The 53616-nt window shown below is 66.2% G+C and carries 56 protein-coding genes (2 of these 56 running past the window's edge); 33 read left to right on the top strand and 23 right to left on the bottom strand.

Annotated features, from left to right (window positions below; translation table 11 throughout):
• A protein-coding gene (gene ddpX, locus ACH2CY_RS12900; RefSeq protein WP_395019606.1) for a D-alanyl-D-alanine dipeptidase crosses the window boundary here: on the top strand, positions 1-449 show its 3' portion. The gene continues 103 nt to the left of window position 1, outside the view; only the last 449 of its 552 coding nucleotides appear in the window; the start codon falls outside the window, past its left edge; its stop codon occupies positions 447-449.
• A gap of 3 nt (positions 450-452) precedes the next feature.
• On the opposite strand, the gene ACH2CY_RS12895 is transcribed toward ddpX, so the two are convergent.
• Entirely contained in the window at positions 453-1082 is a 630-nt protein-coding gene (locus tag ACH2CY_RS12895; RefSeq protein WP_395019605.1) for a malonic semialdehyde reductase, read from the bottom strand.
• Between the two features lie 12 nt (positions 1083-1094).
• Entirely contained in the window at positions 1095-1643 is a 549-nt protein-coding gene (locus ACH2CY_RS12890; RefSeq protein ID WP_395019603.1) for a NifU family protein, read from the bottom strand.
• A gap of 89 nt (positions 1644-1732) precedes the next feature.
• Here ACH2CY_RS12890 and ACH2CY_RS12885 point away from each other — a divergent pair, with 89 nt between their 5' ends.
• Together ACH2CY_RS12885 and ACH2CY_RS12880 are read left to right on the top strand one after the other, a co-directional pair.
• Positions 1733-3097 carry an adenylate/guanylate cyclase domain-containing protein gene (locus tag ACH2CY_RS12885; RefSeq protein ID WP_395019601.1) on the top strand — a complete coding sequence of 455 codons (1365 nt, stop codon included), beginning with the start codon at positions 1733-1735 and terminating at the stop codon, positions 3095-3097.
• Positions 3098-3106: 9 nt separating this feature from the next.
• The gene (locus tag ACH2CY_RS12880) at positions 3107-3397 is read left to right on the top strand and encodes a DUF1330 domain-containing protein (RefSeq protein WP_395019599.1); all 291 of its coding nucleotides are present in this window, start codon (positions 3107-3109) and stop codon (positions 3395-3397) included.
• 130 nt (positions 3398-3527) lie between these two features.
• On the opposite strand, the gene ACH2CY_RS12875 is transcribed toward ACH2CY_RS12880, so the two are convergent.
• From ACH2CY_RS12875 to ACH2CY_RS12860, 4 genes are all read right to left on the bottom strand, one after another.
• Entirely contained in the window at positions 3528-4037 is a 510-nt protein-coding gene (locus ACH2CY_RS12875; RefSeq protein WP_395019597.1) for a universal stress protein, read from the bottom strand.
• 6 nt (positions 4038-4043) lie between these two features.
• Positions 4044-4802 carry a TIGR02186 family protein gene (locus tag ACH2CY_RS12870; RefSeq protein WP_395019596.1) on the bottom strand — a complete coding sequence of 253 codons (759 nt, stop codon included), beginning with the start codon at positions 4800-4802 and terminating at the stop codon, positions 4044-4046.
• Complete coding sequence (locus tag ACH2CY_RS12865; protein ID WP_395019636.1) at positions 4799-5722, bottom strand: sulfite exporter TauE/SafE family protein; 924 nt, start codon at positions 5720-5722, stop codon at positions 4799-4801. The genes ACH2CY_RS12870 and ACH2CY_RS12865 overlap by 4 nt, the downstream gene beginning before the upstream one ends.
• 384 nt (positions 5723-6106) lie before the next feature.
• Complete coding sequence (locus tag ACH2CY_RS12860) at positions 6107-7132, bottom strand: DUF2333 family protein (RefSeq protein WP_395019594.1); 1026 nt, start codon at positions 7130-7132, stop codon at positions 6107-6109.
• A gap of 176 nt (positions 7133-7308) precedes the next feature.
• Here ACH2CY_RS12860 and ACH2CY_RS12855 point away from each other — a divergent pair, with 176 nt between their 5' ends.
• Together ACH2CY_RS12855 and ACH2CY_RS12850 are read left to right on the top strand one after the other, a co-directional pair.
• On the top strand, positions 7309-8094 hold the full coding sequence (locus ACH2CY_RS12855) for an SDR family NAD(P)-dependent oxidoreductase (RefSeq protein WP_395019593.1): 786 nt from the start codon (positions 7309-7311) through the stop codon (positions 8092-8094).
• A gap of 126 nt (positions 8095-8220) precedes the next feature.
• Positions 8221-8586 carry a hypothetical protein gene (locus ACH2CY_RS12850; RefSeq protein WP_395019591.1) on the top strand — a complete coding sequence of 122 codons (366 nt, stop codon included), beginning with the start codon at positions 8221-8223 and terminating at the stop codon, positions 8584-8586.
• Between the two features lie 88 nt (positions 8587-8674).
• Here ACH2CY_RS12850 and trpS read toward each other — a convergent pair whose 3' ends face one another.
• The gene (gene trpS, locus ACH2CY_RS12845; protein WP_395019590.1) at positions 8675-9709 is read right to left on the bottom strand and encodes a tryptophan--tRNA ligase; all 1035 of its coding nucleotides are present in this window, start codon (positions 9707-9709) and stop codon (positions 8675-8677) included.
• 224 nt (positions 9710-9933) lie between these two features.
• On the opposite strand from trpS, the gene ACH2CY_RS12840 reads away from it, so the two are divergent.
• From ACH2CY_RS12840 to ACH2CY_RS12820, 5 genes are all read left to right on the top strand, one after another.
• The gene (locus ACH2CY_RS12840; protein WP_395019588.1) at positions 9934-10662 is read left to right on the top strand and encodes a Bax inhibitor-1/YccA family protein; all 729 of its coding nucleotides are present in this window, start codon (positions 9934-9936) and stop codon (positions 10660-10662) included.
• A 537-nt stretch (positions 10663-11199) separates the two neighbouring features.
• Positions 11200-12312 carry an ABC transporter ATP-binding protein gene (locus ACH2CY_RS12835; RefSeq protein ID WP_395019586.1) on the top strand — a complete coding sequence of 371 codons (1113 nt, stop codon included), beginning with the start codon at positions 11200-11202 and terminating at the stop codon, positions 12310-12312.
• A 77-nt stretch (positions 12313-12389) separates the two neighbouring features.
• A complete protein-coding gene (locus ACH2CY_RS12830; RefSeq protein ID WP_395019584.1) occupies positions 12390-13532 on the top strand; it encodes a PotD/PotF family extracellular solute-binding protein in 1143 nt (380 codons plus the stop codon).
• Between the two features lie 115 nt (positions 13533-13647).
• Positions 13648-14526 (top strand): ABC transporter permease, encoded by an 879-nt coding sequence (locus tag ACH2CY_RS12825; RefSeq protein WP_395019583.1) that lies wholly within the window; start codon positions 13648-13650, stop codon positions 14524-14526.
• Positions 14527-14533: 7 nt separating this feature from the next.
• Positions 14534-15361: an ABC transporter permease gene (locus tag ACH2CY_RS12820; protein ID WP_395019582.1), complete on the top strand. Its 828-nt coding sequence runs from the start codon at positions 14534-14536 to the stop codon at positions 15359-15361.
• A gap of 134 nt (positions 15362-15495) precedes the next feature.
• On the opposite strand, the gene ACH2CY_RS12815 is transcribed toward ACH2CY_RS12820, so the two are convergent.
• Complete coding sequence (locus ACH2CY_RS12815; RefSeq protein ID WP_395019581.1) at positions 15496-16863, bottom strand: OFA family MFS transporter; 1368 nt, start codon at positions 16861-16863, stop codon at positions 15496-15498.
• 338 nt (positions 16864-17201) lie between these two features.
• On the opposite strand from ACH2CY_RS12815, the gene ACH2CY_RS12810 reads away from it, so the two are divergent.
• The 3 genes from ACH2CY_RS12810 to ACH2CY_RS12800 all read left to right on the top strand — a co-directional run bounded on the left by ACH2CY_RS12810 (position 17202) and on the right by ACH2CY_RS12800 (position 20228).
• A complete protein-coding gene (locus ACH2CY_RS12810; RefSeq protein ID WP_395019578.1) occupies positions 17202-17840 on the top strand; it encodes a glutathione S-transferase family protein in 639 nt (212 codons plus the stop codon).
• Entirely contained in the window at positions 17840-18424 is a 585-nt protein-coding gene (locus ACH2CY_RS12805; RefSeq protein WP_395019577.1) for a DUF924 family protein, read from the top strand. Before ACH2CY_RS12810 ends, ACH2CY_RS12805 begins: the two co-directional genes overlap by 1 nt.
• A gap of 88 nt (positions 18425-18512) precedes the next feature.
• Positions 18513-20228: a tetratricopeptide repeat protein gene (locus ACH2CY_RS12800; RefSeq protein WP_395019576.1), complete on the top strand. Its 1716-nt coding sequence runs from the start codon at positions 18513-18515 to the stop codon at positions 20226-20228.
• Positions 20229-20316: 88 nt separating this feature from the next.
• Here the strand turns inward: ACH2CY_RS12800 and ACH2CY_RS12795 are convergent, their stop codons facing one another.
• Positions 20317-21306, bottom strand: coding sequence for a transcriptional regulator GcvA (locus ACH2CY_RS12795; RefSeq protein ID WP_395019574.1), 990 nt, complete (start codon positions 21304-21306; stop codon positions 20317-20319).
• Between the two features lie 151 nt (positions 21307-21457).
• Between ACH2CY_RS12795 and ACH2CY_RS12790 the strand changes: the two genes are divergently transcribed.
• Positions 21458-21670, top strand: a complete 213-nt coding sequence (locus ACH2CY_RS12790; protein ID WP_395019573.1) for a DUF1127 domain-containing protein — start codon at positions 21458-21460, stop codon at positions 21668-21670.
• A gap of 185 nt (positions 21671-21855) precedes the next feature.
• Positions 21856-22356: a DinB family protein gene (locus ACH2CY_RS12785; RefSeq protein WP_395019571.1), complete on the top strand. Its 501-nt coding sequence runs from the start codon at positions 21856-21858 to the stop codon at positions 22354-22356.
• Between the two features lie 3 nt (positions 22357-22359).
• On the opposite strand, the gene ACH2CY_RS12780 is transcribed toward ACH2CY_RS12785, so the two are convergent.
• From ACH2CY_RS12780 to ACH2CY_RS12755, 6 genes are all read right to left on the bottom strand, one after another.
• Positions 22360-22947 (bottom strand): class I SAM-dependent methyltransferase, encoded by a 588-nt coding sequence (locus tag ACH2CY_RS12780; RefSeq protein WP_395019570.1) that lies wholly within the window; start codon positions 22945-22947, stop codon positions 22360-22362.
• Positions 22948-23037: 90 nt separating this feature from the next.
• Entirely contained in the window at positions 23038-24024 is a 987-nt protein-coding gene (locus tag ACH2CY_RS12775) for an NADPH:quinone oxidoreductase family protein (protein WP_395019569.1), read from the bottom strand.
• Complete coding sequence (locus ACH2CY_RS12770) at positions 24025-25119, bottom strand: asparaginase (RefSeq protein ID WP_395019567.1); 1095 nt, start codon at positions 25117-25119, stop codon at positions 24025-24027.
• 59 nt (positions 25120-25178) lie between these two features.
• On the bottom strand, positions 25179-26411 hold the full coding sequence (locus tag ACH2CY_RS12765; RefSeq protein ID WP_395019566.1) for an MFS transporter: 1233 nt from the start codon (positions 26409-26411) through the stop codon (positions 25179-25181).
• A 109-nt stretch (positions 26412-26520) separates the two neighbouring features.
• On the bottom strand, positions 26521-27483 hold the full coding sequence (locus ACH2CY_RS12760) for a pyridoxamine 5'-phosphate oxidase family protein (protein ID WP_395019564.1): 963 nt from the start codon (positions 27481-27483) through the stop codon (positions 26521-26523).
• Positions 27480-28091 carry a glutathione S-transferase family protein gene (locus tag ACH2CY_RS12755; RefSeq protein ID WP_395019562.1) on the bottom strand — a complete coding sequence of 204 codons (612 nt, stop codon included), beginning with the start codon at positions 28089-28091 and terminating at the stop codon, positions 27480-27482. The genes ACH2CY_RS12760 and ACH2CY_RS12755 overlap by 4 nt, the downstream gene beginning before the upstream one ends.
• Before the next feature lie 98 nt (positions 28092-28189).
• Here ACH2CY_RS12755 and ACH2CY_RS12750 point away from each other — a divergent pair, with 98 nt between their 5' ends.
• From ACH2CY_RS12750 to ACH2CY_RS12710, 9 genes are all read left to right on the top strand, one after another.
• Positions 28190-29089, top strand: coding sequence for a LysR family transcriptional regulator (locus ACH2CY_RS12750; RefSeq protein WP_395019559.1), 900 nt, complete (start codon positions 28190-28192; stop codon positions 29087-29089).
• 79 nt (positions 29090-29168) lie between these two features.
• Positions 29169-30170: an aldo/keto reductase gene (locus tag ACH2CY_RS12745; RefSeq protein WP_395019558.1), complete on the top strand. Its 1002-nt coding sequence runs from the start codon at positions 29169-29171 to the stop codon at positions 30168-30170.
• Positions 30171-30180: 10 nt separating this feature from the next.
• Positions 30181-30831, top strand: coding sequence for a TetR family transcriptional regulator (locus ACH2CY_RS12740; protein WP_395019556.1), 651 nt, complete (start codon positions 30181-30183; stop codon positions 30829-30831).
• Positions 30832-30980: 149 nt separating this feature from the next.
• Entirely contained in the window at positions 30981-31907 is a 927-nt protein-coding gene (locus ACH2CY_RS12735) for a DMT family transporter (protein ID WP_395019555.1), read from the top strand.
• 80 nt (positions 31908-31987) lie between these two features.
• The gene (locus ACH2CY_RS12730) at positions 31988-32560 is read left to right on the top strand and encodes an RNA methyltransferase (RefSeq protein ID WP_395019635.1); all 573 of its coding nucleotides are present in this window, start codon (positions 31988-31990) and stop codon (positions 32558-32560) included.
• A gap of 64 nt (positions 32561-32624) precedes the next feature.
• The gene (locus tag ACH2CY_RS12725) at positions 32625-33194 is read left to right on the top strand and encodes an invasion associated locus B family protein (RefSeq protein WP_395019554.1); all 570 of its coding nucleotides are present in this window, start codon (positions 32625-32627) and stop codon (positions 33192-33194) included.
• Positions 33191-34330 carry a 23S rRNA (adenine(2503)-C(2))-methyltransferase RlmN gene (gene rlmN / locus ACH2CY_RS12720; protein ID WP_395019553.1) on the top strand — a complete coding sequence of 380 codons (1140 nt, stop codon included), beginning with the start codon at positions 33191-33193 and terminating at the stop codon, positions 34328-34330. The genes ACH2CY_RS12725 and rlmN overlap by 4 nt, the downstream gene beginning before the upstream one ends.
• Positions 34327-34725 carry a GFA family protein gene (locus ACH2CY_RS12715; RefSeq protein WP_395019552.1) on the top strand — a complete coding sequence of 133 codons (399 nt, stop codon included), beginning with the start codon at positions 34327-34329 and terminating at the stop codon, positions 34723-34725. Before rlmN ends, ACH2CY_RS12715 begins: the two co-directional genes overlap by 4 nt.
• A gap of 314 nt (positions 34726-35039) precedes the next feature.
• A complete protein-coding gene (locus tag ACH2CY_RS12710; protein ID WP_395019551.1) occupies positions 35040-35411 on the top strand; it encodes a hypothetical protein in 372 nt (123 codons plus the stop codon).
• A 108-nt stretch (positions 35412-35519) separates the two neighbouring features.
• Here the strand turns inward: ACH2CY_RS12710 and ACH2CY_RS12705 are convergent, their stop codons facing one another.
• The gene (locus tag ACH2CY_RS12705) at positions 35520-36485 is read right to left on the bottom strand and encodes a homocysteine S-methyltransferase family protein (RefSeq protein WP_395019548.1); all 966 of its coding nucleotides are present in this window, start codon (positions 36483-36485) and stop codon (positions 35520-35522) included.
• Positions 36486-36744: 259 nt separating this feature from the next.
• Here ACH2CY_RS12705 and ACH2CY_RS12700 point away from each other — a divergent pair, with 259 nt between their 5' ends.
• Positions 36745-37377, top strand: coding sequence for a TetR/AcrR family transcriptional regulator (locus ACH2CY_RS12700; protein WP_395019546.1), 633 nt, complete (start codon positions 36745-36747; stop codon positions 37375-37377).
• A gap of 169 nt (positions 37378-37546) precedes the next feature.
• Positions 37547-38617 carry an aldo/keto reductase gene (locus tag ACH2CY_RS12695; protein ID WP_395019544.1) on the top strand — a complete coding sequence of 357 codons (1071 nt, stop codon included), beginning with the start codon at positions 37547-37549 and terminating at the stop codon, positions 38615-38617.
• Here ACH2CY_RS12695 and ACH2CY_RS12690 read toward each other — a convergent pair.
• Entirely contained in the window at positions 38614-40218 is a 1605-nt protein-coding gene (locus ACH2CY_RS12690; RefSeq protein ID WP_395019542.1) for a peptidoglycan-binding protein, read from the bottom strand. The two genes, ACH2CY_RS12695 and ACH2CY_RS12690, sit on opposite strands and share 4 nt — an antisense overlap.
• 145 nt (positions 40219-40363) lie before the next feature.
• Between ACH2CY_RS12690 and ACH2CY_RS12685 the strand changes: the two genes are divergently transcribed.
• Positions 40364-41677, top strand: coding sequence for an NAD(P)/FAD-dependent oxidoreductase (locus tag ACH2CY_RS12685; protein WP_395019540.1), 1314 nt, complete (start codon positions 40364-40366; stop codon positions 41675-41677).
• Here the strand turns inward: ACH2CY_RS12685 and ACH2CY_RS12680 are convergent.
• On the bottom strand, positions 41674-43356 hold the full coding sequence (locus ACH2CY_RS12680) for a methyl-accepting chemotaxis protein (RefSeq protein WP_395019538.1): 1683 nt from the start codon (positions 43354-43356) through the stop codon (positions 41674-41676). The two genes, ACH2CY_RS12685 and ACH2CY_RS12680, sit on opposite strands and share 4 nt — an antisense overlap.
• 416 nt (positions 43357-43772) lie before the next feature.
• Here ACH2CY_RS12680 and ACH2CY_RS12675 point away from each other — a divergent pair, with 416 nt between their 5' ends.
• On the top strand, positions 43773-44831 hold the full coding sequence (locus ACH2CY_RS12675; protein ID WP_395019536.1) for a tetratricopeptide repeat protein: 1059 nt from the start codon (positions 43773-43775) through the stop codon (positions 44829-44831).
• On the opposite strand, the gene ACH2CY_RS12670 is transcribed toward ACH2CY_RS12675, so the two are convergent.
• Positions 44828-45733, bottom strand: a complete 906-nt coding sequence (locus ACH2CY_RS12670) for an ArsR/SmtB family transcription factor (protein ID WP_395019534.1) — start codon at positions 45731-45733, stop codon at positions 44828-44830. The genes ACH2CY_RS12675 and ACH2CY_RS12670 overlap by 4 nt on opposite strands.
• A gap of 169 nt (positions 45734-45902) precedes the next feature.
• Between ACH2CY_RS12670 and ACH2CY_RS12665 the strand changes: the two genes are divergently transcribed.
• Entirely contained in the window at positions 45903-47126 is a 1224-nt protein-coding gene (locus ACH2CY_RS12665; RefSeq protein WP_395019532.1) for an argininosuccinate synthase, read from the top strand.
• Here ACH2CY_RS12665 and ACH2CY_RS12660 read toward each other — a convergent pair.
• Positions 47123-47878 carry a hypothetical protein gene (locus tag ACH2CY_RS12660; RefSeq protein WP_395019531.1) on the bottom strand — a complete coding sequence of 252 codons (756 nt, stop codon included), beginning with the start codon at positions 47876-47878 and terminating at the stop codon, positions 47123-47125. The two genes, ACH2CY_RS12665 and ACH2CY_RS12660, sit on opposite strands and share 4 nt — an antisense overlap.
• A gap of 180 nt (positions 47879-48058) precedes the next feature.
• On the opposite strand from ACH2CY_RS12660, the gene ACH2CY_RS12655 reads away from it, so the two are divergent.
• Both ACH2CY_RS12655 and ACH2CY_RS12650 read left to right on the top strand, forming a co-directional pair.
• Positions 48059-49894, top strand: a complete 1836-nt coding sequence (locus tag ACH2CY_RS12655) for a cation:proton antiporter (protein WP_395019528.1) — start codon at positions 48059-48061, stop codon at positions 49892-49894.
• On the top strand, positions 49891-50211 hold the full coding sequence (locus tag ACH2CY_RS12650) for a heavy metal-binding domain-containing protein (RefSeq protein WP_395019526.1): 321 nt from the start codon (positions 49891-49893) through the stop codon (positions 50209-50211). The genes ACH2CY_RS12655 and ACH2CY_RS12650 overlap by 4 nt, the downstream gene beginning before the upstream one ends.
• Here ACH2CY_RS12650 and ACH2CY_RS12645 read toward each other — a convergent pair whose 3' ends face one another.
• The gene (locus ACH2CY_RS12645; protein ID WP_395019524.1) at positions 50212-50892 is read right to left on the bottom strand and encodes an NnrU family protein; all 681 of its coding nucleotides are present in this window, start codon (positions 50890-50892) and stop codon (positions 50212-50214) included. It abuts the gene before it with no gap.
• A 269-nt stretch (positions 50893-51161) separates the two neighbouring features.
• On the opposite strand from ACH2CY_RS12645, the gene ACH2CY_RS12640 reads away from it, so the two are divergent.
• Positions 51162-51683: a hypothetical protein gene (locus ACH2CY_RS12640; protein ID WP_395019522.1), complete on the top strand. Its 522-nt coding sequence runs from the start codon at positions 51162-51164 to the stop codon at positions 51681-51683.
• A 5-nt stretch (positions 51684-51688) separates the two neighbouring features.
• Positions 51689-52090 carry a response regulator gene (locus ACH2CY_RS12635; protein ID WP_395019521.1) on the top strand — a complete coding sequence of 134 codons (402 nt, stop codon included), beginning with the start codon at positions 51689-51691 and terminating at the stop codon, positions 52088-52090.
• A gap of 4 nt (positions 52091-52094) precedes the next feature.
• Here ACH2CY_RS12635 and ACH2CY_RS12630 read toward each other — a convergent pair whose 3' ends face one another.
• Complete coding sequence (locus ACH2CY_RS12630; protein ID WP_395019519.1) at positions 52095-52622, bottom strand: hypothetical protein; 528 nt, start codon at positions 52620-52622, stop codon at positions 52095-52097.
• 112 nt (positions 52623-52734) lie between these two features.
• Positions 52735-53616, bottom strand: partial view of a bifunctional methylenetetrahydrofolate dehydrogenase/methenyltetrahydrofolate cyclohydrolase FolD gene (gene folD, locus ACH2CY_RS12625; protein ID WP_395019517.1) — the 3' portion only. It continues 27 nt past the right edge of the window; only the last 882 of its 909 coding nucleotides appear in the window; its start codon lies beyond the right edge, outside the window; its stop codon occupies positions 52735-52737.

The following is a 53616-nucleotide window of genomic DNA, read 5'->3' as shown; positions in this document are numbered from 1 at the left end:
GCTGCTATCTCCACGCCCATGCCGCGGAGAAGATGCGGGCCGCGGTCGCCCTGGCGGCGCCGCTCGGCCTGCGGTTCAAGATCTTCGATGCCTACCGCCCGTCGGAAGCGCAATGGAAGCTCTGGGAAGCCTTCCCCAGCGAGGAATTCGTCGCCAACCCGCGCAAGGGCTCGCCGCACAGCCGCGGCGTCGCCGTCGATCTCACCCTGATCGACAAGTCGGGGAAGGAACTCGACATGGGGACCGGCTTCGACGAGATGCGGCCGATCTCGCACCATGCGCGGACCGACGTCTCGGTTGCGGCCCAGCAGAACCGCTTCACGCTGATGGGGATCATGTCGGCGGCCGGCTGGGACTTCTACAAGAACGAGTGGTGGCATTATCAGCTGTTCCAGGCGCGCGACTATCCGCTGGTCGACCAGGCGACCCTGCCCCAGCCGTTGATGTAGACCTCAGAGGATCCGGCAGGCTTCGTCGAAGCTGAAGCGCGGGTCGCGCGGGCGGGTGCCGCCTTCGCCGGGATAGCCGAGATTGCAGAGGAAACGCGAGCGCCAGGTCTTGCCCCAATCGCTCGCCTCGAAAAAGGCCTGGTCGGTCTTGGCACGGTCGAAGCCGCCCATCGGGCCGCAGGCGAGGCCCAGGCTGCGCGCAGCGAGGATGAAATAGCCGGCCTGCAGGTCGCCGTTCAGCTCGCCGTTATACTTGATCGCCTCGGGCTTGCCGGCCCACCAGGAACGCGCATCCTCGCGCGGGTAGAGTCGCGGCATATGTTCGATGAAGTCGGTATCCCAGGCGATGATCGCGGTCGCGGGCGCCGCCATGGTCTGCTCGACATTGCCGCGGGAGAGGCAGGGCTTCAGCTTCTCCTTGGCCTCGGGCGAGCGCACGAAGGCGATGCGGAGCGGCTGGCAGTTGCCGCTGGTCGGGCCCATCTTCGCCAGGTCATAGGCCCGGCGCAGCAGCGCTTCCGGCACCGGCCGGTCGGACCAGCGCCGGGTGGTATGCGCCGCGTCGAAGAGCTGCGCCAGGGCGCGCGCGTCGAGCGGCTCCTGGAAACCCAGCGGGCTGGTGGTGTCGGGCATGGTGCGACCGGGTCAGACCGGCCGCACCTCGACCACTTCCGGCACGTAGTGGCGGAGCATGTTCTCGATGCCCATCTTCAGGGTCGCGGTCGAGCTCGGGCAGCCGGAGCAGGAACCTTGCATATGCAGATAGACGACGCCGTCCTTGAAGGAGTCGAAAATGATGTCGCCGCCATCCTGTGCGACTGCGGGCCGCACCCGGGTCTCGAGCAGGTCCTTGATCTGCGCGACGATCTCGTCGTCTTCCTCGTCGCCGCCCGCGGCGGCAGCGCCGTCATCCAGCAGCACCGGCTGGCCGGAGACGAAATGCTCCATGATGACGCCGAGCAGGGCCGGCTTCAGCACCGCCCAGTCCTTGCGGTCGGACTTGGTGATGGTGACGAAGTCCTGGCCGAAGAAGACGCGCTCGACGCCTTCGATCTTGAACAGCCGGTCGGCCAGCGGCGAGCGCGCTGCATACTCCGCCGAGGCGAAGTCCACGCTGCCCGTTTCCGCCACAGCCCGGCCCGGCAGGAATTTCAGGGTTGCCGGATTGGGGGTCTCTTCAGTCTGGATGAACATGGATTGCTCCACTAAGCTCTTGGCCGCCATATATGTCATCGAAGATGGGCGATGCCGGATAGCGCTTCAACCCCAATCTAATTAAGGTTATGGCCGCTCAACCAAGCGATTCCACGCGCGACAACACCACCGAACCGCTGGTCGATTCCGATCCGAATCGCCGGTCGGCGGCGGAGCCGTGGCGGCCGCGCAGCTACCGGCGCTCGACCACGGCCGACTCCGCCCTCGCCGGCATCGGCCAGGGCGAGATAGCGCAGCTGTTCGCCGGCGGCGAGGCCGGGGGCCGGGCGTTTCGCTGGCTGCTCAACGACGGGCGCCGCCTCAACGACCTGGCCGAGATCGTGGCCGGGCTCGGCCGCCAGCTGACCGAAGGCGGCCTGCCGCTGCAGCGCCTCTATCTCGGCCAGCGCACGATTCATCCGCAGATGGGTGCGATCGGCTATCTCTGGAACAAGGGCGACCCGGCCGCGCAGGTGATCGAGCGCGAGCATTCGGTGGTCAGCGGCCAGACCTATCTCTCCAGCCCGATGCGCCGGCTCTACGAGGACGGCGAGAAACTTATTCGCCGCAAGCTGACCGGGCCGGACGCAGTTCTCGATTTTCCGGTGCTGCACGAGCTCAAGGAAACCGGCGCCACCGATTACGCGATCTACCTGCTGGAGATCGACGACGAGGCCCGCGCCTCGATCTCGATCACCACCAATGCGCCGGAGGGATTCAGCGACGCCGAGATCGCCAGCGTCGGCGCGGTGATGCCGCTGCTCGCCATGATCGTCGATAGCCATGAATGGCACCGGCTGGCCAAGTCGCTGCTGGAGATCTATCTCGGCGAGGATGCCGGGCGGCAGGTGCTGGGCGGCTCGGTGCGGCGCGGCCAATCCACCACCATCGCCGCCGCGATCTGGTTCTGCGACCTGCGCGACTTCACCGCGATATCGAACCAGCTGCCGCGCGACGAGGTGATCGCGCTCTTGAACGATTACTTCGACGCCATGGCGCGGCCGGTCCATGCCCATGGCGGCGAGATCCTGAAGTTCATCGGCGATGCGATGCTGGCGATCTTCCCGATGCAGGACGATCTCGACCGCGACCACAAATGCCATATCGCCTTGCGGGCCGCGCAGGAGGCCTTCGATGCGCTGGACGCCTTGAACGAGATTCGCGCCAGCGCCGGCAAGCCGCCGCTCCGGGTCGGCATCGGGCTGCATGCCGGCTCGGTCTCCTACGGCAATATCGGCGCCGTGATCGGCAACTCGGCGCGGTTGGACTTCACCGCGATCGGCCCGGCGGTCAACCTCGCGTCGCGGATTGAAGGGCTGTGCAAGGGATTGAACCGGCCGCTGCTGGCCTCGAAGGCCTTCGCCTCGCCCTGCGGCTCGATGCTGGTGCCGCTCGGCAAGTTCGACCTGGCCGGCTTCCCGGAGCCGCAGGACATCTACGGATTGCCGGATTAGGAGCGCGCCATGGCCTGCTACATCATCGTCCAGGAGAATCTGCACGGCGACCAGGCGCCGTTCGAGGAATATCGCAAGCAGGTGATCGCGACCTTCACGCCTTATGGCGGCAAGTTCCTGGCCCGCGGCGGCAAGGTCAGCGTGCTCGAAGGCGAATGGCCCTATGACCGCAGCGTGATCCTGGAATTCCCGTCGCGCGAACAGGCCGAGGCCTGGTACCACTCGCCCGAATACCAGAAGATCCTGCCGCTCCGCATGAAATGCATGAGCAGCAACTTCGTGATCCTGGATGGGGTGTAGGACTCGCCACCGCTCGGTCGTCATCCCGTGACTTGGTCACGGGATCCACGCCTTTCTTTCTTTAAGCCCCAAGGCGTGGATCCCGGCACCTAGTGCCGGGATGACGGCGGAGAAGCGGACGCACTGTAGGTCAGGCGATGTGGTCGATGTCCTCGTTGGTGAGCTGGCCGGGGACGATGGTCATGGGGACGCGCAGCTTGCCGACATACTTGCTGGTCAGCGCCTGCACCAGCGGGCCGGGGCCCTTCGGCCCGGTCGACGCGCCCAGCACCAGGATCGAGATCGAGGGCTCCTCGTCGATCAGCTTCATCACCTCGTCGCGGCGGTCGCCTTCGCGGAAATAGAGCACCGGCATGGCGCCCGAGAGCTTCTGCACCTCGGCCGCCATCTTCTGCATCAGCGCCTCGGCTTGCTGGCGCGACTCCTCCTTGATCAGGCGCGAGACGCCGATCCATTCCTGCATGTCCTCCTGCGCGGTCACGTGCAGCATGGCGACGCGGCCGCCGGTCTTCTTGGCGCGCAGGCAGGCATAGCGGATCGCGATCTTCAGCTCCGGCGTGTCGTCGACCACGACCAGGAAGACGCGCGCCGCGGCCGGCGTTTCCACCGGCTTGCCTTCTGTGGGTTCCGTCTCGGCCATTCTCTGTTATCTCCTGCGGAAGGCGAGATGGGCGATCCATCCGAAGAGGAGCGCTGTCAGCACGGCGATCACGCCGTAGGCAAGCCCATTGCGATGCGCGAAGTTGTAGATATCGGCGCTGAACCCCGCGCGGTTGACCAGCAGCGGGAAGCTCTGCGCATCGACGATCTTGCCGTCGCGCACCAGGTAGACATCGACGTTATAGATACCGGTCGGCACCGTCGAGGGGAAGGCGAAGCTGGTGCGGAACAGCCGGTCGCCGATGAAGCTGATATGCCCGACCTTGTCGGCATAGAGTCCCAGGCGCTGGCGAATCCGGATCAGCGCGCTGGTGTAGTCGGAGATGTTGGGCGCGGTCGCGGCACTTGCGGGCAGCTTCAGCTCGTTGACCCCGAGCTGGTAGCGATCGAGCATGTCGAAGGTCAGGATCTCTTCCAGCGGTCGCGAGGCGGCGATCGCGTAGAAGCCCGGCACATTGTCGAAGCGCACATGCGAGCCGGTCATCCAGATGCCGAGGGTGCGGGTCTTCTGCCGCACTTCGACCGAGCCGCCGACCAGGCCGCCGCCCGGCGCAGTCGGCCCGCGCACCACGGCGACCGCATCGCCCTTCTCGTTGACCGCACCGAACAGGGTGAGCTCGGCGCCGGAGAAGCCCGAGGTGATCTCGATCCGGTGCACCACCAGATCGGCGACGATGTCCTTGGCCGAGGCGGCGCCGGCACCCGCGCAAACCAACGCCAGCAGCAGCAGGGCGAGACGCTTCACAGCGGCCCTCCCAGCGTGATGACGGCATAGAGCTCGCGCGGCATCGCGACCAGCTCATAGAGCAGCCCGCCGGCGACGATCAAGACGACCAGCGCCATCAGCAGCCGTAATTGCTCGGCGGGCAGCCGGGCGCCCCAGCGCCCGCCATACTGCGCCCCGACCACGCCGCCCAAGGTGAGGATCAGCGCCAGCAGCAGGTCGACGGTCTGGTTCTGCGCCGATTGCAGGATGGTGACATAGGCCTGCACGAAGATGATCTGAAACAGCGAGGTGCCGATCACGATCGAGGTCGGCATGCCGAGCAGATAGATCATCGCCGGCACCATCAGGAAGGCACCGCCGACGCCCATGATCGCCGACATGATGCCGACCACGAAGCCGATCGCGATCGGCACGATGGCGCTGATGTAGAGCCGCGACTTGCGGAACCGCATCTTGAAGGGCAGGCCCTGCGCCCAGTTGTGCTGGTGGAGCTTGGTGGGCGCGCCCTGGCGGCGGCGCACCTTCCGGAGCGCGTTGATCGATTCGATCGCCATGATCGTGCCGATCGAACCCAGGGTCACCACATAGGCGATGGCGATGACGAGGTCGATCTGGCCGAAGCGCTTCAGCAGGCTGAAGACCAGGACGCCGACGCTGGAGCCGAGGATGCCGCCGCCCAGGAGCACCCCGCCCATCTTGAAATCGACGTTGTCGCGGGACCAATGGGCCAGCACCCCGGAGACCGAGGCCGCGACCACCTGGTTGGATTGCGTCGCCACCGCGACGGCCGGGGGAACGCCGATGAAGATGAGCAGCGGCGTCATCAGGAACCCGCCGCCGACGCCGAACAGGCCTGAGAGCAGCCCGACGCCGCCGCCGATCGCCAGCAGCACCACGATGTTCAGCGAGACTTCCGCGATCGGCAGGTAGATCTGCAGGCCGAAGAACCAGTCCGAGATCGCCTGCAAGCCGTTCAAGACGCCGGTCCCCCAATGAGCCAGGCCGCATTTCCAGCCATACGACGGGAATCGGAACCGGAAACCGGAATCGGGACGGCCGCGGAGCGCCCAGAAAGGCGTCCGACTCGGCACCGATGGACCTATCGTGCCCCAATCTACGCCTCTGATTCGCCGGAAGAAAGTGAGCGTCCGGCTTGGCCCGCGCTTTTTCGGTGGAGAGGGCCAGTATACCCCGACCCTCCCCCACTCTCGATCGTCATGGTCGGCGTAGGCCGACCATCCGCGAATTTGGTGCTGCTGGAGAGAAACTCGTGGGTGGTCCGCCTTCGCGGACCACTGCGTGACGATCCGCTCCGCGGATCGTCACTTGATCAGCACGTCGTTCAGCTCTTCGAGCTGGGCGCGGGCGCGGATCAGGAAGAAGCCCTGAGCGGCCAGGTGATTGGGCTGCATCATCGCATCGGGGCGGCCGTTGATCACGATCCAGGGGTTGAGTTCCGCGCCTTCGATCATGCTGGTGACCATGCGATCCCAGATCTGCCGGGCGCCCTTCTCGTCCAGGATCTTGGAGAAGTCCTTGCCGAGGTCGCGCAGGATCAGGGCATTGCCGTAGAGCAGGCCCTTGTTCAGGTAGAAGACGTCGTCGGCATGGAAGTCGATCCAGGAGCCGGACTCCTGGTCGATCTGGCGCTGGGTGCGATCCGAGGCAGCGCCCAGGTCCTTGCCGATCCGGTCCAGAGTCGAGAGCAGGTTGTCGGCCCGGCGGTCGAAGGTCGCCTTCCCCTGCGCGAGGCGGCTGTTGTAGTTCTGCAGCGCCTTCACGCCCTGGCGATACTGTTCCTCGGTGGTCGAGGTCGGCAGCAGCGCGTTGCTGGGATTCCAGATCCAGACATCCGGGCGATAGTTGAAGTAGCTCGCCGCGCCCTGGAGGTCGCTGTCGGCGCCGCTGGTGCCGCGGTTGCGGCCGATCTCGTCCTGCAGTTCCAGGGCGAAGCGCTTCACCGCGTCGCGGACGCCGACCTGGAAGTTTGGCATGTTGTCCAGCGCCCAGCCCGGCATGAAGAAGGGATCGTTGGCCGTCCAGGCGGTCTGACTGACCTCGCGGTCCATGATGGCCGCGGCCGTCGCCACGGCCTGGCTGGGTCCGCTGTCCAGATTGTCGGTCTGCTCGACCTGCGGCGCGGAGAAGCTGGGATCGTCGTTGATCTGATGGGTAAGCATCATCCCGACCGGGTAATAGAGCAGGATGATGGCCAGCAGCACGATGCCGAGCCATTTCATCAGCCGCCAAAGCCAATGCCGGTCGCGCCCGGGGCCGAGCGCGCCGCCGAAGCGGGAAAAGAAGCGGCGGCGGGCCGGCGGCTCGTCGATCAGGAGATCATCGGACATCGGGGAAGGCTCTCTGCGGTCGGGCCGGGGCGGGTCACCGGGATTAAATGGCAATTCCCGGCTTTGGCTGCAAGCCGCGGCATGGTCGCAGCGGATTTAGCGGCTCGGGTAGCAGTTTACCGGCCCCGATCCGCTCTCTATGGTCGGCGGCCGGAACGGCTTTATCTCGGGGAAACATGACCACCGCATTGGATGAACTCTTCGGCCTCAAGGGCAAGGTCGCGGTCGTGACCGGCGGCGCCAGCGGCATCGGCCTCGCCAGCGCCGAACTCTTCGCCGCGGCGGGCGCCACGGTGGTGGTGGTCGATCGCGATGCCGCGGCGGCCGAGCAGGCCCTGGCCAAGATCGGCGGAAGATTTGGACCGGGGGGCCTCGCCTTCGGCACCGACGTCGCGAAGGAGAGCGAGATCGAGGCGACCACGGCCGCGGTCGAGAAGAGCCTCGGGCGCATCGACATCCTGGTCAACTCGGCGGGCACGGCGATCCGCCGCCCGGCCACCGAAGTCTCGGTCGAGGACTGGGACAAGGTGATGAACGTCAACACCACCGGCACCTTCCTGTTCTCCCGTGCGGTCGCGCGCGGGATGATCGCGCGCGGCGAGGGCGGATCGATCGTGCAGATCTCGTCGATCATGGGTTTTTCCGGCGGTGGGCTTTATCCCAACATCTCCTACCAGACCTCGAAGGGCGCGGTGGTGAACATGACGCGTGCATTGGCCGTGGAATGGGCGCCGCATCGGATCCGCGTCAACGCGGTCGGGCCGACCTATGTGAAGACGCCGTTCATCGCCGGCCTGGTGGCGCAGCCGGAACTGGTGCAGCGGATCGAGGCGATGACGCCGCTGCGGCGCATCGCCGAGCCGGTGGAGATCGCCTCCGCCGTGCTCTATCTCGCCAGCCCCGCGGCCTCGATGGTGACCGGCCATACCTTGATGGTGGATGGCGGATTCATGGCGCAATAGCGCCGCCCAGAGCCGGCTCAGCACGCGGAACAAAGCGGGACCCCCGCAGCGGAACCCGCCCTGGGCCCAGGGGTTTCTTCCTCAGTTTCGCGGGTGAATCACGCGAATCGGATCGAGGAGGACAGCATGAAAGCTCACGCGATTTACACCGGGATCGCCGGCGCGCTGCTGCTGACCGCCATTGCCGGCAGCGCCCAGGCCCAGATGCGGATCTATCCCGACGGCAGCGCGTGCAATGCACTGACGGGTGGCGCCTTGGTGTCCTGCCAGAACCAAGTCTACGCCCAGCAGCTGGAATCCGGCATCAGCCAGATGGCGGCGGATCCGGCCGAGGTGCAGAGCAGCCATATCGAGGGTAATGAAGCCGCGCAGGCCGACTTCGTCCCAGGCGCCGAAGGCACCGAGCTCCCGGGGATGCCGACCGTCGCGCCGACCTTGCTCTACAGCCTGCCGGGGCCGGAAGGCGTGCAGGTCTACGGGCCGACGGAGTAGTTCGGCGGAATAACCCGGCTCTCAAATCGTTCGAGAGAAAGCGCCGGCCCCTTTCTGCGATTGGGGGGCCGGCGTTTTTTTTGACTCGCTACTTCGCGTGCAGGAAGCCGACCGTGTCCTCGACCTCGCGCAGGATCGGCGCGGCGATCGCCTCGGCCCGCTCGGCGCCCCGGCGCAGCACGCCGTCGACCTCGCCGGTGTCTTTCAGCAGGCGCTGCATCTCGCTGCCGATCGGCCCCAGCACCGAGACCGCGAGATCGGTCAGCTCCTTCTTGAAGGCGGAGAACTCCTTGCCTTCGAAAGCCGTCACCACGTCGGGAAGGTTGCGATCGGACAGGGCCGCGTAGATCGACAGCAGGTTGAAGGCTTCCGGACGCGCGTCGTCGGCTTCCTTCTTGATGAAGCCCTTCTCGTCCAGGGATTCCGGGCCGGGCAGCGGATTGGGATCGGTCTTGGCCTTGCGAAGCTTCAAGGCGATCGCCTCGGCATCGTCGGTCATGTTGATGCGGCTGTAATCCGAGGGGTCGGATTTCGACATCTTCTTGGTGCCGTCGCGCAAGGACATGACGCGCGTCGCCGGCCCGCCGATCACCGGATTGGGCAGCGGGAAGAGCTCGGTGCCGTAATCCGTGTTGAACTTCTGCGCGATGTCGCGGGCGAGCTCGAGATGCTGCTTCTGGTCCTCGCCCACCGGCACATGCGTCGCCTTGTAGGCGAGGATGTCGGCCGCCATCAGCACCGGATAGGTGTAGAGCCCGACCGAGGCGTTCTCGCGGTCCTTGCCGGCCTTCTCCTTGAACTGGGTCATGCGGTTCAGCCAGCCCACGCGGGCGACGCAGTTCAGGATCCAGGCGAGCTGGGCATGGGCCCGGACCTGGCTCTGGGCGAAGATGATGCCGTGCTCGACGTCGATGCCCGAAGCCATGAAAGCCGCGGTCACTTCGCGGATGTTGTGGCTGAGCTCCTTCGGGTCCTGCCAGAGCGTGATGGCGTGGAGATCGACCACGCAGAAGATGCACTCGTATTCCTTCTGCATGCGGACCCAGTTCCGGACCGCACCCAGGTAATTGCCGAGATGGAGGGTGTGGGTCGGCTGGACGCCGGAGAAGATGCGGCCTTTCATGGCGGGATTCCGGATTGGGTCAGGGTGCAGTGGGGCGCCCTTATCGCCGGGGAGCGCTGATTTCGCAAGATATTTGCCGATTTTCCGCGCCAGGAGTCAGGTGTCAGGTTTCTGATATTTTCCTGTTGAGGGATTGATTTAAAAGGCGAAACCCCTAAATATCGATCCGACAACTTCGACAAGACCGGCCTTAAGCCGGGTGACCCAAAGGGAGCGACAAGGACATGGCTATCGGACCGGAAAATCGGACGGTTTACCGGACCTCAGGCGCGACGCAGGCCCTCGACATCGACCAGGGCCTCCGGTCGTACATGCTGAAGGTCTACAACTACATGGGCCTCGGGCTCGGTCTTTCCGGCCTGACGGCGTATGTGGTGGCGCAGGGCGTCTATGCCGAAGCGGGCTGGGCGATGTCCCTGGTGAAGGCCCACTGGGTCTTCGCGCTGCTCGGCATCGGCGCGGTGTTCTTCCTGAGCTTCGGCATCAACCGGATGAAGGCCTCGACCGCCTTCGCCGCCTTCATGGCCTATGCGGTCATCAACGGCATCTGGCTGACGCCGGTGCTGCTGATCTACACCAGCACCTCGGTGGCCACGACCTTCTTCGTCTGCGCCTCGATGTTCCTGGCGATGAGCCTCTACGGCTACACCACCAAGCGCGACCTGACCGGCATGGGCAGCTTCCTGATCATGGGCGTGTTCGGCCTGATCGTGGCGATGCTGGTCAACATCTTCCTGCAGTCGGCGGCGATGGCCTTCGCGATCTCGGCGATCGGCGTCCTGCTGTTCACCGGCCTCACCGCCTATGACACGCAGAAGATCAAGGAGATGTATTGGGAAGGCGACGGGCATGAGATCGCCCGCAAGAAGTCGATCATGGGCGCGCTGACGCTCTACCTCGACTTCATCAACCTGTTCATCTTCCTGCTGCAGTTCCTCGGCAACCGCCGCTAACCGCAGCGGACCAGATCGAGATTGGGACCGGGGCCGAAAGGCCCCGGTTTCTTTTTGCCCGACGCGCTGCCTTGACGCTTCGAGGGCCGATCGCGAAGCTAGAAGCCTCAAGCAGGGGGTCGGAATGCGAAACGCTATCGCCGCACTTCTACTAGCCGGCGCGGTTGTAATGGGTTGCGACTCCTCGCAGTACCGGTCAGATCAGTGGCTCCTGATCATGCACAACGACGACATGAAGGATTACGTCCTGTACCTGACCGATGACCTTTCGAAGTGCCAAGCCTACGCCGAGGAGCACTTAGGGGATCGGACCAAACCTGGCTTCGCCACTTTCGCCTGTGGGACCGGTTGCGTTAAGCGTTCTGAGAACTATGTCGTCTGCGAGACGGAAGTAGCCGTCTAAGTCCCGGTGAAATCCAGGTAAGGATTTTCACACATCCCGATTGACATCCCGGTGCCACGCCAGCGTAATTGCCGCCAAAGCCCGCACCGGTAAACGAGAAAGCGGGACTGACTGACAGGGCAGGCGTACCCATAATGGCCGAAGACGGCATCGACGTTCGATTCCAGGAAGTCAGCAAGCATTTCGGCGACGTCGCCGCGGTCGATGGCGTCTCCTTCGCGCTGAAGCGCGGCTCCTTTCATTCCTTCCTGGGCCCGTCGGGCTGCGGCAAGACCACCAGCCTGCGCCTGATCGCCGGCTTCGAGCAGCCGACCGCCGGATCGGTCGAGATCGCCGGCGCGAACATGGTCGGGATTCCGGCCTACCGCCGCCCGGTCAACATGGTGTTCCAGCATTATGCGCTGTTCCCGCATATGGACGTCGCGGCCAACGTCGGTTACGGCCTCCGGCAGCGGAAGCCGCGGCCCGATGCCGGCGAGATCGACCGCCGGGTCGCCGAGGCGCTGGAGCTGGTGCGCCTGCCGCAGCTCGCCAAGCGCCGGATCTGGGAGCTGTCCGGCGGGCAGCAGCAGCGCGTCGCCTTGGCGCGCGCGCTGATCAACCGCCCGACCGTGCTGCTGCTCGACGAGCCCCTGGCGGCGCTCGACCGCAAGCTGCGGCGCGAGATGCAGATCGAGCTGCAGAACCTGCAGCGCGAGGTCGGCATCACCTTCATCCTGGTGACCCATGACCAGGAAGAGGCGCTCTCGATGTCCGACACGATCGGCATCATGAAGGACGGTAAGATCGTGCAGATGGGGACGCCGGAAGAGCTCTACGACGCGCCGGTCAACCGCTATGTCGCGGACTTCGTCGGCGAATCCAATTTCTGGCCCGGCCAGGTGGCGGTGAGCGATGCCGGCGGCGCCGCTATCAAGATCGGCAGCGGCATGACCCTGCGCGCGGTGCACAGCCGGCTCGGCGGCCCGTTGAAGGTCGGCGATAGCGGCGTCATCGCCGTCCGACCCGAAGTGATCGGCCTCTACCGCCCGGGCACAGCGCCCCAGGATCTCGATTGCAGCGCCCCGGCGCAGATCCTGAACCGCATCTATCTCGGCGATCACAGCGAGTTCTCGGTGCGCGCCGAAGGCCTCGGCGAGCTGCTGGTGCGGCTGCCGAAAGCGGTCGAGACTTCCGGCCTGGAGCCCGGCGCCGCCGCGGTGGTCGGCTGGCGCGGCAGCCAGGCGCTCGCGCTCAGTGAAACCTAGTTCGATTCGCGCCGCAGCGACGGCCGACGCGCTCGTTTGACCCGCCGTCACAAGAAAACCATCTCAAGGAGGCTTTCATGGATCCGCGTAAAGAGTTCATCAAGCAGCTGCGTCGCTACCAGAAGGGCTCGATCTCGCGCCGGCACTTCCTCGGCGTCACCGGTCTCGGCATGGCGACGGCCGTGATGGCACAGGCGGTCCCGGGCCTGCGGCCGCGCAAGGCCTATGCGGCGGGCGAGCTCGGCGACAAGGTCTCGCTGACCTCCTGGCCGAACTATCACGACCAGAAGGATCTCGACGCCTTCACCGCCAAGACCGGCTGCAAGGTCGAGCTGACCGTGTTCGGCTCGAACGAGGAGATGTATGCCAAGCTGAAGGCCGGCGGCACCGGCTGGGACGCTTTCGTGCCGACGAACTACACGATCGAGAATTACGTGAAGGACGGCATCATCGAGCCGCTCGATCTGGCGCAGATTCCGAACTACGACCCCTCGACCTACACCGACAAGCGCTTCACCGAGCCCGGCACGATCGACGGCAAGGTCTATGCGGTGCACAAGGACTGGGGCACCACCGGTTTCGTCCAGAACACCAAGGACGTCACCGAGAAGATGACCAGCTGGAAGGACTTCTTCGATCTCACCCGCTCGAAGTATAGCGGCCGGACCACGGTGCATGACTACCAGCTCACCACCATCGGCAATGCGCTGAAGTATCATGGCTATTCCTTCAACTCGAACGACGAGAAGGAGCTGGCCGAGGCCGAGAAGCTGTTGCTCGATACCAAGCCGCATCTCTTCGCCATCACCAGCGACTATCAGCCGGCGATGCGCAACGGCGACGCGGTGCTGGCGGTGGCCTGGACCGGCGACGGCAAGCAGCTGCACAAGGACATCCCGGAGATCATCTACGTGCTCGGCAAGGAAGGCGGCGAGATCTGGGCCGACTTCTACGCCGTGCCGAAGGAAGCGCCGAACGCCAAGGCCGGCCATGCGCTGATCAACTTCCTGCTGGAGCCGGACGTCAACAAGACTGAGGTGCTGTTCCACGGCTATCCGGTCGCGGACAAGCGCGTCCTCGACCTGCTGCCGCCCGACATGCTGAAGGACGACATCATGTTCCCGGCCGCGGAGGCCCTGGCCCCGCTGGAGTTCGGTGCAGCGGCCACGCTCACCAACCCGGCCCGTGCCGAGATCATGGCGAAGTTCAAGTCGGCGTAACGATCGCGGCGATCGTGATCCTTACCCCCACCCCTACCCTCTCCCTGAAGGGGGAGGGGGATTGTCTTGTTCCCTCCCCCTTCAGGGGGAGGGCCAGGGTGGGGGTACGACTCGCTTGACCATCGAAGCCGCCAACAAGAAAGCGGCCAGCACCAAACGCTGGCTGACCGCCTTCCTGCTCGCGCCCTCGGCGCTCTGGTTCCTGTTCCTCCTGGTGCTGCCGCTCTGTGTGGTGGTGGTCTATTCCTTCGGCGAGCGGGCGCCGACCGGGGGCTATCAGGCGGCCTTCACCTTCGCCAACTATTGGAACATTCCGGCGCGGCTCACCGCCTTCAAGAACACGCTGATCCTGGCGCCGGTCGGCACGCTGATCTGCCTCCTCGCCGGCTATCCGCTTGCCTATTACCTCGCGGTCAAGGTGCGGCAGAAGAACCGGCTGCTGCTGCTGATCCTGGTGATCGTGCCGTTCTGGACCAGTTTCCTCATTCGCACCTATGCCTGGATGTTCATCCTGGGGCGCCGCGGCCTGCCGTCGATCCTCGAATGGCTCGGCCTGCCCTATCTGCAGATGATCAACACCCCGGCCGCGGTGCTGACCGGCATCGTCTACGGTTATCTGCCGTTGATGGTGTTTCCGATCTATGTGAGCCTCGAGAAGCTCGACAAGCGTCTGCTCGAAGCCTCCGACGATCTCGGCGCCAATGCTTTGGGCACCTTCCGGCAGGTGACCTTGCCCTTATCGGCACCCGGCGTCATCACCGGCTGCATGCTGGTCTTCATCCTGCTGATGGGCGAGTACCTCATTCCGCAGATGCTGGGCGGCGGCAAGGTCTTCTTCATCGGCAATGCGCTGGTCGACCTCTTCCTGCAATCGCTGAACTGGCCCTACGGCTCGGCTTGCGCAATGGGCCTGGTCATCATCATGGTGGTGACGGTCAGCGCCTATCTCAAGGCCACGCGCGCCACCGGCGGGCGCGACGTGTCGCTGATGTAGGCATCCCATGCTCCGATCCTATTCCACCTTCGTCTATCTCTTCCTCTACGCGCCGATCGCGCTGATCGTGCTGTTCAGCTTCAACAGTGGCAACAACGCCTCGAGCTTCCAGGGCTTCTCAGTGATGTGGTACGGCCGCGCCGCATCGAACAGCCTGATGACCGATGCACTGCAGACCAGCTTCATCGTCGCTTTCACCTCCGCCGCGATCGCCAGCGTGATCGGCACCATGGCGGCACTCGCCATGCAACGGGTGAAGGGACCATTTCGCGTCGCCTTCGATGGCCTCACCTACATTGCCATCATGGTGCCTGGGATTGTCATCGGCATAGCCACGCTGATTGCGATCCAAAGCGCTAACGACGCCATAGCGTTGTTGGCCGGATGGCTGGATTTCGGCGGCACTGCCATTCCGAAGGGCTACGGCTCGCTGATCGCCGCCCACACCTTGTTCTCGATGGCGCTGGTGATCGTGATTGTCCGGGCGCGGATCGCCGGCATGGACCGCAGTCTCATCGAAGCTTCGATGGATCTCTATGCCGATCCCTGGGGCACCTTCCGGCAGGTGACCTTGCCACAGCTGGCACCGGCCATCGTCGCCGGATTCCTGCTGGGATTCACCTTCAGCTTCGACGATTACGTGGTGGCGTCCTTCGTCAACGGCTCGAAGAACACCCTGCCGATCTACATCTTCTCGTCGATCCGCCGCGGCGTGACACCGGAGATCAACGCCATCGGCACCGCGGTCATGCTGTTCTCGCTGGCTGTGCTGATCATCGCCCAGATCCTGCTGCGGCGGCAGGCCCGCACCAAGGCCAAGCCCGCCGCCGCTTGAGGCCGGCTATTCGAATAATTGCATCGCGTTCAAGAGCGTCTTCCACACGCCCCAGAGCAGCGGGATCCCGACCAGGAGCCAGGCCAGCACGACCTGGACGGTGTAATCCTTCTTCGCTTCCATGCTCCCCTCCCTCACTGCGCCGGCTGATTCTGGACGCGAAGATGGTGGCGGTCAGCCACCGCCCGCATCGCAAGATTGCACAGGAAGCCGACGAACAGCAGTCCGGCCATGATGTACATGGTGACAGTGTAGGCGTCGGCTTTCGCCACGCCGTGGTCGAGCTGGTACTGTCGGATGTAGTTGACCAGGACGGGGCCGAACACGCCGGCCGCGGACCAGGCGGTGAGCAGCCGGCCGTGGATGGCGCCCACATACTGCACGCCGAAGATGTCGCGCAGGTACGCCGGGATGGTCGCGAAGCCGCCGCCATACATGCTCAGGATGATGCCGTAGCACAGCACGAAGAGCACGACGCTGCCCATCTGCGCGGTTGAGGGCACGACCGCATAGAGCACAATGCCCAGCAGGAAGAAACAGTAGTAAGTGTTCTTCCGGCCGATATAGTCCGAGGTGGAGGCCCAGAAGAACCGGCCAGCCATGTTGAAGAGGCTCAGCAGTCCGACGAAGCCGGCGGCCGCGACCGGCGTGATCCGGCCCTGGAACATCTCCTGGCTCATTGCCGAAGCCTGGCCCAGCACGCCGATGCCCGCGGTGACGTTGAGGCAAAGCGCCCACCAAAGCAGGTAGAATTGCGGCGTCTTTAGAGCCTGGTCGACATGCACCGTCTCGTTGGTCACCAGGCGCTTGGGCTGTGCCGGGGCGACGTAGCCCTCCGGTTTCCAGTTCGGCGCCGGCACGCGCACGATGATCGCGCCGATCGACATGAAGACGAAATAGACGATGCCGAGCGTCACGAAGGTCGCGGTGACGCCCATGTCGGTGTCGGTCTTGAAGTGGTTCATCAGCCAGACCGAGAGCGGTGAGGCGATGAAGGCGCCGCCGCCGAAGCCCATGATCGCCATGCCGGTCGCCATGCCCGGGCGGTCCGGGAACCAGGTGATCAGGGTCTTCACCGGCGAGATATAGCCGATGCCGAGCCCGCAACCGCCGAGCACGCCGTAGCCGAGATAGATGATCCAGAGCTGATGCGTCGCGACGCCGATCGCGGAGACCAGGAACCCGCCGCCGAAGCAGCAGGCCGCCGTGAACATCGCCTTCCTGGGGCCGACCCGGTCCAGCCAGGTGCCGGTCACCGCGGCGGCGACGCCGAGGAAGACGATGGCGATCGAGAAGATCCAGCCGAGCTCGGTAAGCTTCCAGTCATCGGGCGCCGAATCGGTGATGCCGATCAGCTTGGTCATCGGCAGGTTGAACACCGAGAAGGCATAGGCCTGGCCGATGCAGAGATGGACGCAGAGCGCCGCCGGCGGCACCAGCCAGCGGTTATAGCTGTGGGGCGCGACGATGTGCTCGCGATCAAGCACGGAGAGCAAGGCCATGACGATCCTCCCGATAATCCCGCGATTCGTTTTGCCGGCCGGTAAGTGGCGAACCGGACAGGCTTCCAGGCTGAATCAGGGCGCGCGACGGGACAACAGCAAATATATCGTTCTGCGATATAATTCCTATTTCGCGACTTAGACTTTGGTCGAAGGGCGATGGAATTCGGATCGGCAACGAAATCGCCAGCCGGCACCACCGCGGCGGTCGGGCCGCAACCGGGGGTTGGCTCTGGCGCAAACGCCGGTGGCTTCGATAAGCTCCGAGTCGCCGGCCGTTTCGGATCGGCCACGAAGAATGGCCGCGCAACCTGACGCGGACCTGACAGGGAGCATCCATGTACACACTCTATTGGTCGCCGGGCTCGGCCTCGATGGCGCCGCATTGCTGCCTCGAGGAAGCGGGCGCCGCCTATACCCTGAAGCTGGTCGATACCGGCAAGGGCGAGCACCAGACACCGGAATACCTGGCGCTCAATCCCAACGGCAAGGTGCCGACCCTGATCGTCGCCAATGGATCCGACGGGGGCAACTTCACCATGATCGAATCCGCCGCCATGTGCATGCTGATCGCCGATCGCCATCCGGCCGCCGGCCTGGCGCCGAAGACCGACGAGCTGGCGCGCGGGCATTTCTACATGTGGCTCACGCATCTCACCAACACGCTGCAGCCGGCGATGCTGCGCTACTATTACCCGGACCGCCACACTACGGGCGATGGCGAGGCCGTGGTGAACAAGGCGATGGAGGAAGTCGCCGCGGTCTGGAGCCGGATCGACGCGCATCTCCGGACCAAAGGCCCCTACCTGCTCGGCGACCGTTACTCCGCCGCCGATATCTTCTGCACCATGCTTTCGCTTTGGCAGGATTGCTGCCCGGAAACCTATCGCCGCTTCCCCAGCGTGAAGCGGCTCGCCGATCTGGTGATGGCCCGCCCCGCCATTCAGCGCATCGCCGCGGTGAACCAGGCGGCGTGATGCGCCCTCCCGGATTGAAGGCTGAAGACGTGCTCGACTTCTGGTTCTCCGAGCGCGTCCAGCGACTCTGCTTCGAACGCGACGAGGCTTTCGACGCCGAGATCCGCGAGCGCTTCGGCGATGCGGTGGCGGCGGCGCAGGACGACGGTTTCGAGGAATGGCGGGCAACGCCGAAGGGCGCGCTCGCGCTGGTCATCCTGATCGACCAGATGTCGCGCAACATCTATCGCGGCAGCCCGCAAGCCTTCGCCGGCGACGCCCGCGCGCTGGCCATCGCCGAGCAGATGGTGGACGCCGGTCTCGACCGCGACTTGAGCTTCGTCGAGCGGCGCTTCACCTATCTGCCGTTCGAGCACAGCGAGGACCCCAAGGTCCATAAGCGCGGCCTGGCGCTGTTCAGCGCCCTCGCCGTCGAATGCCGGGACGAGCACAATGTCGATGCCGCCGTGCAATTGCTCTACGCCGCCCGGCATGCCGAGATCATCTTCCGCTTCGGCCGCTATCCGCACCGCAATCTCTGCCTCGGGCGGGTTTCGACGCCGGAGGAAGAGGCCTTCCTGAAGGAGCCGCTCTCCTCCTTCTAAATCCCGTAAAAGGCTGGCAAATCCTGCCCTGGCAACGGGCCCGTCCATGGGCTAGATTTCGCGCGATCTTCAGGTTTTGGGACCCCAAATGCGCCGTTCATCGCTGCTCCTCGCCACCGCCATCAGCCTGCTTGCGTTCGGACCTGCATACGCGGACTATCGCGCCGCCGAGGCCGCGCTGGAGGCCGGGGACTTCGCCGCGGCGATCCCGCTGCTGGACGAGGAGGCGAAGCTCGGCAATCCGGTCGCCGCCTATAATCTCGGGCGGCTCTATGAGTCGGGCTCCGCGGGTGCGCCGGATTACCAGCAGGCGGCCACCTATTACCGGATTGCGGCCGAGCTCGACCTGGCGCCCAAGTTCGACGGCACCGCGCTCGGCCCCAATGCCGCGCAGCTGATCCAGGGCTCGCAGATGTATGCGCAATATTCGCTGGGCCTGCTCTACGAGAGCGGCCGGGGCGTGCCGCAGGATATGCAGCAGGCGGCCGGCTGGTACGTGCGCGCCTCCGATCTCGGCCATCCCAAGGCAGCGATGAAGCTCGCCTATCTGTTCCGCGACGGCGGCCAGGGGCTGAAGCCAGACGGCCGCCTCGCCGTCAGCTATTTCGAGAAGGCCGGCACCGGTGCGGCGCTGAACGAGATCGGCGTCATGTATCTGAAGGGCAATGCGGTGACCCGCAATGCCAAGACCGCCCATGACTGGTTCCAGAAGGCCGCGGCGCTGGGGAGCACCGAAGCCGAATACAATCTCGGCCTGCTGTTCAAGGCGGGTTATACCGGCCAGCCCGACTACATCCAGGCGATGGACCACTTCCAGACCGCGGCCAATGCCAAGGACGGCCCGTCGATGCTGGCCTTGGGCCAGCTCTATGCCGAGGGCAAGGGCGTGCCGCAGGACCTGGTGCAGGCCCATACCTGGTACGATCTCGCCGCGGCCAATGGCACCGCGGAAGGCGCCACCCGCGCGGCGGCACTCGAAGCCAACATGAACCCGACCGACGTGGTGCGCGCCAAGGCCCAGGCGGCGGCCTGGCAGCCGCGCGACCCGAATGCTTTGCCGGGCAGCGCGACCGCCGCGGCAACACCGCCGGCCGAGCCGGTCCCGGCACCCGCGCCCGCCGCAGAACCGGCGCCAGCGCCGGCTCCGGTCGCTGCCGCCGAGCCTGCGCCTGCACCGCAGCCGGCACCCGCACCAGCACCGGCCGTCGCCGCTGCGCCAGCGCCTGAACCCGCACCGGCACCGGCGCCTGCGCCGGCTCCCGCTCCGGCTGAGCCGACCGTCGCCGCGGCCCCGCTTCCGGAACCGGCGCCTGCGCCCGCACCGGCGCCGGTCGCCAGCGCCACGGTCACCGAGCCGCTGGAATTGCAGCCGGTGCCTTCGACCGCACCGACACCGATGCCCGCACCGGCGCAGGCCACCACCCAGCCGCTGGATTTGCAGCAGCCGGCACCGGCCGCGACGGCCGCAGCACCCGCGCCGCAACCGGCCGCGACGTCGGTGACGCCGCCCGCACCGGTACCGGACTTCACGGGCACCGAAGTGGCGACCGCACCGACGCCGGCACCAGCACCCGAACCCGCCACGCCGGCTGCCAGCAACGTGACCCAGGAAACGCTGCCGGCAGCACCGGCACCTGCGCCCGAACCGACCACCGCCGCCGCGGTCGTGCCGACGCCGACGCCGGAGGTGCAGTCGGCACCACCCGCCGCGCCCGCGGCGGAACCGGCGGCCGCGCCGGTCGCAACCACCGATCTCGCGGTGCCGGCGCGCAGCCCGAAAGAGCCCGCGCTGTTCGATCACTGAATCTAATCGTCATGCCCGCCCCCGGATCACAGTCCGGGGGTTGATCCTGGCATCTCGTGTCGCCGGAGAGAGATCGCGGTCTTGTCTTCTACTGGACGGGCGCGCCGTCGAGCTTCTTGCCGAGTTTCTGGCCGAGCGCTTCGCCGAGCTTCTCGCTTTCCGGTGACATCTCGGCGCGGAAGGGTGCCACCTGGTCGATGACCCAGTCGCGGAAGGCCTTGATCTTCGGCCGCTTCAGCGCGTCGCGCACATAGACCACGTAATAGCCGGTGTCCAAGGGCACCGAGATGTCGAACGGCCGGATCAGTCGCCCGGCCTTCAAGTCGTCGCTGGCCAGCATGGTGTTGCCGAGCGCGACGCCCAGCCCGTCGATCGCCGCCTGGATCAGCAGGTTCGAGTAGTTGAAGGCGAAGCCGCCGGACTTCAATTCCAAGCCGGTGACGCCGGCATGTTCCAGCCATTGCTGCCAGAAATCGAACTGCGCCGCCTGCCAGGTCGTGTCCGAGAGCAAGGTGAAGTTGGCGAGATCGCGCGGCTCCTTGAGCTTCTGCTCACCGCTCAGCAGCGCCGGACTGACGATCGGAAAGAGATCGTCCTTCAGCAGCAGCTCGGAATCGACGTTCGGCCATTTGCCGCGGCCGTAGCGGATCGCGATGTCGATACCGCCCTGCCCGATCTGCTCGACGCGTTCGGTCGCCGAGATCCTGACTTCGATCTCCGGATGCCGGGCGCGGAAGTCGAACAGCCGCGGCACCAGCCATTTCGAGGCGAGCGACGGGAGCACGCTCACCGTCAGCGGTCCGCCATGGCAGAGCTGGCGGAGATCCTGCGCCGCATCCGCCAATTGCTGGAAGGCGCTCCGGACCGGCGGCAGGAACTGGCGGCCGGCCTCGGTCAGGCGCAGCGCGCGGCCGGTGCGGTCGAACAGCGGCTGGCCGACCCATTCCTCGAGCGCCTTGATCTGGTGGCTGATCGCCGAATGGGTGACGTTGAGCTCCTCCGCCGCCTTCGAGAAACTGAGGTGCCGAGCGGCACTCTCGAAGTAGCGAACGGCTTTGAGGGGCGGAAAAGCGGCCATGATCAGGGACTTACCCGGGCTCCCGACTTGTGAGGTTGTCTAACAGAACAAGTTAGAAACGATCATTTGTGCCATCCGCATTTCAAGCACAGGTTAAGGCCAAGGGCAACGGCCACTCCCGGTCAGGTCCCCGTGAGATGTGAGGGAAATCATGGCACAGGTCATCAGCAATCTGGGTAGCACGCGTCGCAATTCCTATATCGGTGAAGGCCTGGTTGGCCTGTTCAACCGGGTCTCCGAATGGTCGGAGCGCCGCCGCGCCCGCAGCCACCTCTACCAAATGCCGGACTACATCCTGCACGACATCGGAGTCAGCCGCGCCGAGGTGGACGCCGAATACGTGAAGCCGTTCTGGAAGGCGTAACACCGGTCCCGATCGACTGGGATTTTCGATGACTGGGATTTCCGTTCTTCCATCTGCTCTCCCTCGAACCCAACCGCGACTGCTCCCGAGAGTCGCGGTTGGGGATCGGGGGCGAATCTGTTTTGATCCGGCCTGAAGAACTTGCCGGAATAATTGCCTGCTGATTTCGTTCGGGAGTTGTGGGGATGAAAGCACATTTCGAGCGCATGGCGCGCTACAACCGCTGGGCCAATCGCCGCATCTACGGCGTGGTGGCACAGCTCGAGCCCGAAGAGATTCACGCGCCGCGCAGCGGCTTCTTCCCCTCGATCGCGAAGACCCTCAACCACATGGTGGTTACCGACCGCATCTGGATGGGCCGCTTCGTCGGCAAGCTCTCCGATCACAAGCGGCTGGACGAAGCGCCCTACGAAGATTTCGCGGAACTCACCGCCGCGCGCGAGGCGGAGGACCAGCGCATCATCGCCTTCTTCCGCGAGCTGCCGCAGGCGCGGATCGATTCCGTGTTCGAATACAAGAACACCGCGGGCGAGCCGAAATCATCGGAGATGCTGCCGGTGCTGGCGCATTTCTTCAACCACCAGACCCACCATCGTGGCCAGGCGCATGCGATGATCTCGTCGACCCGCGTGGCACCGCCGCCGCTGGATCTGGTTTATTTCATTTATGAGGATAAAGAGGCGTAGGGCCTAAGCCGCTTCGGCGTGGTGGTTGCGCCCGCTCTTGCGGTAGAGCCAGACGCTGGCCGGCGGCAGGTTCTGCAGCACGCGGTCCTCGACCGTGCCGCTGACGCCGAGCAGGCGGCGGTTCAAAGGCGAGAACAAACCATAGGTGAACTGGATGAAGGGCGCGCCGGGCTCGAGCACGGCGAAGGCCTGCGCGCCGATGCGGTGCTGGATCGCCTTCTTCATCGAGAGCAGCGGCAGGCTGGAGACGATGCACTTCACCTGATGGATGCCCTCGCGGCGCAGCAGTTGCTGGAGATGCATGGCATCGCCCTGCAGCACCCGCACGGTCGGATAGCGCGCCGCCAGATGCCGGTGCAAGACCGGATCGCGCTCGACCACGATCAGGCGATCGGGCGGCAGGCCGGTATCGAGGATGGCGCGGGTCACCGGTCCGGTGCCCCCGCCGAGCTCGACCACATAGCCTTCGCTCCCCAGCGGAATATGCCGGGCCATGGCCGCGGCAAGCTCCGGGCTGCTCGCGGCAACAGCCCCGATCTTCAGCGGATTCTTCAGCCAGAGCTTCAGCAGCAGGCGCGATTCAGAGAGCATTTAACCCGGCCGATTCTTGGTGCTCATTCTTGGGCGCATCCTAGCCAAGTCGGGGCGGGGTGCAAGACCCTGACGCCGGTAAGGCTTCGGTCAGGTGGTGAGCACGACCTTCCCGGTGGATTTGCGCGTTACCAGGATATCGAAAGCTTGAGCAAAATTTGCCAGATCGAATCGGTGGGAAATATGCGGCTTTAGCCGCCCTCCGGCATGCATCCGGGCCAGGCCCGCGAAGCAATCCCCGATCAGCGCTGGCTGATGGCGGCGGTAGGAGCCCCAATAGAAGCCCTGGGCGTCGATATTTTTCACCAGCAGGATATTGGCCGGAATCTTCTGGACCTGCCCGGCGGCGAAGCCGACCACCAGCAGCCGCGCGCCCCAGGCGACGCAGCGCAGCGAGGCATCGAAGATTTCGCCGCCGACCGGATCGTAGACCACGTCGGCGCCCTCGCGCCCGAGCGCGGCGGCGATCGCCTTCACCCGGTCGCGGACATTCTCTGCCTTGTAGTCGATGGTCCAATCGGCGCCGTGTTCGCGGGCAACCGCGCATTTGTCGGCGCCGCCCGCCGTCGCGATCACCCTGGCGCCCAGCGCCTTGCCGATCTCGACCGCGGTCAGGCCGACACCGCCGGCGGCGCCATGCACCAGCAGCAGCTCGCCCTCCTGGAGCCGCGCCTTCCAGACCAGCGCGCCATAGGAGGTGCCATAGGCGATGACGAAGCCACCCGCCACCACCGGATCCATGCCGGAGGGAATCGGCATCGCATCCGCGGCGCGCACGATCGCCTGTTCGGCGAAGCCGCCGTGATCGACCGCCGCCATCACCGGATCACCGACCTTGATGCGCGTCTCGCCGGAACCGATTTCGAGCACCGTGCCGGCAAGCTCCAGCCCCGGCGTGAACGGCAACTCGGGCTTCTGCTGATACTGACCGGCGATCATCAGCGTATCGGCGAAGTTCAGCCCCGCCGACGCGACCTTCACCTTGATCTCGCCGGCCTGCGGTGACGGCAGATCGGGAATCTCGACCAGCTTCAGATCAGAAGGCTTGCCGAGCGCCTGGCATTGCAATGCGCGCATCTAGAAGCGCGCCTCGGTGCCGGGCGCGATCTTGCCGGTGACCGTGCCGGCCCAGTTCTTGACCGCCGGCTCGATCACCGCTCGCAGCTTCGCCTCGGCGGCCTCGTCGATGACGCCGAGATGCCGCAGCACCGCGCCCATCGCCACTTCCGAGGCGCGGCCGCCGCCGTCGGCGACTTTGAGACAGATGCCGAGGCCATGCTCCGGGAGTGCCCCCATGTAGACGCCTTCGGCACCGGTCTTGATCGCGGCCTTGGCGCCGGTGACTTCCATCACCTGGGTGCAGTAGCGGTTGGTGCCGGCGACATACCAGGGCTCGCCCGTCATCGCCTTGGCAATGCGGCGGCAGGCCTCGGCCCGCGCATCGGGCAGATGATGCGGGTCGGCGAACTGCGCCATGGCAAAGGCATGATGGCCGATCGGGAAGGCGATGGTCGGGATGCCGCAGCCGTCGATGCCGCGCGGGACGCCGGTCAAGCTGAAGCCGGACATCTGCTCGAGGATGCCGACCAGGCGCTGCTGCAGCGGATGCTCGTACTGAATATAGCCCTTGGTCGGGAAGCCGAGATGCACCGCGGCGGTGAGGAAGCCCGTATGCTTGCCCGAGCAGTTGTTGCGTTCGCGGGTCGGGCCTTCATGCGCTTCGTACATCGCACGCAAGGCCGGCTCGTGGCTCGGCGCCTGCGGGCCGCATTCGAGATCGTCGACGGTGAGGCCGACCTTGCCGAGCCAGGCCTTCACCGCATCGACATGGCCGGGCTCGCCGTTGTGCGAGGCACAGGCCAGCGCGATCTCGCGGTCGCCGAGCTGGTACTTGTCGGCGGCGCCGGATTCGACCAGCAGCAGCGCCAGCAGCGGCTTGATCGCCGAGCGGCCGTAGATCGGCGCCTCGAAATCGCCCCAGGCGGCGATCACCCCGCCATGGGAATCGACCACCGCGCCATGCACCTCGTGCTGGCTCTCGATCAGGTTGCCGCGCCAGACGTCGATCCGGATCGGGCTGCCGTCGCTCGGCACCGCGGGCAGGTCGCGGAACTGCGGCGCGGGATGAACCGGGTGGTGATGGTCGTGGTGATGATGGTGTTCGTCGGCCATGGTGCGTCCTGAGGCATTTCAGGGCTGCACCATGGAATGTGCCGCGCCGCCGCGCAAGCTCAGCTTTGTGCCGCCTTCCGACTGCGCTGCCGCGCGGTTTCGAGATTGGGCAGCAGTACCGTCAGCAGGCCGATCGCCGGCAGCCAGGCACAGACCGAGTAGACGAACTCGACGCTGGTCCGGTCGGCGAGCGCGCCCAGCACCGCGGCGCCGATGCCACCCATGCCGAAAGCGAGGCCGAAGAACAGGCCCGCGATCATGCCGACGCGGCCGGGCACCAGTTCCTGGGCATAGACCAGGATCGCGGAGAAGGCCGAGGACAGGATCACGCCGATCACCACGGTCAGCGCCACGGTCCAGAACAGGCCGACATGCGGCAGCAGCAGGGTGAAGGGCAGCGGCCCCAGGATCGAGAACCAGATCACGCGCTTCCGCCCGATCATGTCGCCGATCGGCCCGCCCGCCAGCGTGCCCGCGGCGAAGGCGCCGAGGAAGACGAAGAGGAAGATCTGCGAGGTCTGCACCGACACGTCGAAACGGTCGATCAGGTAGAAGGTGTAATAGCTGCGCAAGCTCTCGGTGTAGAAGAACTTGGAGAAGATCAGCGCCAGCAGCACCAGCAGGGCGCCGACGACCTGCCGCTTGCTGAGCTGCGGCGGCACATAGTCGGCGCGCGGCTTCGCGGCGCGGGCCTTGCGATGCGCCTGGTACCAGCTGGCGACACCATAGAGCACGGCCATCGCAACCAAGGCCGCGCCGGAGAACCAGGCGAGGCTCGCCTGGCCATGCGGCAGGATGATGAAGGCCGCCATCAACGGGCCGATCGCGGAGCCGACATTGCCCCCGACCTGGAAGATCGATTGCGCGAGCCCATGCCGGCCGCCGGAGGCGAGCCGCGCCACGCGCGAGGATTCCGGATGGAAGATCGAGGAACCCATGCCGACCATCGCCGCGCCGACCAGCAGGATCGGGTAGCTGCCGGCGAAGGCCAGCAACAGCAGCCCGACCAAGGTGCAGCCCATGCCGACCGGCAGCGCGAAAGGCCGCGGCTTCTTGTCGGTGGTGTAGCCGACCACCGGCTGCAGCAGCGAAGCGGTGATCTGGAAGGTGAGCGTGATCAGGCCGATCTGGGCGAAGGACAGCGTGTATTCGCTCTTCAGGATCGGGTAGATCGACGGGATCAGCGACTGCATCATGTCGTTCAGCAGATGGCTGAAGCTGATCGCGCCCAGGACGGCCAAGGCGGTCTTCTCCGCATCGCTCCGATCGGCGGTTGCGGCCAAATTGCTCACGCGGGCTTACTCCGGCTGGGATCACTGCGGCAGGACCGCCCATGTTCGCCGCCGCATGACGGCCGGACAACCGCAACGACCGGTGATCAGCGTTGCGTTCGGCGCAACCTCAGCCGCCGTAGACCCCCACCGCCAGCGAGCGCGGCGACAGTTCGGGCGCACCGAACCGCAAGGGGAAGCCGGCGCGCAGCCAGCGGCCGGATTCCACCCTCACCTTCCAGAGCCGGTCGGCGCCGGGAAAGGCTTCGACCTCGGGGCCATCCCAGACGACTTCCGCCGTGCCGGTCACCTGCAGCAGGTCGCCGGTCGCGAAGTCGGGGATCAGCAGGCCGGCCCGCGGGTAGGCGATGAGGTTGCCGATGGTCTGGAAAAATCCGTTGCCGCGGAAATCTGGCACCACGATCGCGCCCTCACGATCGAGGCCGAGAAAGCCCGGCTGGCCGCCGCGATGCGAGACATCGATGCTGTATTTTCCGTCCTCGCGAGACTTGGCGTCCTTAAGAGGGGCCGCCGAGGCGACGAACATCGTGTCGGCGCGGCGGATGAGATCGGCGGCTTCTGTGGGCAGGCCCGCGAAGGCTTCGACCGCGCCGGCCTGCGGCGTGAAGGCGGTGTAGTCGCGGCGCTGGATGTATTGAGGGCAGTTCCCGAAGCTCTCGCGCACATGGACCGCGAAGCCCGCCATGTCGCGCGCCACCACATGGCCGTTCATGCGGTTGCGGCGCCGGGTCGGCAGCTCGATGCCGAGAAAGCCGAGCGTGTTGCCGACTTCCAGTGCATCGCCCAGGGGGTCGCCCGGCAGCGGGTTGGCCTCGATCTCCAGCCGCCGCGGGTGCGGGCTGCTGGCGAAGCCGGGCAGGCCAGAGAGGATTGACGCCCAGGGCCGCTGCCCGGCGTCGAGCGAGCCCACTACGATGAAAGGCAGCTGCTCGAAGAACTGGCGGTGCTGGTCGGGCATGAAGTCGCGAATGACCTTCGGCCCGATCGCCGCCATATGCTCGTCGGTGCCGACCCGCGCCTGCGCCGCGCGCTCGCCGTCATGCCAGGTGCCCGGGTTCACAGAGGCGATCATCGCGGCATTCCTTCGAAATGCGGCAAGGCTTCGACCCGCTGCAGCCAGGCCTGGATGGCGGGATAGGACTCGAGCGCGATGCCGCCCTCGGGCGCAACCGACGTGTAGCTGTAGAGCGCAATGTCGGCGAGGGTGGCGCGGTCGCCGACCAGGAAGGCGCGGTCCTTGAGCGTCGCCTCCAGGATCTGGAACAGGCGCTCGGCCAAAGCCTGGGCCGCGGCGAGATCGTATTTGCCGCCGAACTTCAGGATGACCCGGGCCCGGGCCGGGCCGAAGGCCAGCCAGCCCTGCGCCACCGAGAGCCAGCGCTGAACCTCGGCCGCCGCCGCCGGGTCGGTCGGCAGCCAGGCGCGGTCCGGGTCATAGCGGCTGGCGAGATAGACCAGGATCGCGACCGAATCCGCGACCACCGTCCCGGCATCGTCGATCACCGGCACAGTCGCGAAAGGATTGAGCTTCAGGAACCGCTCGCCCCGCTGCTCGCCGCCGGCGAGGTCGATCGGCTGGAAGGTGAAGGGCAGGTCGAGGAGCCGGAGCATCAACTCCGCCCGGTGCGAATGGCCGGAAAGCTTGAAGCCGTAGAGGGTGATCGGTCGGGTCGGGCGCATGGTGGTCTCCAGGTCTGCGGAAGCTCCATATTTATTATTTCTGATTGGGCTATAAATGGCTTAATCTGGCCTTCTCTATTTCATATTTCGCATTAATCATGGATCGCCTGGAAGCCGTCGAAATCTTCGTCGCCGTGGCCGAGGCCGGCAGCTTCGTCGGCGCGTCGCGGCAGCTCGGGCGCTCGCCGGCGGCGATGACCCGGGCGGTGGCCGGCCTGGAAGACCGGCTGGGAATCCGCCTGTTCAACCGCACCACCCGGGCGGTCGCGATGACCGATGCCGGCGCCCGCTATCTCGAGCGGGCGCGAAGGGCGCTGGCCGAGTTTTCCGAGCTGGAGCTCTCGGCGGCAGGCGAGCAGCAGGTGCCGCAGGGACTGCTGACCGTGACCGCGCCGGAGATGTTCGGGCGACTGCACATCCTGCCGATCGTGCAGGCCTATATGGCCGAGTACCGGCAGGTCGATGTCTCGCTGCTGCTGTTGAACCGCATCGTCTCCTATATCGACGAGGGCATCGATCTGGGGCTTCGGATCGCGCAGCTGCCGGATTCCAGCCTACAGGCGGTCCTGGTCGGCGAGGTGCAGCGGATCTGCTGCGCCAGCCCGGATTATGTCGCTGCCCATGGCCTGCCCCGCCGGGTCCAGGACCTCAGCCGCCACGCCGTCATCGCCACCACGGGCGTCCGCCCGGTCGCCGACCGCTGGAATTTCGAGCGCCGCGGCCAGACCGTCTCGGTCCCGATCCAGCCGAAGCTGGCGGTGAACTCGGTCCAGGCGGCGCTCGATGCCGCGGTGGCCGGCGGCGGCATCGTCCGGCTGCTGTCATACCAGACCGCCATTGCCGAGGCCGAGGGGAAGCTGGTCCGGGTGCTGGAGGACGAGCCGCAACCCCCGGTCCCGGTCCACATCGTCCACCCGGCCGGGCGGCACCTCGCCATCAAGGCCCGGCTGTTCATCGACCGTGCGGTCGGCAGCTTGCGGGAAAAATTCGCCCCATAAAAAAGTTAGAGGGCCCCTCTTGACGAAAGTGACAGATTACATAATTTGTCACTCGTCAGTTTCCCCAGAGGAGCTTCTCATGGAACAGCGTCGTCTCGGCTCGAACGGGCCACTCGTCTCCGCGATCGGTCTCGGCTGCATGGGCATGTCGGACTTTTACGGCCCGGCCGACGACAAGGAGAGCCTCGCCACCATCGATGCCGCGCTCGAAGCAGGCATCACCCTCTTCGACACCGGCGACTTCTACGGCATGGGCCATAACGAGCTGCTGCTGCGCGAGGCGCTCAAGGGCAGCAAACGCGAACGCGCCTTCATCCAGGTGAAATTCGGCGCGCAGCGTGCGCCGGACGGTTCTTTTATCGGGTTCGATACGCGGCCGGCGGCGGTGAAGACCGCGGTGGCGTATTCGCTGAAGCGGCTCAACACCGATTACATCGATCTCTACATGCCGGCGCGACTGGATCCCGCGGTGCCGATCGAGGAAACCGTCGGCGCGGTCGCCGAGCTGGTGAAGGCCGGATACATCCGCCATATCGGCCTTTCCGAGATGGGCGCCGCGACGATCCGCCGGGCGCACAAGGTGCACCCGATTGCCGGCCTGCAGATCGAATACGGATTGATGACCCGCGGCATCGAACAGGAGATCCTGCCGACCCTGCGCGAGCTCGGCATCGCGGTGACCGCCTATGGCGTGCTCGGCCGCGGCCTGCTCGGCGGGTTGAAGGCCAGCGACTTCTCCCGGCCCGGCGACTTCCGCGGGCATACCCCGCGTTTCCAGGGCGAGAATCTCGCCAACAACCTGACCCTGGCGCAGCAGCTCGAGACACTCGCCAGAGAGAAAGGCGTCAGCTCGGCGCAGCTCGCGATCGCCTGGGCGCTCAGCCGTGGGGACGACATCATCCCGCTGGTCGGCACCAAGAACCGCAAGCGACTCGCCGAGGCCGTTCAGGCCACGGATATCAAGCTTTCCAAGGCGGATCTTCCCCAGATCGAGGCCGCGGTGCCGGCCGACGCGGTCGCCGGCACCCGCTATGACGCCCGGCAGATGCAGATGCTGGACAGCGAGCGCCGCTCCGCCTGATAAGGAGGGTATGAAGAAGCCCGCGACCCGTACCGGCCGACGCATGTCGGCATACGCCGACGGTGAACTTGAAGGCAAAGGCAGTGAGACCCGCGAGCGCATCCTCGCGGCGGCGGAGGATCTGCTGCGCAAGCACGGGATCGCCAAGACCTCGGTGGTGGACGTTGCGCGTGCGCTCGAGATGAGCCACGCCAACGTCTATCGCCATTTCGCCAGCAAGTCCGAGTTGCAGGACGCCGTCGCCGAGCAGTGGCTGGCCAAGATCATGGCGCCGCTCAGGGCGATCGTCGCGGAAGAGGGCGATGCCGCCGCGCGGCTGGAGCGCTGGGTGCTGACCCTGGCGGCGCAGAAGCGCGCCAAGGTGCTGAACGATCCCGAGCTCTTCGCCGCCTATCACGCGATCGCCCAGGACGCGCGCGCGGTGATCGAGAGTCATGTCGACGAGCTCCAGCAGCAGATCGCGCAGCTGATCCGCGACGGCGTCGCGCAAGGGGCCTTCAAGGTGAAGAACGCGGACGCCGCGGCCGTCGCCGTGCTCAATGCGACCTCGCGATTCCATCATCCGTATCACGTGAAGGAATCCGGCGGCCGCGACACCACGCCGGAGATCAAGGCCGTGCTGAAGCTGGTGCTCGCGGGCTTGCGTGCCGGCACGCTCTGACGCGGCCCCAAGCTGCATACAGATGCGGGTGTGATCTCGACAACTTTTGTTTGACGCGGCCGGATCGGCGCGAGACTGTGCCCCGGGACAAAAATCACATCCGAGTCGGGATTCCCGCTTCGGCTCGGGAATAGGGATTCGGGGGCGCCTTGCGCGCAGCGATCAATCTGATGGTGCTGGCCGTTATCCTGTCGGGTATCGGCCCGGTGCTGGTGCGCGGCAGCCCGGTCGATCCGGCGGCGACGGCATTCTGGCGCCTCGCCATCGCGCTGCCGATCGCACTCTTCTTCATCCGCCGCTCGGTCCTGCTGCCGCCGCGCGCTATGGCCTGGGCCGCCTTCGCCGGCCTCAGCCTCGCCGGCGATCTCTGCTTCTGGAACGAAGCGCTGGTGCGCACGACGATCCTCGAAGGGACCATCCTGGTGATGGTCTATCCGCTGATCGCGGCGATCGCGAACTATCTCATCTTCAAGGAGCGGATCACCAAGCGCGTCGCCATCGGCGGCCTGATCGCCTTCGGCGGCCTGCTGCTCATGGTTGCCGATGCCGATTCCAGCGGCGGCTCCAGCGTCGAAGGCGATCTGATGGCGGTGGCGGCCGCCTTCTTTTACACCGGCTCGCTGCTGATTTCCGCGCGACTCTGTCGAATCTACGATACCCAGATCGTCTCCTTCTGGCTGATCTTCTGGGCCGCGGTCGGCGCCGCGGTGGTCTCGTTCTGGCCGGTGGTCGCCGATCTGCTCGGCGTCATGCCGATGGCGCCCGATACCAGGGGCGTGCCGGAAGATCTTCGCGGCTGGGGCTATGTGATCGGCTACGCGGTGCTGACCCTGGTCAGCTACAACCTCTTCAACCGCGGCCTCAAAGTCGTCTCGACCGGGCTTGCCTCGCTGATGGGCTATGGCCAGCCGGTGGTCGCGACCATCCTCGGCTATTTCCTGCTCGATGAGACGCCGACCCTGGACGGGATCCTGGGCAGCGTTGTGATCGTCATCGGCCTGGTGCTGGCGACCCGCCAGCCCAAGGAAAAGCCGCAGGAAAAGCCACTGGAAAAGCCACTGGCGCCGGCCGACTAGCACGCTATGTTCCGGCCATGAACGAGAGCGACAACAAGCGCGACCGCGCCTCGCAAGCCATGGCCGGGCCGGGGCCGAAGATGCGCGGCTATTTCGGCATCGGGGTCGAGGGTATTTCAAAGCCGATGAACCTCGGCGCCGTGCTGCGCACCGCGCATGCCTTCAACGCCAGCTTCGCCTTCGCCATCAAGGCCGAGTTCGACGTGCCGACCGTGCTGGCCAGCGACACCTCGGCCGCCTTCCACAGCCTGCCGGTGCAGCTCTACGAGAGCGTCGACAGCTTCACGCTACCGATGGGCTGCCGCCTGATCGGGATCGAGATCACCGAGGATGCGGTCGACTTGCCCTCCTTCACCCATCCGGTCGCGGCCGCCTATGTGCTGGGCGCCGAGCAGGATTCGCTCTCTCCGGCGCTGCAGGAGCGCTGCGATTTCATCGTCAAGATCCCGACCAAGTTCTGCGTCAACCTGGCGGTCGCCGGCGCCATCGTGATGTATGACCGAATGATCAGCCTTGGCCGCTTCGCCGAACGCCCGGTGCGGGTCGGCGGCCCACCCGTGAATCTAAGGGGCGCCGCACAGCAGAAGAAGCATCGCCACGGCCTCCCGATCTGGAAGAAGAACCGTTTGAAAGCATTGGGCAATCCCGAATAGCTCCGGCGATCACTTTTGCCTTTCCCGGGTGGATTTTCCGCGGCGCACCTGATACATCCCGCCGATGGAAATCATTCTCAAATCCCTTCTCGCCGGCTTCGCCCTGAGCCTCGCCGCCTCGGCGCCGACCCTGGCCCAGGATGTGGCGCAGGACACCACCGCGGCGGCGGCGGCGGCGACCCCCACGACAGTGGGCAGCTTCAAGTCCTGGGAGGCCTATACCTTCGAGGATAAGGGCCGGCTGATGTGCTACACCCAGAGCAAGCCCAAGGACACGATCGGCAAGGTCGAGAGCCGCGGCTCACCGGCGGTGATGGTGATCCAGGCGCCCGACGCGGCGGCCAAGGACCAAGTCTCGATCGTGCTCGGCTTCCTGCCGCAGGACGGCAAGAACGTCGTCGTGACGATCGGCGCCAAGGCCGGCAAGGGCAAGAAGTTCACCCTGAAGAAATTCGCCGTCGGCCGCGCCTGGGCCGAGAGCGGCGGCCAGGACAAGCAGATCGTCAGCGCGATGAAGCGCTACAACTACCTGGTGGTCGATGCCACGTCGAAGAACGGCGAGAAGGTGCGCGACACCTATTTCCTCACCGGTTTCGGCAAGGCCTACGACGCCTCGGTGACGGCCTGCAAATGAGCACGGCCCATCATGCCGAGGTGTTCGAGGCACCGCCGCAGGCGGCCGACGCCAAGCGGATCCTGGTCGGCCTCAGCCGCGAGGAATTGACCGCGCTGATGCAGGAGATCGGCGAGCCGGCTTTCCGCGCGCGTCAGCTCTGGCACTGGATCTACCATCGGGGCGAGACCGAGTTCGAGAAGATGACCTCGCTCGCCAAGCCGTTCCGCGCGGCGCTCGCCGAGCGTTTCGAGGTCGGTCGGCCGGGCATCAGCGTCGACCGCGAGTCGATCGACGGCACCCGCAAATGGCTGCTGAAGTTCAGCGACGGCCAGGAGGCGGAAGCGGTGCATATCCCGGAAGAGGATCGCGGCACGCTCTGCGTCTCCTCCCAGGTCGGCTGCACCCTGACCTGCAAGTTCTGCCATACCGGGACCCAGCGCCTGGTGCGCAACCTCTCTGCCGGCGAGATCGTCGGCCAGGTGATGAACGCGCGCGACGCGCTGGGCGAATGGCCGAGCCCGCAGGACGGGCGGCTCTTGTCCAACATCGTCATGATGGGAATGGGCGAGCCGCTCTACAATTACGATAACGTCGCCAAGGCGCTGAAGATCGTGATGGACCATGAGGGCATCTCGATCTCCAAGCGCAAGATCACGCTCTCGACCGCCGGCGTGGTGCCGATGATCGGACGCGCCGGCGCCGAGCTCGGCGTCAACCTCGCGATCTCGCTGCATGCGGTCACCGACGAGCTCCGCGACAAGATCGTGCCGATCAACAAGAAGTATCCGATCGCCGAGCTGATGCAGGCCTGCCGCGATTACCCGACCTTGAACAACGCGCGGCGCATCACCTTCGAATATGTGATGCTGAAGGACGTCAACGACAGCCCGGCCGATGCGCGGGCCCTGGTTAAGCTGATCAAGGACATCCCGGCCAAGGTGAACCTGATCCCGTTCAATCCCTGGCCCGGCGCGCCGTTCGAGCGCTCGACCAATGCGGCGATCTCGAAGTTCGCCGAGATCGTGTTCAACGCCGGCTATGCGAGCCCGGTCCGCACCCCGCGCGGCGAGGACATCATGGCCGCCTGCGGCCAGCTGAAGAGCGAGAGCATCCGCGAGCGCAAGAGCGTGCGGGACGCCGCAGCGGCGGGATGAGCCGCGAACTGCGAGGCGCCTGCTTCTGCAACACGGTGCAATACACCGTCGAAGACTCCTTCGAATACGCCATGATCTGTCACTGCTCGCAATGCCGGCGGACCACCGGATCGGCGTTCAAGCCTTTCGCGGGCATCAAGCGCGGGAAGCTCCGCCTCACCGCCGGCGACGCCGCGCTCCTCGTCCATGGCGACGCTGAAGGCAACGACACCCACTGCGGGGCCTGCGGCTCACTGCTCTATTCGGTGGTGCGTGAAGGCAAGTATCTCCATGTCGCCATGGGCTCGCTGATCGATGCGCCGTCGATCCGCCCGACCGCGCATATCTTCGTCGGCTCCAAGGCCCCGTGGTTCGAGATCACCGACGCCCTGCCGCAGTACGACGAACTGCCTTGACGCCTGGATGGAGCACGAAGCCCACCCCCGATAGGGTTGGTGGGTATCCTCGCGCGCCGTCTAGGTCCGGTCGGGGTTGCGGTCGCGCCGGTTTGATATCCTACAAGCTCAGGAAGCGGCGCGATCATAGTATAGGGCGCGCGGATTGTCCGCTGCGACATCGCCTCGCTGAAGCTCCGCGCGAGCGCGGCCGTCCCAAGTCTATGCGCCCTATTCGCGCGCTCAGTATCTACTTGTGTATCTTGGCGACGCACTTTGCGTCGGCGAGAATGACCGCCGGCCGTTGTGTCCCGTTGAGTTGAGCGAGAGTTTGAATGTGGGGTTCCAGGATCTTCGATCCCAACGCCGGTCGCGACGTCGAGGTGACCCTGCAGGCGGCGGAAGACGGTCTATACATCTTCGGCTCGAATAGACGGCGCCTGCACCGCTGGCCATATGACGAGATCGTCAATGCGACGTCGAAGCATGCCGGCTGGGAGCAGACGCTGGTGCTGCGCAACCGCCGCGAAATCAGGTTGACCGTGGATGACCCGGCTTCCTATGACGAGATCGTACCGGCCGCGCCGCAACTGCGCCGGCCCAGCCTGGCGAGCCGAATATCCGACGTAGCCATGCGCCAGATCTTCTATGTCCTGATCGTGCTGGTCATGGCTGCCGTCTTCGGGATAGCAGCTTCGTTTGAATAGCGCGCCGTTACGTCCTTGTTTCCGCTCGCGGCGTCAAGAAGGGTCGCCTCGCGAGGAAGCGACCCTTCCGTTCACGCAACGCTTGCCTCGGACGCCGCGCGACTTTCGTCAGGCGGTTTTGGCGCAGCAGTTCGCCGAGATCGCCTCGACATGGCGGAAGTCGGTGCCGCAGCAGCCGCCGAGCACGGTGAAGTGCGGGTAGTGTTTCAAGAGATCCGCATACTGCCGGCCGAGCTCGGCCGGATTGCCGGCGTCGAGATCGGTCGCCGCGTCGAGCTCGGCATGGCTGCGACAGGAGGCATTGGCGCGGATGCCGCGGATGCGCTTCACCCAGGCCGCGTCCTTGTCGAGCACACTGTCGAAATGCGTCGGATGGGCGCAGTTGACCATGTAATAGGCGGCGTAGTTACCGGTCGCCGCTTCGACCTCGGCGATGGCGTCCTTCAAGGACTGGCCGGTCGGCAGGTTGCCGTCGGTCTCGACCGTGAAGGAGATCACCACCGGGATCTTCGCGGCCTTGGCGGCCTTGACGATGCCGATCGCCTCCGGCGTGTTGGTCATGGTGAAGGCGGAGACATAGTCGGCTTCGGTCTCGGCGAAGACGCGGATCTGGACGCCGTGATAATCCTCGGCCTCCTGCGCCGTCATCAGCTTGCCGGGATCGTAGCCGTCGCCGCGCGGACCGATATTGCCGCTGATCGGCATCGGGCTCTGCGCGGTTTCATGGGCGCGGCGGACTTCCGCCATGAGCTCGATGGCGCGGCGGTTGACGGCTGCTAAAGCGTTGGCATCGAAGCCGAGCTTCGCCGCCCAGTCGGCATTGGCGCGCCAGGTGGCGCTTTCCAGAATCAGGCCGGCGCCGTTCTCGACGGCGAGCCTGGCGAAGCCGGCGTAGTAGTCGCTGAGGCGCTTCGCGCCTTCCTGGCTGTTGTGCAGCGGGAAGGAGGCGAAGCAAGGCAGGTCGATGCCGTCGAGGAAGACCAGCACGGTCTCGAGGCCGGCATCGGTCAGGAACTGCTTCGTGCCCAGCTGGGGCAGGCGCTGGCGGTATTTGGCGGAAGTCTGGGAGGACATGGGCGGCCTTTCATTCGGGGGATTCGCGAGCGGCGGTTCAGCCCGCCGACGGCGGGAAATTCGCCCAATGCCACACTTTCCTCCAGAAAGCGCGCGGTACAGCTGCCTGACTTTCGGAAAATTGAGCTTTACGAATGGCTTAATGAGCAATGGTCAGAGACCTGACCCTGCAATCTGTGGTCTCTGTCACAGATTGCTGCACCAACGGTACAGTAATTTCGCCGGGCTTTCGAGGCGCGCTTCAGAAATGGGGGCGGACATGCAGGGCAGGACGGCATTGGCCCGCAAGGGCAGCGAGACCCGCGAATTGCTGCTGGAAGCGGCCGAGCGCGCGGTGCTGGCCAAGGGCTTCGCCGCGACCTCGATCGAGGAGCTGATCGCCGCGGTCGGCATCACCAAGAGCGGGTTCTTCTACCACTTCGGCGACAAGACCGGGCTCGCCAAGGCGATGCTGGAGCGGCATCTCGCCCATGACCGCGCCATCCTGGACGACGTGTTCGGGCGCGGCGACGCGCTCAACGAGGATCCGCTGCACGGCTTCCTGGTCGGCCTGCAGTTGCTGGCCGAGATGCTGGGCCAGTTGAAGGAGGCACATCCCGGCTGCCTCGCCGCGTCCTTCACCTATCAGGACCAGTTGTTCAACCGCGAGGTCCATGAGCTCAACCGGCAGGGCGTGCTGGCCTGGCGCGACCGCTTCAAGGCGCGGTTCGAGTTGATCGCCGAACGCTATCCGCCGAAGTTGCCGGTCGACCTCGACGGCCTCGCCGACATGGCCTCGACCCTGGTCGAGGGCGGGCTGGTGCTCGGCCGGATGATGCAAGATCCCGCGATCCTGCCGCAGCAGATCCGCCTCTACCGCGACTTCGTCCGCGCGGTATTTCTGCCGAATTAGTTTTCCGCATCGAGCTTGTGGCACCCCCACCCCGCCCTCCCCCGAAGACGGGGGAGGGAGTTCCATCGCACGCTTGGCGCGCGCCGCCGGCTGTGCTTACACTGCATGCAATATCCAAACGGCCGGTTCTCCTCGGCCGAACCTGCATGCATGACTGGAAGGAAACGCCATGGAATACCGCTTGCTCGGACGGTCTGGTTTGAAGGTCTCGACCCTCATTCTCGGCAGCGCGAACTTCGGCTCGGTGGGTGAATTCTTCAACAAGGCCGGCAAGGTCGATGTGGCCGGGGCACGACGTCAGATCGACCTCTACCGCGATGCGGGCGGCAACATGATCGACACCTCCAATGCCTATTCGTCGGGTGTTTCGGAAGAGGTGGTCGGCGAGGCGCTGGATGGCGCGCGCAAGGATCTGCTGGTCGCAACCAAGGTGCGCTTCCCGATGGGCAAGGGACCGAACGACCGCGGTCTCTCGCGGCATCACATCATCAAGTCCTGCGAGGAGAGTCTGAAGCGCCTCAGGCGCGAGACCATCGATCTCTACCAGATGCATCAATGGGACGGCGAGACGCCGCTCGAGGAGACGATCGACGCGCTGGACGCGCTGCAGCGCTCCGGCAAGGTGCGCTACATCGGCGTTTCCAACTGGTCCGGCTGGCACATCATGAAGGCCCTGGCGGTGTCGGACGCGCGACATCAGGCGCGCTTCGTCGGCCAGCAGATCTACTACTCGCTGCAGGCGCGCGAAGCCGAATACGAGCTGGTGCCGATCTCAGTCGACCAGGGGCTCGGCATCCTGATCTGGAGCCCGCTGGCCGGCGGCCTGCTGTCCGGCAAATACCGCCGCGGCAAGCCGATGCCGGAAGGCCGGCATCTGAATGGCTGGGGCGAACCGCCGATCAACAACGAGGAGCAGCTCTACGACATCATCGAGGTGCTGGTCGAGATCGCCGAAGCCAAGAAGCAGTCGGCGTCGGCCATCGCGCTGGCCTGGTCGCTGGGCCGGCCTGGCGTCACCGCTGCGGTGATCGGCGCGCGCAACGAGGAGCAGTTGAAGGCGAATTTGCCGGCGGGCGACCTGAAGCTCACCGACGAGGAGCGCAAGAAGCTCGACGACGTGAGCAAGCCGGTGCTGATCTATCCCTACTGGCACCAGGCGAGCACGGCATCCGATCGCTTGAGCGCCGCGGATCTGGCGCTGCTGAAGCCGTTCCTGACCGGCGGAAGCCGGATGGGTTAGCTGCCGCAGGGTTCTGGGACGGTGTTCACTTCGGCGCCGGGCATTTCCTTGTCCCAGCCGTAGATGTCGTCGCGGAATTGCAGCGTGCCGTCGGCGTCGATCCAGGCGGTGTCGTAGACGAAATGCACCGGGACCGGCTGGGCCAGCGCCACGACCTGGGTGCCGCCGACCGCCAGCGCGCCGTCGATGCGGCCTTCGGTCCAGGCGGGATCCGCGGCGAGCAAAGCCTTCACCAGGGCGGCGATGTTCGGCAGCGCCACGCAGCCGAGATTGGCATGGCGTTCAGGGGCATCGAAGGCGGCCTGGTTCTGCTCGCCGCCGGGTGCGCCGTGCAAGGCGATGCGGTTGTTGCCGGCGATGAGCAGCTTGGCCAACCCCAGCGGGTTGCCGGCCCCCGGTACCTGGCGCAAGCCGTCATCGGTCACGCGGATGCCGTGGTTGATGAAATAGAGCGCGTCCTCTTCCTGGCGCGGCCAGAGCTGGCGATCGGCGACGCTCTGCGGGATGCGGTAGGAGGGACGCAGTTCGACCCGGTCGATCGCGGCATCCAGCACCGGCGTCGGTGTCGCCACGGCGCCGAGGATCGCCGGGCCTTCGACGATGGTGCTGCCCTTGTCGACCAGCCGGTAGCGCGCGGCGGCGAGGTTGACGACCAGATAGCGCTCGCCCCATTGGCGCGCCTGGCTGCGGGCGATGTTGCGCTCCAGGCTGGCCGCACGGTCCTTGGCCGGGACATTGAGGGCGGCCAGCGTGCCGGCGCCCATGACGCCGTCCGGCGGCAAGCCGTGCCGCCGCTGGAAATTCTCCAGCGCGGATTTCAGCGGCAGGTCGAACTCAGCGCCCGCGGTCTCGGCCTTGAGATCGCCGGAAGCGATCAGATGCTTGCCCAAGGCCTCGACCCGCGGGCCGGCATCGCCGAGCGCGAGCTTCGGCCCGTCCGGGATCACCGGCCAATCCTGCAGGGACGCCAGCGCCGCCTTAATGCGCGCCTGCTCCGGCGATTCCGGCGGCGGCGGTGCAGGGGGCGGCGTTTCGACCTTGGGCGCTTCCACCGCCGGCGGCGTCTCGACCTTCGGGGCTTCTGCGACCGGCGCGGGCGCGACCGGCTCAGGCTCGCTCAGCAATGCGATCGGGTCGGTGGAGGCCGAGAGCGCATCAAGAGCGGCCGCGAAACCGGCGGGCGCATCCTTCGGACGCAGGGCGCGGGCCGTGGCGCTGTAGAGCGCGCTCAGCAGCAGGTCGGCAGCGGCGCGGGAGTCAACGCCGCTCTCATAGGTCCGGGCGCGGGCCGCGTCGAGCAGCGGCTGCAGGTTGTTGCCGATGGTCAGATCGGACTGGGTGAGCCGGTCGATCAGGGCCCGGGCGGCGGGCGCCGCGGCGGTCACGAACCAGATCGGCCGGTTGCCGCGCAGGGTATAGGTGTTGCGCAAGGCGGCGACCGCCTCGGCGCCGAGCGCGGCGTCGATATCGATGAGCGGCGGCGCGCCGACCGCGAGGATCTCGCCGATCGCCTTGGCCTCCGGTGCAGCATCCTGGGCCGCCACGGGTCCCACCATGGGCAAGGCCGTGCAGGCGAACAAAAGGAAGGCGACGCGAATCATCCGCATCATTCAACAATAGGCTTGAGTGCAATCTCCCGCCAAGCGGACTTCTGGCCCAAGGGTCCTGGCATCGGCGGCTGGCGCAGCGGGAATGTTTCAACTAGCGTCGCGGTTCATCACGCGCGGGCAAGGGAAAGCGAAAATCGTGAAGGGAACTCCGCCGATGGACGGCATCGCGCTGCCATCCATCAAGTTTGAGCCTTATTGGTGGGACGCGGCGCGACCGGTCCTGCAGCCGGCAACGTCGCTGCCGCCGCGAGTCGACGTGGCCGTGGTGGGCAGCGGCTTCACCGGCATGCGGGCGGCGCTGGAACTGGCCCGGGCCGGGCGCAGCGTGCTGGTGCTGGACCAGGATGCCGCGGGTTCGGGGGCGGCACGGCGCAATGCCGGCTATCTGGGGCGGGTGCTGAAGCATTCGCTCACCACCCTGATGAAGAAGCACGGCGAGGCCCAGGGCATCGCCATGTACCGCGAATTGGGCGATGCCTTCACCGGCGTCATCGAGCTGATCGAGCGCGAGCGGATCGACTGCCATTTCACGCGACACGGAAGGTTCATCGCCGCCACCAGCACCAAGCACTACGACGCGCTGGCCATCGACCTCGAACCGATGCGCGGGCATCTCGGCTATCCCTTTGAGATGGTCCCGCGCGCCGAGCAACGGCGCGAGTTCGGCAGCGACCTCTATCACGGCGGCGCAATCATTCCCGACCTCGCGGCGATCCATTCCGGGCTCTATCACCAGGGCCTGACCGAGCGGGCGAAGGCCGCCGGCGCCGTGATCAGCGACGGGACCGCCGTCACAGCCGTGACGCCGGAGCCGGACGGGGTCCATCTCGTCACCGATCGCGGCACCGTCGTGGCCAGGGACGCGATCATCGCCACCAACGGCTACACGCCGCGGGGCCTGAGCTGGCTTGCGAAACGGGTGATCCCGTTCCAGGCCTATATGGCGGCGACGGAGGAGCTCAGCGAGGCACAGCTCCGGGACGCGATCCCGAACCTGCGCACCATGATCGATTCCAACACCAACATCGATTTCTTCCGGCCGGCGCCGGATTCCCGGCGCCTGCTGTTCGGCGGCGGCACCGGGGTCCCGCGCGGCGACGCGACGGAGATCGCCGCATTCCTGCACGGCATCCTGCGGCGGGTCTTCCCGCAGCTCAGCACGGTGAAGCTCAGCCATGCCTGGACCGGCTATTGCGCCGGGACGTTCGACATGATGCCGCATATCGGCGGGCGCGATCATGTCTGGTACGGGCTCGGCTACAATTTCGCCGGGATCCCGATGGGGACGCATTTCGGCGCCAAGCTCGCCGCCATGATCGAGGGCAAGGCAGAAGGGCGCTCGGCTTTCGCCGAGACGCCCTTCCCGACTTTGCCCTTCTACTCGGGCGATCCCTGGTTCCTGCCCTTGGCGATGCGCTACTTCGACTGGAAGGACCGCAAGGCGTCCTAGGCGGCGCGCACCGTCCGCAGGAACTCGTCCACCTTGGTCTTCAACAGGACGCCGTTCCGACCGAGTTCGCCGGCAGCGGTCAGCACTTCGCCGGCGGCGCTGCCGGTCTGCTGTGCGGCCTGGGTGACGCCGGAGATATTCGAAGATACTTCCTGGGTGCCCTGGGCCGCTTGCTGGACGTTGCGGGAAATCTCCTGGGTCGCGGCACCCTGCTCCTCGACCGCGGAGGCGATCGCGGTGGAGATTTCGCTGACGCGGCCCACGGTCCTGGAAATGCTCTCGATCGCCTCCGCGGAACTGGCGGTCGCGTCCTGGATCGCGCGGACCTGGCCGGCGATTTCGTCCGTGGCCCGCGCGGTCTGAGTCGCCAGGGTCTTCACCTCGGAGGCGACCACCGCGAAACCCTTCCCGGCTTCACCGGCGCGGGCGGCTTCGATCGTGGCGTTCAGCGCCAGTAGGTTGGTCTGGCCGGCGATGTCGTTGATGAGGCGCACCACATCGCCGATCTTCTGCGCCGCTTCCGCCAGGCTTTTCACCTTGGCATTGGTGTCGGTGGCCTGTTCGACGGCCTCCCCCACGATCTTGGTCGATTCCGAGACCTGACTGGTGATTTCGCCGATCGAGGCCGAGAGCTCTTCCGTCGCCGAGGCCACGGTCTGCACGTTCTGCGTGGTCTCCTCGGAGGCCGCCGCCACCGCCGTCGATTGGCGTGCCGTCTGCTCCGCCGTGGCCGACATCGACTGGGCGGTGGATTGCAGCTGGGTGGCCGCGGAGGTCACGCCGTTGACGATGTCGCTGATCACCCGGTCGAACGCGGTGACCGCGTCTTCCATCCTGCGGCCGCGCGCGATCTGGCGTTCCTGCTCCGCCTGTTGCTCGGCCCGGAGCCGTTCGGCCTCGACCAGGCCCTGCTTGAAGACGCCGACGGCCTTGGCGACGCTGCCGGCCTCGTCGCGCCGATCCTGGCCGGCGACCTCGACCTGGAGGTTGCCCGCGGTCAAGGCGTTCATCACGGCGATGACGCCGTTCAGCGGCAGGGTGATCGAGCGGGCCACCACCCAGGCCAGGACCGCGCCGGCTATCGCCGCGGCGATGACGATCAGCGCCAGCATGATGAGGTTGGCCTGGAACGAGGCCTTGGCCTTTTCGTATTCTTCGCCCGCGACGCGCGCCTGCAGGGCTGCGAGCTGGTTGAGGTTTTCGGCGAGCGCCTTGAAGGCGGGGCCGCCCTCGCTTGTCGCCACGGCCTGTGCCCCCGGCTGGTCGCCTGCCATCAGGCGCTCGAGCACCTTGCTCGACGCGGCGTCGTAGGCGGCGATATCGCCGGCGGTCGCCTTCGCAAGCTGGGCTTCCTCGTCGGTGAGGTGTGTAGACATGTACGCCGTCCAAGTCTGTGCCGCTTCGCCTTTTCGCGTGTCCACCGCGGCACTCTTCTCGGCGACAGCCGCCTGATCCTTGGCCCCGAGTGCCGCCAGGACGGCCAGCCGAACTTCGTAGTAGTTGGTGACGATGACCTTCACCTGGCCCAAGGCAACGGTGCGGTCTTCGTAGACGGTGCGTAGCCCCTCTCGGATCGACGACATGCCGAGATAGCCGATGCTGCCGAGGGCGATCATCAGCGCGATGTTGATGAGCAGCAGCGCGCCGAGGCGCTGGATGATCCGGGTATGCTTGAGCATCGTCTCTCTCCCAAGATCGCGGTACGATATATCGATCGGAAGAATGATCCTTGAACACTTAAGAATGCATTGATGCCGATGCTGTGGCCGGATTCCCCTGACCGGAACCGGGGCGAACGGCCTCAATCAGGCGCGGGCCGCCCGCGCAAGTTGAGGAGTAGCGTCCCTGGGCAAAGAAGAAGGGCGCTCGACCTTCGCCGAGACGCCCTTCCAACTCTGCCCCTCGACAGCGTCTTCACCTCCGACGCCACGACCACGAAGCCCTTGCCCGCCTCGGTGCTCCTAGAGATGATTTCGCCGCGGCTTCATGCAATGTTGAGAGGCCGATCCGGCTGCCGTTCCAGGGGCCGCATGCTATTGAAGCCGGACCCCAGCCCAGAAGGTGCCTCGTGCCGCGACCCCATTGGCGTGTTTTCTTGCTGGTCTGCTGGCTGGTCGTTGCGGCCGGCGCAGCGGCGGCCGAGACCACGGCTCCGCCGAGCGCGCCCGACCCCACGGTCGAGGCGATGCAGCCTTGCGCCACGGGCGACGATCCGGAGGCGCGGGCGGTCGCCTGCACGCAACTCATCACCGGCGGCAGCTTGCGGGGCAAGGCGCTCGGCGCCGCCTATGTGTTCCGCGGCAAGGCGCAGGCGCAGCGCAACGAGATCAAGGCAGCAATCCAGGATTTCTCCGCGGCGCTGAAGATCGACCCGGGCGCCACCGACGCACTCTACAACCGCGGCGCCGCCTATGCGCTGCTGGGGCAGACCCGTTATGCGCTGAACGACTTCGCGCAGGTGCTGGAGCGGGCGCCCAACGATCCCGACACCTTGTTCTACCGGGCGCTGATCTACGTGAACCAGGGCAAGATCGAATCCGCGGTGAAGGACCTCAGCGGCGTGCTGAAGCAGCGGCCGGATGACGGCATCTCGAGGCTGCAGCGCGCGGGGCTGCTGATCGCGCTGCAGCGGAACGAGGATGCGATCAGCGATCTCAACCAGCTGCTGAAGGCCGACCCGGCGGCGCTGGACGCGCTCTACAACCGCGGCCGCGCCGAGATGCTGAAAGGCGACAACGCCGCGGCGGCCGAGGATTTCGCGGCGCTGATGCAGGCGCGCAACGACAACCCCTATGCCGCCCTGCGGCTCTACATCACCCGCGCGCGGCTGGGGCAGAAGGATGCGGCGCCGCTGGCGGCCGCGGCCAAGAACTTCCCCGACGAGCAATGGCCGATGCCGGTGGTCGCCTTCTACCGGGGCAAGATGAGCGAGGCCGATCTCCTCGCCGCCGCGAAGGCCGGCAAGGCCGCGACCAATGCCAGCCTCGCCGCCGAGACCCGCTATTACCTGGGGCAATGGGCGCTGCTGCAGGACGACACCAAGGCCGCGCGCCAGCATTTCGAGGCGGCGGTCGCTGCCAAGGCCGGCATCGGCAGCCTCGAAGCGATCGATGCCGGGCTGGAGTTGAATAAGCTCGCGAAGAAGCAGGACTAGCGGCGCCGCGAGCGCCGGATCGCAATCGGGGCCGCCGCGGCGAACAGGTTCTCCAGCGCGGCGGCGGACAGCGCCGCGATGGCGTCGCGGTCGAGGCTGAGCTCGATGCTGTTGCCGCGCCGCAGCTCGGTCACCAGCCGGGCGTGGCGCAGTTCTTTCAGATGATGCGTCAAGGTCGGGCCTGAGACGCCGAGGCGCCGCGCGAGTTCGGCGCCGGTTAGCGGCTCGCGGGCGATCAGGCGCGCGATCGCATAGCGCGTCGCATCGCCGAGCGCGCGGAACACCGCCTCAGGATCCGGCGCCGCGAGCGCGGGCGCGGGGGGCCTTGGCGCCAGCAACCGCTCCGGCGGAAGTGTCAGCAGGGTGAGCTTGCCGAGCTCGAAGCGGTGCGCGCCGAAGAGGCTGGGGAAGACGACGGTCTCCTTTCCTTCAACCGCCGGTGCGACGGCGTTGCGGGCCGCTTCTTCGAGATCGGGCGCCGCGCGGCGCCACAAGGCGGCGAAGGCCAGGCGGTCGAACCGGCGCAGCGCGTCGACGGCGGCCTGCTGCAGTCCCGCCGAATCCTCGACGAGCCGCGCGGTGAGGCGCGCGAGCGCCGGATCGGCCACGCCGGCCGGCAGGGCGTCGCGGCAGCGGCGGGCGAAATCCGCCGCGGGCAGGCCGGCGACCGCGGCGATCAGCGCATCGGTATCGCCGTCCAAGGCCGCCGTGCCCGGCACCGCCGCCAGCGCCAGCCAGAAGGCCGGGGCCAGCGCCAGATCGCCCATGCGGCGGCGGGTGGTCGGGTCGAGCTTGCGCCGGGCCTGGCTGAGCCAAGGCGCCTCGCCCCGGTCGGCGCCCAGCAGCGCCGCCAAGGCCAGGAACAGTTCGAAGCGCGGGCTGACGATGAGACGCGGGGGCATCGGCCACAAAAAGATAAATTATTATCTAATATTAGATTACTATATAATTATGGCCATCGCCACCGTCCTGTTTCGGGCGCGGCCGCTCGCCATCTTGTCTCGCTCGGGGCGATCCCCTAGTTTCGCCGCGCTTTTCCGACCTCCTCAAAACCAGCAGAGCGAATTTCCCATGGCCAGCGCCCCGCACCGGGACATCAAGAAGGTCGTGCTCGCCTATTCCGGCGGGCTCGACACCAGCGTCATCCTGAAATGGCTGCAGGAGACCTACCGATGCGAGGTGGTGACCTTCACCGCCGATCTCGGCCAGGGCGAAGAGCTGGAACCGGCGCGCCAGAAGGCCGAGCGGGCCGGGATCAAGGAGATCCATATCGTCGACGTGCGCGAGGAGTTCTGCCGCGACTTCGTCTTCCCGATGTTCCGCGCCAACGCGCTCTATGAGGGGCAATATCTGCTCGGCACCTCGATCGCCCGGCCGCTGATCTCCAAGCACTTGATCGACATCGCCAAGAAGACCGGCGCGGACGCGGTGGCGCATGGCGCCACCGGCAAGGGCAACGACCAGGTCCGCTTCGAGCTCTCCTGCTATGCGCTGAACCCGGACATCAAGGTCATCGCACCCTGGCGCGAATGGGACCTGACCTCGCGCACCAAGCTGATCGAATATGCCGAGGCGCACCAGATCCAGGTCGCCAAGGACAAGCGCGGCGAAGCCCCGTTCTCGGTCGATGCCAACCTGCTGCATTCCTCCAGCGAAGGCAAAGTGCTGGAGGATCCCTGGATCGAGCCGGAGGAGATGGTCTACCAGCGCACCATCTCGCCGGAAGCCGCACCCGACAAGGCGACGGTGATCGAGATCGGATTCAAGAAGGGCGACGCGGTTTCGATCGACGGCGAGACGCTGTCGCCGGCGACGCTGCTCACCAAGCTCAATGCGCTGGGCAAGGCCAACGGTATCGGCCGGCTCGACCTGGTGGAGAATCGCTTCGTCGGCATGAAGTCGCGCGGCGTCTACGAGACCCCGGGCGGCACCATCCTGCACGCGGCGCATCGCGGCATCGAATCGATCACCCTCGATCGGGGTGCCGCGCATCTGAAGGACGAGATCATGCCGCGCTATGCGGAGCTGATCTACAACGGCTTCTGGTTCGCGCCGGAGCGCGAGATGCTGCAGGCCCTGATCGACAAGAGCCAGGAGTATGTTGAAGGCACCGTGCGGGTGAAGCTCTACAAGGGCAACGCCACGGTGATCGGCCGCAAGTCCGAGAAGAGCCTCTACAGCCTGAAGCACGTCACCTTCGAGGACGATGCCGGCGCCTACGACCAGCGCGACGCGGCGGGATTCATCAAGCTGAACGCGCTCAGGCTGCGGCTGCTGAAGCGCGACCGGGGTTAGGCCGGGAAGCCGCGCACGACCTGGAAGGTGCAGACCTTGCGGGCCGTGCCGACGGCCCCGATCCGGTAGAGATCCATCTCCCGGCGGCCGAAGAAATCCGGCTCATGCGTGGGAATCAGCGGCTGGTATCTCGGCGCATTCGGCTGGGGCCGTTGGCCGTCGGGCCGCGTCGCGAGCAGATAGGTGACGTCGTTCACCCGCTGGATCGCGACCGCTTCCGCGGCGTCCAGGGTGAAGCGATGCAGTACCCGGAATCCCAACCCGATCAGCGTCGCTTCCGGCTTGCGGCCCGACTCGAAGGCATCGCGCATGGCGCGGGTCGCCGGCGCCACGAAGATGGCGTCGTCCCGGATGTAGGCCAGGTCAAGCGCCCCGTCGTTGTCGAAGTCGAAGACGGCACGACCGAACCCATCCAGGATCTCGAAAGACGGGTCGTCGGTCGGTAAAAGCCAGACCCCGTTCTCACGCTCGGCAAAGCTCAGGCCACTGGCTTTCGTGCGATGCGAAGTCTCCAGGCCGACGAACTCCAGTTCGCCCGGCTCGCCTTCGAACGCGGCGCGGCAGGCGGCCTCATCTTTGGACCAGGCGACGTCGATCGAGACGATGCGGGGCTGCGGCATCAGGGCGACGCCGATCATGTAATAGAACACACAGCCGGAAAGCGAAGGCGCCAGGCAGACCGGCACCAACCAAGGCAACACTCTTCCCATCGCCACTCCCCCTTGCGCGCAGGCTCCGCGCGGCTTCAACACTGCTGCTTCTCTGGGGCGGATCTATGGCGCTGGGAAGGTCGCTTTGCAGCATGGGCGCGGGTGAACCGGTCCAACGGCACCCCAATGTCGGGTCGATCCGCGAAGCCCGCGGACGGCCATGACGGGTGTGGTTGCGCATGTCACAATGCTGTCGGGTGATTCGGCGGCTGCGAGCGGGCGATGGAGAACGGGTTCAATATCGGCGCCTATAGCGACGCCCTGGTCGTGCTGGCGGTCGCAGGGCTGGTCGTGCCGATGCTGCGGCGGCTGGGGGTCAGCCCGATCCTCGGCTATCTCGCCGCCGGCGCAGCCCTGGGACCGCTCGGCCTCGGCTCGTTCATGGATCGCCTGCCGGCGCTCTATTGGTTCAGCATCGTCGATGCCGAGAGCGTGTCCCGCTTCGCCGAATTGGGCGTCGTCTTCCTGCTGTTCCTGATCGGGCTCGAGCTCTCTCTGCAGCGGCTGATCACCATGCGGCGGCTGGTGTTCGGCCTGGGCTCGCTGCAAGTGCTGACCGGAGCGGTGGTGATCGGTGGGCTGATGGCCGGGGGCAGCGGGCGCGATCCCGCAACCGCGATCATCCTCGGCGCCAGTCTCTCGCTCTCCTCGACCGCGATCGTGCTCGAGGTGCTGGCGCACCAGGGGCGGCTCACCACCACGGTCGGCAGAGCGGCCTTTTCCGTGCTGCTGGCGCAGGATCTGGCGGTGATCCCGATCCTGCTCTTCGTCTCGATCCTGGGCGGCGGGACCCATGGCTCGCTGGCGGAGAGCCTGGCGACCGCACTGCTGACGGCGGTCGCTACACTCGGGATCATCGCGGTGCTGGGCCGGATCTTCCTGCGGCCGGTGTTCCGCTTTGCCGCGGCCACCAAGTCCAACGATCTCTTCATCGCCGCAACCTTGTTCGTGATCGTCGCCGCAGGAGTGGCGGCACGGCAGGCTGGGCTCTCCATGGCCCTGGGCGCCTTCGTGGCCGGGCTGCTGCTGGCCGAGACCGAATACGGCAAGGCGATCCAGGCGACGATCGAGCCGTTTAAAAGCCTCCTGCTCGGCATCTTCTTCTTCAGCGTCGGCATGAGCATCGACGTGCGCGAGGTCATCCACCATCCGCTTTGGCTGGCCGCTGTCGTAGTCGCGATCATCGTCGTCAAGGCGGCGCTGGTCTTTGGCCTGGGACGGCTGTTCGGCTTGCCGCGCTCGGCCGCGGTGGAGCTCGGGCTGCTGCTGGGTCCCGGCGGCGAGTTCGCCTTCGTCACGATCGGCGCGGCGACGGCGGCCGGACTGGTCGAGGGTGCGCTCGCCCGCACCACCCTGGTCGCCGCCTCGCTCACCATGGCGCTGCTGCCGCTGCTGGCGATCGCCGGTCGGAAGCTGGCGCCGCTGCTGGACAGGAAGGGCACGCCTGAGCCGGAGCTGGTGATCGCACCGGAGCATCTCAGCGGCCATGCAATCGTGGTCGGCTACGGCCGGGTCGGCAAGGTGACCGCGGCGCTGCTCTCCGAGCATGGCGTGCCCTTCGTCGCGGTCGACTTCGACGCCGCCAGTGTCACCCGCGACCGGCGCGGCGGGCATCGGGTCTATTTCGGCGATGCCGCCGACCCGATGTTCCTGAAGGCCTGCGGTCTCGAGGAAGCGCGCGCGGTCGTCATCACGATCGAGTCGGCGGCGGCGATCGACCGGGTCGTCAACCAGGTGCGCGACCTGCGGCCGGACGTGAAGATCATCACCCGCGCCCGGGATTCCGATCATGCGCGACATCTCTATGCGATCGGCGCGACCGATGCAGTGCCGGAGACGGTCGAGGCCAGCCTGCAATTGTCGGAAGCGTCCCTGGTGGCACTCGGCGTGCCGATGGGACCGGTGATCGCCTCGATCCACCAGAAGCGCGACGACTTCCGCGCCGAGCTGCAGAAGGCGTCGCTGGAAGCCGGGCGCGGTGACAGCCATGCCATCCGGCCGAAGGGCATGCGCGACCGATTGCCCAAACATGACCAGGAGCAGGAGCAAGAACCATGATCGTCACCACGACTCCCGGAATCGAAGGCAGCCGCATCGTCGAGTATTTCGGCGTGGTGGCGGGCGAAGCGATCGTCGGCGCCAACATCTTCCGCGATCTCTTCGCCTCGGTCACCGACATCGTCGGCGGCCGCTCCGGCGCCTATGAGGACGCCTTGCGCGGCGCCCGCGAGACCGCGCTCCGGGAATTGCAGCAGGCGGCGCGCGAGGCCGGCGGCAACGCGGTGGTCGGCGTCGATATCGACTACGAGGTCATCGGCAAGAGCGGCAGCATGCTGATGGTGAGTGCGAGCGGCACCGCGGTCAGGGTGGAGTGATCAGAGCAGCGGCGCGCCGATGATCCTCGGGTGCAGCCAGAACACGATCGCGAGATAGAGCGCCGCCGCGATCGCCAGCGTCTTCCAGCCGATACCGCGCCAGTCGAACCGGGTTCGCTTCTGGGCGATGGCGAGGAACGGCAGGTTAGAGGTTGAAGCGCTGAAGGCCTGCCAGCTTTCCGGCGCCCAGCTGCGGCGCTTCTTGGCATCGATCGCCAAGGTGCCGGCCAGCGCCAGGACGGCGAAGGCGCCGAAGAAGATCAGGCCGGCGAGATCACCGTTGGCGAGGATGTGCAGCAGCGCCCAGAGGCCGAAGGCCCACATGACCGGGTGGCGCGTCACCGTGAGGATGCCCTTCGGCTGCCAGGCACGGTCCGGCGCCGCCATCATGACGGCGGATGGGTTGGGCGCGGCAATGCCGCCGATCGCCAGCAGGAGGATGACGGGCATCAGCGTCAGCGTGAGATGCACGACGCCCGGCAGCATCCAGAGGACCTGGTCGCGCGGCGCCGCGCGGAACGCCATCGCCATCCAGCCGATCAGCGCGAGGGCCTGGGCGGAGAACAGGCCGGCATAGCCGCGCTCACCGAGCCGGACCACCAACCGCGGCCGGAGGCCGGTCGAGGAAATCAGGAAATGCGCGGCGACGAAAGCGATGGCGGCGAGCGTCAGGTTCAGCATCGAAACCCCCGATCGAATCCTCTGTGGGTCTGACCCGAGTATTACATCCGACCGTTGCTAAATAGCGATCCCGAGCCGGTTTGCCAAACTCTTGAATTCAATCCCCTTTGTGTGCGGAACCGCGGCCGGCCGGGGTTAAGGAACCTTCGCCCGATATCCGACTTTGTTTCCCGATGGCCCCGGTCTGAGAAACTCGTCCCCTGTCGTGATCGATCATGGCAGCGGGCCGGCCGCGTGTTCGCCATGCCTGTTCATCGAGGAGCTGAACCATGACCAAGATGCGTGTTCCGGATTCCTTCGAAGAAGCCGCCCTGGAGACCGTGCGACTCCTGAGTGCGCAGGAGGCCGCCAAGGTGGCCGGCCTCTCGCCGCAGACCTTGCGCGACTACAGCGATGCGGACCGGCCGGGACGGCCGACCTTGCAGACGGCCTTGGCGCTGGATTCCGCCTGCTACGAGCAGACCGGACGCGCGCCTTTCTTCGAATCCTATACCCGCCAGCTGGCGGCGCGCACCCGGCGCAACACGCGGCCGGTCGGCGATGTGCTGGTCGAAGCACTGGATCTGCCGGGCGCGGTCGGCCGCCTGCTCGATCTCATCCGCCGCAGCCGCGCCGTGGAATCGCCGCGCGGGCGCAGCATCACCGCTTCCGAGGGCAGCGCCATCATGAAGGCGATCAAGCTGCAGCGCCGCGAGCTCGACGATGTCGAGGCGGCGGTGGTCGCAGCGACCGAGGACGGCGGACCGGCGGTGGTCGAAGCGCGCCCCTCGCCCGAAGTCAGCCACGAATAGGGATCATGGCGCTCCGGATCCTGATCGTCGAGGACGACGCCCTGACCGCTGCGGCTTTCGCGGCGGCGCTGAACGATGCCGGGCATCAGGTCGTCGCCATCACCGAGAACGGCAGCGCCGCCCCGGTCAAGGCCGGGCGGGTGCATGCCGATCTCGCGCTGGTCGACATCACCTTGCGCGACGGCCGCACCGGCCTCGCCGCCGCGCGGGCGTTGCATGAGGATCATGTCGAAACCGTGCTGATCAGCGGCGACGCCAACCTGCGCGCCAAGGCGGAGTCGGTGCAGGCGCTGGGATATATCGCCAAGCCCGCCGACGCCAACGCGGTCGCCCGGGCGGTCAGCAACATCGAGCGGCACCACGCCTGGGCGGCGCGGCAATCGCGCGTGTCGGTGCAGGAAGCCTAGCGGCTCAGAGCGAGACCTTGACCTCGGCGCAGGAGCGCGAATGGCCGAGCGCGCGCTTCACTGTCGGATAGAAGCGCGCCATCGCAATCGCCAGGGAAAGGTCCACCAGCGCCTTGCGGCCGAAGCGGGCCTCGAGCGCGGCACCCTTCTCCAGCAGCATCGGATCGTTCTCCGACACCACGCGGCCGAAGCAGAAGCCGAGCTTCAGGTCGGTCGGCATCTCGCTCAGGTGATTCTCCAGCGCGGCTTTGACGATCGCCTTGTCGACCCCGGCCTTGAGCGCGAGGTTGACGTAGATCTGCACGCATTCGCCGCAGTCCTCCGCCATCACCGCGCCCAATGCCGCCATCATCGCCACGGATTCGGGCACCGACTGATTCTCGCGGATGATCCGCCCGATCTCCTGCAGCCGCAAAGCCGAGCCGGGCGAGGCCGCCGCCATGTCGCGCTGGTAGTCGAGGGGAACGCCGATCGTGGTCTCCCGCTCCCGGATGGCGGTGAGTTCCGGGCTTTCGGGCAATTTGCCGTGCATGATGAGAAATCTACCTTACTGAAAAACACTCAATGAACCGCTGGCCTCAGATAGGCCCGCGGCTCATGAATGCCAAGACCCGGAAAGAGTTGCAGTCTATTCCGCCACCTAGTTAATCCGGGAGCGCGACGTTGTGCTGCCGGCAGGCGGCGATCAGCGTGTTGTTCAACAACAATGCTATCGTCATCGGCCCGACTCCGCCCGGCACCGGGGTGATCGCCGAGGCCTTGGGATAGCAGGAGGCGTAATCGACATCGCCGACCAGCTTGCCCTTGCCGTCCTTCTCAATGCGGTTGATGCCGACGTCGATCACCACCGCGCCTTCCTTGATCCAGTCGCCCTTGACCATCTCCGGACGGCCGACCGCGGCGACCACGATGTCGGCGCGGCGCACTTCGCCGGGGAGATCCTTGGTCTTGGAATGGGCGATGGTGACGGTGCAGCTCTCGTTCAGCAGCAGCTGCGCCATCGGCTTGCCGACGATGTTGGAGCGGCCGATGACGACCGCATGCTTGCCGGCGAGATCGCCCAGCCGGTCTTTCAAGAGCAGCAGGCAGCCGAAGGGTGTGCAGGGGACGAGGCCCTTGCCGCCGGTCGCAAGCCTTCCCGCATTCACCACATGGAAGCCGTCCACGTCCTTGTCAGGGTCGATCGCGTCGATGATCGCCTGCGGGTCGATCTGCTTCGGCACGGGGAGCTGGCAGAGGATGCCGTTGACCTTCGGGTCCTTGTTCAGCTGGTCGATCAGCTTCAGGAGATCAGCCTGGCTGGTCGAGGCGTCGAGCTTGTGCTCGAAGCTCGCCATGCCGCTGGCCTTGGTCTGCTCGCCCTTGTTGCGCACGTAGACCTTGCTGGCCGGGTCCTCGCCGACCAGCACCACGGCGAGGCCGGGCACGAAGCCGTGCTTCTCCTTCAACGTCGCGACCTGGCGCGCGATCTTGGCGCGCAGCCCTTCGGCGAACAGCTTGCCGTCGATCACTTTCGGGTCGGCTGA

Origin of the sequence: Dongia sp. (assembly GCF_041905885.1) — a bacterium.
In the GTDB taxonomy this organism is placed as follows: Bacteria; Pseudomonadota; Alphaproteobacteria; order Dongiales; family Dongiaceae; genus Dongia.
Note: the sequence above shows the minus strand (reverse complement) of the source record. Positions and strands in the feature narration are given on the sequence as shown.

What these genes read in the sequence shown, in the direction of transcription:
- ACH2CY_RS12895 (WP_395019605.1), bottom strand. Translation starts at nt 1,082, where the DNA reads ATGCCCGACACCACCAGCCCGCTGGGTTTCCAGGAGCCGCTCGACGCG.
- ACH2CY_RS12890 (WP_395019603.1), bottom strand. Translation starts at nt 1,643, where the DNA reads ATGTTCATCCAGACTGAAGAGACCCCCAATCCGGCAACCCTGAAATTC.
- ACH2CY_RS12885 (WP_395019601.1), top strand. Translation starts at nt 1,733, where the DNA reads ATGGCCGCTCAACCAAGCGATTCCACGCGCGACAACACCACCGAACCG.
- ACH2CY_RS12880 (WP_395019599.1), top strand. Translation starts at nt 3,107, where the DNA reads ATGGCCTGCTACATCATCGTCCAGGAGAATCTGCACGGCGACCAGGCG.
- ACH2CY_RS12875 (WP_395019597.1), bottom strand. Translation starts at nt 4,037, where the DNA reads ATGGCCGAGACGGAACCCACAGAAGGCAAGCCGGTGGAAACGCCGGCC.
- ACH2CY_RS12860 (WP_395019594.1), bottom strand. Translation starts at nt 7,132, where the DNA reads ATGTCCGATGATCTCCTGATCGACGAGCCGCCGGCCCGCCGCCGCTTC.
- ACH2CY_RS12855 (WP_395019593.1), top strand. Translation starts at nt 7,309, where the DNA reads ATGACCACCGCATTGGATGAACTCTTCGGCCTCAAGGGCAAGGTCGCG.
- ACH2CY_RS12850 (WP_395019591.1), top strand. Translation starts at nt 8,221, where the DNA reads ATGAAAGCTCACGCGATTTACACCGGGATCGCCGGCGCGCTGCTGCTG.
- trpS (WP_395019590.1), bottom strand. Translation starts at nt 9,709, where the DNA reads ATGAAAGGCCGCATCTTCTCCGGCGTCCAGCCGACCCACACCCTCCAT.
- ACH2CY_RS12840 (WP_395019588.1), top strand. Translation starts at nt 9,934, where the DNA reads ATGGCTATCGGACCGGAAAATCGGACGGTTTACCGGACCTCAGGCGCG.
- ACH2CY_RS12835 (WP_395019586.1), top strand. Translation starts at nt 11,200, where the DNA reads ATGGCCGAAGACGGCATCGACGTTCGATTCCAGGAAGTCAGCAAGCAT.
- ACH2CY_RS12830 (WP_395019584.1), top strand. Translation starts at nt 12,390, where the DNA reads ATGGATCCGCGTAAAGAGTTCATCAAGCAGCTGCGTCGCTACCAGAAG.
- ACH2CY_RS12820 (WP_395019582.1), top strand. Translation starts at nt 14,534, where the DNA reads ATGCTCCGATCCTATTCCACCTTCGTCTATCTCTTCCTCTACGCGCCG.
- ACH2CY_RS12815 (WP_395019581.1), bottom strand. Translation starts at nt 16,863, where the DNA reads ATGGCCTTGCTCTCCGTGCTTGATCGCGAGCACATCGTCGCGCCCCAC.
- ACH2CY_RS12810 (WP_395019578.1), top strand. Translation starts at nt 17,202, where the DNA reads ATGTACACACTCTATTGGTCGCCGGGCTCGGCCTCGATGGCGCCGCAT.
- ACH2CY_RS12805 (WP_395019577.1), top strand. Translation starts at nt 17,840, where the DNA reads ATGCGCCCTCCCGGATTGAAGGCTGAAGACGTGCTCGACTTCTGGTTC.
- ACH2CY_RS12800 (WP_395019576.1), top strand. Translation starts at nt 18,513, where the DNA reads ATGCGCCGTTCATCGCTGCTCCTCGCCACCGCCATCAGCCTGCTTGCG.
- ACH2CY_RS12795 (WP_395019574.1), bottom strand. Translation starts at nt 21,306, where the DNA reads ATGGCCGCTTTTCCGCCCCTCAAAGCCGTTCGCTACTTCGAGAGTGCC.
- ACH2CY_RS12790 (WP_395019573.1), top strand. Translation starts at nt 21,458, where the DNA reads ATGGCACAGGTCATCAGCAATCTGGGTAGCACGCGTCGCAATTCCTAT.
- ACH2CY_RS12785 (WP_395019571.1), top strand. Translation starts at nt 21,856, where the DNA reads ATGAAAGCACATTTCGAGCGCATGGCGCGCTACAACCGCTGGGCCAAT.
- ACH2CY_RS12780 (WP_395019570.1), bottom strand. Translation starts at nt 22,947, where the DNA reads ATGCTCTCTGAATCGCGCCTGCTGCTGAAGCTCTGGCTGAAGAATCCG.
- ACH2CY_RS12775 (WP_395019569.1), bottom strand. Translation starts at nt 24,024, where the DNA reads ATGCGCGCATTGCAATGCCAGGCGCTCGGCAAGCCTTCTGATCTGAAG.
- ACH2CY_RS12770 (WP_395019567.1), bottom strand. Translation starts at nt 25,119, where the DNA reads ATGGCCGACGAACACCATCATCACCACGACCATCACCACCCGGTTCAT.
- ACH2CY_RS12760 (WP_395019564.1), bottom strand. Translation starts at nt 27,483, where the DNA reads ATGATCGCCTCTGTGAACCCGGGCACCTGGCATGACGGCGAGCGCGCG.
- ACH2CY_RS12755 (WP_395019562.1), bottom strand. Translation starts at nt 28,091, where the DNA reads ATGCGCCCGACCCGACCGATCACCCTCTACGGCTTCAAGCTTTCCGGC.
- ACH2CY_RS12750 (WP_395019559.1), top strand. Translation starts at nt 28,190, where the DNA reads ATGGATCGCCTGGAAGCCGTCGAAATCTTCGTCGCCGTGGCCGAGGCC.
- ACH2CY_RS12745 (WP_395019558.1), top strand. Translation starts at nt 29,169, where the DNA reads ATGGAACAGCGTCGTCTCGGCTCGAACGGGCCACTCGTCTCCGCGATC.
- ACH2CY_RS12740 (WP_395019556.1), top strand. Translation starts at nt 30,181, where the DNA reads ATGAAGAAGCCCGCGACCCGTACCGGCCGACGCATGTCGGCATACGCC.
- ACH2CY_RS12730 (WP_395019635.1), top strand. Translation starts at nt 31,988, where the DNA reads ATGCGCGGCTATTTCGGCATCGGGGTCGAGGGTATTTCAAAGCCGATG.
- ACH2CY_RS12725 (WP_395019554.1), top strand. Translation starts at nt 32,625, where the DNA reads ATGGAAATCATTCTCAAATCCCTTCTCGCCGGCTTCGCCCTGAGCCTC.
- rlmN (WP_395019553.1), top strand. Translation starts at nt 33,191, where the DNA reads ATGAGCACGGCCCATCATGCCGAGGTGTTCGAGGCACCGCCGCAGGCG.
- ACH2CY_RS12715 (WP_395019552.1), top strand. Translation starts at nt 34,327, where the DNA reads ATGAGCCGCGAACTGCGAGGCGCCTGCTTCTGCAACACGGTGCAATAC.
- ACH2CY_RS12710 (WP_395019551.1), top strand. Translation starts at nt 35,040, where the DNA reads ATGTGGGGTTCCAGGATCTTCGATCCCAACGCCGGTCGCGACGTCGAG.
- ACH2CY_RS12705 (WP_395019548.1), bottom strand. Translation starts at nt 36,485, where the DNA reads ATGTCCTCCCAGACTTCCGCCAAATACCGCCAGCGCCTGCCCCAGCTG.
- ACH2CY_RS12700 (WP_395019546.1), top strand. Translation starts at nt 36,745, where the DNA reads ATGCAGGGCAGGACGGCATTGGCCCGCAAGGGCAGCGAGACCCGCGAA.
- ACH2CY_RS12695 (WP_395019544.1), top strand. Translation starts at nt 37,547, where the DNA reads ATGGAATACCGCTTGCTCGGACGGTCTGGTTTGAAGGTCTCGACCCTC.
- ACH2CY_RS12690 (WP_395019542.1), bottom strand. Translation starts at nt 40,218, where the DNA reads ATGATTCGCGTCGCCTTCCTTTTGTTCGCCTGCACGGCCTTGCCCATG.
- ACH2CY_RS12680 (WP_395019538.1), bottom strand. Translation starts at nt 43,356, where the DNA reads ATGCTCAAGCATACCCGGATCATCCAGCGCCTCGGCGCGCTGCTGCTC.
- ACH2CY_RS12670 (WP_395019534.1), bottom strand. Translation starts at nt 45,733, where the DNA reads ATGCCCCCGCGTCTCATCGTCAGCCCGCGCTTCGAACTGTTCCTGGCC.
- ACH2CY_RS12665 (WP_395019532.1), top strand. Translation starts at nt 45,903, where the DNA reads ATGGCCAGCGCCCCGCACCGGGACATCAAGAAGGTCGTGCTCGCCTAT.
- ACH2CY_RS12655 (WP_395019528.1), top strand. Translation starts at nt 48,059, where the DNA reads ATGGAGAACGGGTTCAATATCGGCGCCTATAGCGACGCCCTGGTCGTG.
- ACH2CY_RS12650 (WP_395019526.1), top strand. Translation starts at nt 49,891, where the DNA reads ATGATCGTCACCACGACTCCCGGAATCGAAGGCAGCCGCATCGTCGAG.
- ACH2CY_RS12645 (WP_395019524.1), bottom strand. Translation starts at nt 50,892, where the DNA reads ATGCTGAACCTGACGCTCGCCGCCATCGCTTTCGTCGCCGCGCATTTC.
- ACH2CY_RS12640 (WP_395019522.1), top strand. Translation starts at nt 51,162, where the DNA reads ATGACCAAGATGCGTGTTCCGGATTCCTTCGAAGAAGCCGCCCTGGAG.
- ACH2CY_RS12635 (WP_395019521.1), top strand. Translation starts at nt 51,689, where the DNA reads ATGGCGCTCCGGATCCTGATCGTCGAGGACGACGCCCTGACCGCTGCG.
- ACH2CY_RS12630 (WP_395019519.1), bottom strand. Translation starts at nt 52,622, where the DNA reads ATGCACGGCAAATTGCCCGAAAGCCCGGAACTCACCGCCATCCGGGAG.